61 protein-coding genes and 1 pseudogene (1 of these 62 cut by a window edge) are annotated in these 55,807 nt (G+C 62.4%); 46 read left to right on the top strand and 16 right to left on the bottom strand.

Annotated features, from left to right (window positions below; genetic code table 11):
• On the bottom strand, positions 1-208 hold the start of the coding sequence (locus SALMUC_RS20205) for a YbjN domain-containing protein (protein WP_020040078.1). 320 nt of this gene lie to the left of the window's left edge; 208 of the gene's 528 nt are visible here — the first part of the coding sequence; the start codon lies at positions 206-208; the stop codon falls past the left edge of the window.
• A 120-nt stretch (positions 209-328) separates the two neighbouring features.
• Between SALMUC_RS20205 and SALMUC_RS20200 the strand changes: the two genes are divergently transcribed.
• From SALMUC_RS20200 to SALMUC_RS20180, 5 genes are all read left to right on the top strand, one after another.
• Entirely contained in the window at positions 329-1,027 is a 699-nt protein-coding gene (locus SALMUC_RS20200) for a hypothetical protein (RefSeq protein WP_020040079.1), read from the top strand.
• Positions 1,028-1,050: 23 nt separating this feature from the next.
• Positions 1,051-1,398, top strand: coding sequence for a hypothetical protein (locus SALMUC_RS20195; protein ID WP_020040080.1), 348 nt, complete (start codon positions 1,051-1,053; stop codon positions 1,396-1,398).
• A gap of 33 nt (positions 1,399-1,431) precedes the next feature.
• Positions 1,432-2,787 carry an ATP-grasp domain-containing protein gene (locus SALMUC_RS20190; RefSeq protein ID WP_020040081.1) on the top strand — a complete coding sequence of 452 codons (1,356 nt, stop codon included), beginning with the start codon at positions 1,432-1,434 and terminating at the stop codon, positions 2,785-2,787.
• A gap of 66 nt (positions 2,788-2,853) precedes the next feature.
• A complete protein-coding gene (locus SALMUC_RS20185; protein ID WP_020040082.1) occupies positions 2,854-3,189 on the top strand; it encodes a hypothetical protein in 336 nt (111 codons plus the stop codon).
• 305 nt (positions 3,190-3,494) lie between these two features.
• Positions 3,495-4,283, top strand: coding sequence for a hypothetical protein (locus SALMUC_RS20180; RefSeq protein ID WP_020040083.1), 789 nt, complete (start codon positions 3,495-3,497; stop codon positions 4,281-4,283).
• Here SALMUC_RS20180 and SALMUC_RS20175 read toward each other — a convergent pair.
• Positions 4,250-4,795: a hypothetical protein gene (locus tag SALMUC_RS20175; protein ID WP_020040084.1), complete on the bottom strand. Its 546-nt coding sequence runs from the start codon at positions 4,793-4,795 to the stop codon at positions 4,250-4,252. The genes SALMUC_RS20180 and SALMUC_RS20175 overlap by 34 nt on opposite strands.
• Positions 4,792-4,896, bottom strand: a complete 105-nt coding sequence (locus SALMUC_RS31255) for a hypothetical protein (RefSeq protein WP_198014645.1) — start codon at positions 4,894-4,896, stop codon at positions 4,792-4,794. Before SALMUC_RS31255 ends, SALMUC_RS20175 begins: the two co-directional genes overlap by 4 nt.
• Here SALMUC_RS31255 and SALMUC_RS31250 point away from each other — a divergent pair.
• Entirely contained in the window at positions 4,861-5,070 is a 210-nt protein-coding gene (locus tag SALMUC_RS31250) for a hypothetical protein (RefSeq protein ID WP_198014636.1), read from the top strand. The genes SALMUC_RS31255 and SALMUC_RS31250 overlap by 36 nt on opposite strands.
• Positions 5,071-5,122: 52 nt before the next feature.
• Here the strand turns inward: SALMUC_RS31250 and SALMUC_RS20170 are convergent, their stop codons facing one another.
• A complete protein-coding gene (locus SALMUC_RS20170) occupies positions 5,123-6,244 on the bottom strand; it encodes an NUDIX domain-containing protein (protein ID WP_020040085.1) in 1,122 nt (373 codons plus the stop codon).
• Positions 6,245-6,389: 145 nt separating this feature from the next.
• Between SALMUC_RS20170 and SALMUC_RS20165 the strand changes: the two genes are divergently transcribed.
• Positions 6,390-6,818, top strand: coding sequence for a hypothetical protein (locus SALMUC_RS20165; protein ID WP_020040086.1), 429 nt, complete (start codon positions 6,390-6,392; stop codon positions 6,816-6,818).
• A 123-nt stretch (positions 6,819-6,941) separates the two neighbouring features.
• Positions 6,942-7,457: a hypothetical protein gene (locus tag SALMUC_RS30040; RefSeq protein ID WP_156883579.1), complete on the top strand. Its 516-nt coding sequence runs from the start codon at positions 6,942-6,944 to the stop codon at positions 7,455-7,457.
• A 160-nt stretch (positions 7,458-7,617) separates the two neighbouring features.
• Here the strand turns inward: SALMUC_RS30040 and SALMUC_RS20150 are convergent, their stop codons facing one another.
• Genes SALMUC_RS20150 through SALMUC_RS20135 form a run of 4 tightly spaced genes read right to left on the bottom strand, consistent with a single transcriptional unit; the run spans position 7,618 to position 10,590 of the window.
• The gene (locus SALMUC_RS20150; RefSeq protein WP_020040089.1) at positions 7,618-8,334 is read right to left on the bottom strand and encodes a FadR/GntR family transcriptional regulator; all 717 of its coding nucleotides are present in this window, start codon (positions 8,332-8,334) and stop codon (positions 7,618-7,620) included.
• A gap of 24 nt (positions 8,335-8,358) precedes the next feature.
• Positions 8,359-9,042: a nickel pincer cofactor biosynthesis protein LarB gene (larB, locus tag SALMUC_RS20145; protein WP_037372468.1), complete on the bottom strand. Its 684-nt coding sequence runs from the start codon at positions 9,040-9,042 to the stop codon at positions 8,359-8,361.
• The gene (gene larE, locus SALMUC_RS20140; RefSeq protein ID WP_020040091.1) at positions 9,035-9,838 is read right to left on the bottom strand and encodes an ATP-dependent sacrificial sulfur transferase LarE; all 804 of its coding nucleotides are present in this window, start codon (positions 9,836-9,838) and stop codon (positions 9,035-9,037) included. Before larE ends, larB begins: the two co-directional genes overlap by 8 nt.
• Before the next feature lie 11 nt (positions 9,839-9,849).
• Positions 9,850-10,590 carry a FadR/GntR family transcriptional regulator gene (locus SALMUC_RS20135; protein ID WP_020040092.1) on the bottom strand — a complete coding sequence of 247 codons (741 nt, stop codon included), beginning with the start codon at positions 10,588-10,590 and terminating at the stop codon, positions 9,850-9,852.
• A 273-nt stretch (positions 10,591-10,863) separates the two neighbouring features.
• Here SALMUC_RS20135 and SALMUC_RS20130 point away from each other — a divergent pair, with 273 nt between their 5' ends.
• The 9 genes from SALMUC_RS20130 to SALMUC_RS20085 all read left to right on the top strand — a co-directional run bounded on the left by SALMUC_RS20130 (position 10,864) and on the right by SALMUC_RS20085 (position 21,845).
• Positions 10,864-11,826, top strand: a complete 963-nt coding sequence (locus SALMUC_RS20130; RefSeq protein WP_020040093.1) for a TAXI family TRAP transporter solute-binding subunit — start codon at positions 10,864-10,866, stop codon at positions 11,824-11,826.
• 104 nt (positions 11,827-11,930) lie between these two features.
• The gene (locus SALMUC_RS20125; protein WP_020040094.1) at positions 11,931-13,799 is read left to right on the top strand and encodes a TRAP transporter permease; all 1,869 of its coding nucleotides are present in this window, start codon (positions 11,931-11,933) and stop codon (positions 13,797-13,799) included.
• Positions 13,800-13,824: 25 nt separating this feature from the next.
• On the top strand, positions 13,825-15,537 hold the full coding sequence (locus tag SALMUC_RS20120; RefSeq protein WP_020040095.1) for a thiamine pyrophosphate-binding protein: 1,713 nt from the start codon (positions 13,825-13,827) through the stop codon (positions 15,535-15,537).
• Positions 15,534-16,967: an FAD-binding oxidoreductase gene (locus SALMUC_RS20115; RefSeq protein ID WP_020040096.1), complete on the top strand. Its 1,434-nt coding sequence runs from the start codon at positions 15,534-15,536 to the stop codon at positions 16,965-16,967. The genes SALMUC_RS20120 and SALMUC_RS20115 overlap by 4 nt, the downstream gene beginning before the upstream one ends.
• Positions 16,968-17,319: 352 nt before the next feature.
• On the top strand, positions 17,320-18,648 hold the full coding sequence (locus SALMUC_RS20110) for a nickel pincer cofactor-dependent isomerase, group 22 (RefSeq protein ID WP_020040098.1): 1,329 nt from the start codon (positions 17,320-17,322) through the stop codon (positions 18,646-18,648).
• A complete protein-coding gene (larC, locus tag SALMUC_RS20105) occupies positions 18,645-19,811 on the top strand; it encodes a nickel pincer cofactor biosynthesis protein LarC (RefSeq protein WP_020040099.1) in 1,167 nt (388 codons plus the stop codon). Before SALMUC_RS20110 ends, larC begins: the two co-directional genes overlap by 4 nt.
• A 62-nt stretch (positions 19,812-19,873) precedes the next feature.
• Positions 19,874-20,630, top strand: a protein-coding gene (locus SALMUC_RS29125; protein WP_156883578.1) for an IS5 family transposase whose coding sequence is annotated in 2 segments (ribosomal slippage) — positions 19,874-20,205 and positions 20,204-20,630 — 759 coding nt in all. Because the reading frame shifts where the segments join, the coding sequence is not laid out codon by codon here.
• Positions 20,631-20,869: 239 nt separating this feature from the next.
• The gene (locus SALMUC_RS20090; RefSeq protein ID WP_020040102.1) at positions 20,870-21,370 is read left to right on the top strand and encodes a GAF domain-containing protein; all 501 of its coding nucleotides are present in this window, start codon (positions 20,870-20,872) and stop codon (positions 21,368-21,370) included.
• A gap of 205 nt (positions 21,371-21,575) precedes the next feature.
• A complete protein-coding gene (locus tag SALMUC_RS20085; RefSeq protein ID WP_020040103.1) occupies positions 21,576-21,845 on the top strand; it encodes a His/Gly/Thr/Pro-type tRNA ligase C-terminal domain-containing protein in 270 nt (89 codons plus the stop codon).
• A gap of 26 nt (positions 21,846-21,871) precedes the next feature.
• Here the strand turns inward: SALMUC_RS20085 and SALMUC_RS20080 are convergent, their stop codons facing one another.
• The gene (locus SALMUC_RS20080) at positions 21,872-22,750 is read right to left on the bottom strand and encodes a LysR substrate-binding domain-containing protein (protein ID WP_020040104.1); all 879 of its coding nucleotides are present in this window, start codon (positions 22,748-22,750) and stop codon (positions 21,872-21,874) included.
• Between the two features lie 130 nt (positions 22,751-22,880).
• Between SALMUC_RS20080 and SALMUC_RS20075 the strand changes: the two genes are divergently transcribed.
• The gene (locus SALMUC_RS20075) at positions 22,881-24,062 is read left to right on the top strand and encodes an MFS transporter (RefSeq protein WP_020040105.1); all 1,182 of its coding nucleotides are present in this window, start codon (positions 22,881-22,883) and stop codon (positions 24,060-24,062) included.
• 180 nt (positions 24,063-24,242) lie between these two features.
• Here SALMUC_RS20075 and SALMUC_RS20070 read toward each other — a convergent pair whose 3' ends face one another.
• Positions 24,243-24,992 (bottom strand): sulfite exporter TauE/SafE family protein, encoded by a 750-nt coding sequence (locus tag SALMUC_RS20070; protein WP_020040106.1) that lies wholly within the window; start codon positions 24,990-24,992, stop codon positions 24,243-24,245.
• An 83-nt stretch (positions 24,993-25,075) separates the two neighbouring features.
• Here SALMUC_RS20070 and SALMUC_RS20065 point away from each other — a divergent pair, with 83 nt between their 5' ends.
• Positions 25,076-25,771 carry a FadR/GntR family transcriptional regulator gene (locus tag SALMUC_RS20065; protein ID WP_020040107.1) on the top strand — a complete coding sequence of 232 codons (696 nt, stop codon included), beginning with the start codon at positions 25,076-25,078 and terminating at the stop codon, positions 25,769-25,771.
• 1 nt (position 25,772) lies between these two features.
• Here SALMUC_RS20065 and SALMUC_RS20060 read toward each other — a convergent pair whose 3' ends face one another.
• From SALMUC_RS20060 to SALMUC_RS20050, 3 genes are all read right to left on the bottom strand, one after another.
• Positions 25,773-26,720: a DMT family transporter gene (locus SALMUC_RS20060; RefSeq protein ID WP_020040108.1), complete on the bottom strand. Its 948-nt coding sequence runs from the start codon at positions 26,718-26,720 to the stop codon at positions 25,773-25,775.
• A gap of 156 nt (positions 26,721-26,876) precedes the next feature.
• Positions 26,877-27,293, bottom strand: a complete 417-nt coding sequence (locus SALMUC_RS20055; protein ID WP_020040109.1) for an RrF2 family transcriptional regulator — start codon at positions 27,291-27,293, stop codon at positions 26,877-26,879.
• A 126-nt stretch (positions 27,294-27,419) separates the two neighbouring features.
• Positions 27,420-27,791, bottom strand: a complete 372-nt coding sequence (locus SALMUC_RS20050) for a group III truncated hemoglobin (RefSeq protein ID WP_021120702.1) — start codon at positions 27,789-27,791, stop codon at positions 27,420-27,422.
• Between the two features lie 234 nt (positions 27,792-28,025).
• Here SALMUC_RS20050 and SALMUC_RS20045 point away from each other — a divergent pair, with 234 nt between their 5' ends.
• The 8 genes from SALMUC_RS20045 (at position 28,026) to SALMUC_RS20015 (ending at position 33,335) form a co-directional block, all read left to right on the top strand.
• Positions 28,026-28,334 carry a DUF6522 family protein gene (locus SALMUC_RS20045; RefSeq protein WP_020040111.1) on the top strand — a complete coding sequence of 103 codons (309 nt, stop codon included), beginning with the start codon at positions 28,026-28,028 and terminating at the stop codon, positions 28,332-28,334.
• An 87-nt stretch (positions 28,335-28,421) separates the two neighbouring features.
• Entirely contained in the window at positions 28,422-28,622 is a 201-nt protein-coding gene (gene napE, locus SALMUC_RS29120; protein ID WP_084514035.1) for a periplasmic nitrate reductase, NapE protein, read from the top strand.
• Positions 28,623-28,626: 4 nt separating this feature from the next.
• Entirely contained in the window at positions 28,627-29,118 is a 492-nt protein-coding gene (locus SALMUC_RS20040) for a ferredoxin-type protein NapF (protein ID WP_037372466.1), read from the top strand.
• Complete coding sequence (locus SALMUC_RS20035; RefSeq protein WP_037372464.1) at positions 29,111-29,389, top strand: chaperone NapD; 279 nt, start codon at positions 29,111-29,113, stop codon at positions 29,387-29,389. The genes SALMUC_RS20040 and SALMUC_RS20035 overlap by 8 nt, the downstream gene beginning before the upstream one ends.
• Positions 29,374-31,881, top strand: coding sequence for a periplasmic nitrate reductase subunit alpha (napA, locus tag SALMUC_RS20030; protein ID WP_020040114.1), 2,508 nt, complete (start codon positions 29,374-29,376; stop codon positions 31,879-31,881). Before SALMUC_RS20035 ends, napA begins: the two co-directional genes overlap by 16 nt.
• The gene (locus tag SALMUC_RS20025; protein WP_021120699.1) at positions 31,881-32,339 is read left to right on the top strand and encodes a nitrate reductase cytochrome c-type subunit; all 459 of its coding nucleotides are present in this window, start codon (positions 31,881-31,883) and stop codon (positions 32,337-32,339) included. The genes napA and SALMUC_RS20025 overlap by 1 nt, the downstream gene beginning before the upstream one ends.
• 1 nt (position 32,340) lies before the next feature.
• Complete coding sequence (locus tag SALMUC_RS20020) at positions 32,341-33,039, top strand: NapC/NirT family cytochrome c (RefSeq protein ID WP_021120698.1); 699 nt, start codon at positions 32,341-32,343, stop codon at positions 33,037-33,039.
• A gap of 125 nt (positions 33,040-33,164) precedes the next feature.
• Positions 33,165-33,335: a twin-arginine translocase TatA/TatE family subunit gene (locus SALMUC_RS20015; RefSeq protein ID WP_020040117.1), complete on the top strand. Its 171-nt coding sequence runs from the start codon at positions 33,165-33,167 to the stop codon at positions 33,333-33,335.
• A 317-nt stretch (positions 33,336-33,652) separates the two neighbouring features.
• Here SALMUC_RS20015 and SALMUC_RS30035 read toward each other — a convergent pair whose 3' ends face one another.
• Complete coding sequence (locus SALMUC_RS30035; protein ID WP_020040118.1) at positions 33,653-33,799, bottom strand: hypothetical protein; 147 nt, start codon at positions 33,797-33,799, stop codon at positions 33,653-33,655.
• A 313-nt stretch (positions 33,800-34,112) separates the two neighbouring features.
• On the opposite strand from SALMUC_RS30035, the gene SALMUC_RS20005 reads away from it, so the two are divergent.
• The 8 genes and pseudogenes from SALMUC_RS20005 to SALMUC_RS19970 all read left to right on the top strand — a co-directional run bounded on the left by SALMUC_RS20005 (position 34,113) and on the right by SALMUC_RS19970 (position 42,967).
• Complete coding sequence (locus SALMUC_RS20005) at positions 34,113-36,266, top strand: 4Fe-4S binding protein (protein WP_020040119.1); 2,154 nt, start codon at positions 34,113-34,115, stop codon at positions 36,264-36,266.
• A 13-nt stretch (positions 36,267-36,279) separates the two neighbouring features.
• A pseudogene (gene nosZ, locus SALMUC_RS20000) lies at positions 36,280-38,179 on the top strand (TAT-dependent nitrous-oxide reductase).
• 13 nt (positions 38,180-38,192) lie between these two features.
• On the top strand, positions 38,193-39,446 hold the full coding sequence (locus SALMUC_RS19995; protein WP_020040121.1) for a nitrous oxide reductase family maturation protein NosD: 1,254 nt from the start codon (positions 38,193-38,195) through the stop codon (positions 39,444-39,446).
• Positions 39,443-40,354, top strand: coding sequence for an ABC transporter ATP-binding protein (locus SALMUC_RS19990; protein WP_020040122.1), 912 nt, complete (start codon positions 39,443-39,445; stop codon positions 40,352-40,354). Before SALMUC_RS19995 ends, SALMUC_RS19990 begins: the two co-directional genes overlap by 4 nt.
• On the top strand, positions 40,351-41,178 hold the full coding sequence (locus SALMUC_RS19985) for an ABC transporter permease (protein ID WP_020040123.1): 828 nt from the start codon (positions 40,351-40,353) through the stop codon (positions 41,176-41,178). Before SALMUC_RS19990 ends, SALMUC_RS19985 begins: the two co-directional genes overlap by 4 nt.
• The gene (locus SALMUC_RS19980; protein ID WP_020040124.1) at positions 41,175-41,705 is read left to right on the top strand and encodes a nitrous oxide reductase accessory protein NosL; all 531 of its coding nucleotides are present in this window, start codon (positions 41,175-41,177) and stop codon (positions 41,703-41,705) included. The genes SALMUC_RS19985 and SALMUC_RS19980 overlap by 4 nt, the downstream gene beginning before the upstream one ends.
• Entirely contained in the window at positions 41,702-42,616 is a 915-nt protein-coding gene (locus SALMUC_RS19975; RefSeq protein WP_020040125.1) for an FAD:protein FMN transferase, read from the top strand. The genes SALMUC_RS19980 and SALMUC_RS19975 overlap by 4 nt, the downstream gene beginning before the upstream one ends.
• Positions 42,617-42,733: 117 nt before the next feature.
• On the top strand, positions 42,734-42,967 hold the full coding sequence (locus tag SALMUC_RS19970) for a DUF1858 domain-containing protein (protein ID WP_020040126.1): 234 nt from the start codon (positions 42,734-42,736) through the stop codon (positions 42,965-42,967).
• Between the two features lie 17 nt (positions 42,968-42,984).
• Here the strand turns inward: SALMUC_RS19970 and SALMUC_RS19965 are convergent, their stop codons facing one another.
• The gene (locus SALMUC_RS19965; RefSeq protein ID WP_020040127.1) at positions 42,985-43,680 is read right to left on the bottom strand and encodes a Crp/Fnr family transcriptional regulator; all 696 of its coding nucleotides are present in this window, start codon (positions 43,678-43,680) and stop codon (positions 42,985-42,987) included.
• A gap of 100 nt (positions 43,681-43,780) precedes the next feature.
• Between SALMUC_RS19965 and SALMUC_RS19960 the strand changes: the two genes are divergently transcribed.
• Entirely contained in the window at positions 43,781-44,218 is a 438-nt protein-coding gene (locus tag SALMUC_RS19960; protein ID WP_020040128.1) for a pseudoazurin, read from the top strand.
• A gap of 81 nt (positions 44,219-44,299) precedes the next feature.
• Positions 44,300-45,499 carry an NnrS family protein gene (locus tag SALMUC_RS19955; RefSeq protein ID WP_021120695.1) on the top strand — a complete coding sequence of 400 codons (1,200 nt, stop codon included), beginning with the start codon at positions 44,300-44,302 and terminating at the stop codon, positions 45,497-45,499.
• A gap of 164 nt (positions 45,500-45,663) precedes the next feature.
• Here SALMUC_RS19955 and SALMUC_RS30030 read toward each other — a convergent pair whose 3' ends face one another.
• Positions 45,664-45,882: a hypothetical protein gene (locus SALMUC_RS30030; protein WP_156883576.1), complete on the bottom strand. Its 219-nt coding sequence runs from the start codon at positions 45,880-45,882 to the stop codon at positions 45,664-45,666.
• 135 nt (positions 45,883-46,017) lie between these two features.
• On the opposite strand from SALMUC_RS30030, the gene SALMUC_RS19950 reads away from it, so the two are divergent.
• The 9 genes from SALMUC_RS19950 to SALMUC_RS19905 form a co-directional block, all read left to right on the top strand.
• Positions 46,018-46,965 (top strand): D-ribose ABC transporter substrate-binding protein, encoded by a 948-nt coding sequence (locus SALMUC_RS19950; protein WP_020040130.1) that lies wholly within the window; start codon positions 46,018-46,020, stop codon positions 46,963-46,965.
• 66 nt (positions 46,966-47,031) lie between these two features.
• Positions 47,032-47,682 (top strand): DUF2291 family protein, encoded by a 651-nt coding sequence (locus SALMUC_RS19945; RefSeq protein WP_020040131.1) that lies wholly within the window; start codon positions 47,032-47,034, stop codon positions 47,680-47,682.
• Positions 47,679-49,226: a sugar ABC transporter ATP-binding protein gene (locus SALMUC_RS19940; RefSeq protein WP_020040132.1), complete on the top strand. Its 1,548-nt coding sequence runs from the start codon at positions 47,679-47,681 to the stop codon at positions 49,224-49,226. The genes SALMUC_RS19945 and SALMUC_RS19940 overlap by 4 nt, the downstream gene beginning before the upstream one ends.
• Positions 49,226-50,293: an ABC transporter permease gene (locus SALMUC_RS19935; protein WP_021120694.1), complete on the top strand. Its 1,068-nt coding sequence runs from the start codon at positions 49,226-49,228 to the stop codon at positions 50,291-50,293. Before SALMUC_RS19940 ends, SALMUC_RS19935 begins: the two co-directional genes overlap by 1 nt.
• Before the next feature lie 10 nt (positions 50,294-50,303).
• The gene (locus tag SALMUC_RS19930) at positions 50,304-51,344 is read left to right on the top strand and encodes a Gfo/Idh/MocA family protein (RefSeq protein ID WP_020040134.1); all 1,041 of its coding nucleotides are present in this window, start codon (positions 50,304-50,306) and stop codon (positions 51,342-51,344) included.
• A complete protein-coding gene (locus SALMUC_RS19925) occupies positions 51,341-53,113 on the top strand; it encodes a D-apionate lactonase family protein (protein WP_020040135.1) in 1,773 nt (590 codons plus the stop codon). The genes SALMUC_RS19930 and SALMUC_RS19925 overlap by 4 nt, the downstream gene beginning before the upstream one ends.
• A gap of 36 nt (positions 53,114-53,149) precedes the next feature.
• Entirely contained in the window at positions 53,150-53,872 is a 723-nt protein-coding gene (nanR, locus tag SALMUC_RS19920; protein WP_021120693.1) for a transcriptional regulator NanR, read from the top strand.
• A 368-nt stretch (positions 53,873-54,240) separates the two neighbouring features.
• Positions 54,241-54,987: a hypothetical protein gene (locus SALMUC_RS19915; RefSeq protein ID WP_020040137.1), complete on the top strand. Its 747-nt coding sequence runs from the start codon at positions 54,241-54,243 to the stop codon at positions 54,985-54,987.
• A 597-nt stretch (positions 54,988-55,584) separates the two neighbouring features.
• Positions 55,585-55,807, top strand: a 223-nt coding sequence (locus SALMUC_RS19905; protein WP_020040139.1) for a helix-turn-helix domain-containing protein, incomplete at its 3' end; no start/stop codon positions are given.

The following is a 55,807-nucleotide window of genomic DNA, read 5'->3' as shown; positions in this document are numbered from 1 at the left end:
CGTTGAACGTCACGCCTCCGGACGTCTCGACCCGCATGAATGGCGGAATGTCCGGCTCATCAGGCCAGCTCACCGAACAATCGAACGAGACGAGGAGATTTTCCATGACCGGGAGAGTGATGCTCTGCAGGATCTTGGGACCGGATTTATACCGGCCGATCTCGTACTCGTCCTGAACTGCCGCCTTGTCCTCGTTCTCGGTCATCATGATCCATCCGTTTTCTTCGGAAATGGGCCCGGGAATCTAAACGCGCGGTTTCGGCGGTCACTTTACGCAGGCTTAAGTCCGACTTGCAGATCCCTGACGGACGGCACCGGGAGAGAAGGCGTGGAGTACTCCTTTAAAAGTCTTGCACGCCTCCTGCAGGCGCATGGCGTGAAGGAGGTCATCATGCGCCACTTCGGACGTGAGGGCACGGCCGAAGTCCAGACGGTGAACTTCCTCACCAAGCAGGCACGGTTTCTCACGTATCGTGAAATCGAACGGATGCATCTTCCGGAAAACGAGATCTACGGGCTGGGCCTGGAACTGATGGCCCACGTGAAGAACGACTGGGCCCAGGACTGGGGTGGAAGCGGCGAGATCCGATGGATCCCGGGAGGAGATGCCCGCATCCGACACTACGACCGCCGGGAGGTCGATTTCGCCAAAGACATCACCTTACCGCGGGAGGAGATACGAACGATCCTGTCCGGAGATATTCCGGAAGGACGGGAAGTCACACTCCTGGACCACGTTGACGTGTCCTTCGCCATCGAGGATGGAGCGGTCGTTTTCGGCGATCACTCCGGGTCGGCTGAGGGTGAACTGCTGCCAGTGTCCCGTTCGCTGGCCGAACAGATCGACCAGGCCATACGCGCGATGCTCGAAGCGATCCAGACGAACGAGAGTATCGGGAGCCAGCTCGTCTCGGGGCGGGCATCCTGGAACCTGAGCGGGAACTGCTATTTCAACCTCGCGCTCACCAAGGAAAAATACGATATTCTATTCTTCACTGTTGCGCGCGGAGCCGATATATCCGTATAGAACAAACAGAATAGAGGTGAGCCATGGCTGACGGAATCGAGCGCGTGGAAAATATGGACGGAGAGATCTACCACCTCGGCCAGGACGTGGTGCACACCGATGGGTGGACCGGCAAGATCATCGAGATCGTCGCGCCACGCGAAAACAACATCAACCCCATCCTCCTCCGAGTGGAGCCCGACGACATGTCCCAGCTGCGCGGCCAGGATCGAGAACGGCCGCTGAACGAGGTTGCTGCGGCCCAGGCGGGCAGGCCGACAAGCTGCCGCCCGCGGGACATGGGTCTTTCGATGGGCAACTTCACACCACTCGCGCCCGAACTTGACGCCACTGTCGACGATGAGCCGGCCGCTCCCTCGGTGACCCCGTAACCCACTTCGAACTTCAGGCGAAGGACACCAACCGTGGACAAGCAGAAACTCCTCGATTTCGTCACCAGGGCAACGGTGAGCGGCAACATGCAATCCAGGATCGGCGAAGCGCGTCGCCTCGCCGGCATGACGCTCAAGGAAGCGATGAAGGGACCCAAGTCCCTCCGGACCGCCGTACAGGGAGTTGCGGAGGCGCAGCAGTTTGCCGAGGCCGAGCAGGCGACCTGGCAGCAGCCCGAAGACATCACCGCTCCGGGCCGGAGTCCAATCGATGCCTGCGACACCCGTCACTGGCTGGCGATGGCCGAAATGGCGGGTGTGCCAACCGTGCCCGCGAGAACGATCCTGAGCCTCTCGGAAGAGGAATTCGGGAAGGTCGCGGGCGAGGTCAAGATTCCGGAGGCCATCCGGAAGCCGATCAAACGCCACTTCGAAAAGGCCTTCAGGTCAGAAATCGTAGCCCGGGATACCGATGCGCATCCTGCCGGTCGCAGCACCGAAGAACTGCACCAGAGCCTATACGACGCAATGGACGACGTGCCGTCCGGGTACATGGTGCGCTCCCACATCAGCGGGAGCAGCCTCCTCAAGGCCGTGGCCGGCACGGGACTGATCGAAGGCGCATCGGAGTTCACGGATCTCGGCGGCGGCATGAAACTGGGCCCAGGGTACATCACGGCCGGAAACAGGCGATGCATCGACACCCGCGACGAACGCACCGTCGGTCTCTACGCGAAAGGCCACTCCAGCCCGGACCTGGACATCCATTTCCTGGCCCGTCCCTGGATCACCGCATCCCGGTTTCTCGAAGCCGAGGATCCCCATCGCCATGGAAGCATCTTTGCGGGGAAGGGACAGTGGCCCTGCGAATGGCGGGTTTTCGTCGAGCACGGGACCGTGGTCGGTGTGTCATCCTACTACGCGTGGATTTGCGACCCGGAACCTGAAAATGCATTCAGGGCCCTCGAGGCTGCGGACAGCGCCCAGCGCATCGTCGACAAGGCGAAGGAGCTGGAAATCGAAACCCGGATCCTGGATCTCGAATTCGTGCGCCGCGGCGGAAAACACCCGACTATTTCACGTAAGTGGGCAAGGGATGACCTGTCCTGCACGCTCGATTTCATCGAAACCGAAGAGGGCCCGATGCTTCTCGAGGGCGGCCCGGGCCACAACCCTGTCTCCGGCGCGCACCCGTGCGGCTTCATGGGTGCCGGCATCGACAAAGGATGGTGCGACACCCACGGCGTGGCCCTGCGCGCGATGCCGCACATCAACCTCGGGGAACCCAAAACCTGGAAAGACGGGAAACGTCGCGACTGCATCCTGACGTGGGACGACGCACGGGATCTGGCGAACGATTTCACTCCGAGCGCCACTCCGGCTCCATGACCGGGCTTCACAACCGTACAGGCACGTGACACTGTTCCTGTACATTTTCATGATCCTGGACGAGCGATGACGACCGAGACATCCGGAAATTTCGAGACCGCTGCCTTCTTCACATTCCTGCTCACCCAGGAAGGATATTCCGAGATCCGCGATCTCGAAGATGGCCGCTTCGCATGTCTTCTCGATCTTATGTTCACGACGGCTATCATCGTCGGCCGCATCGGCGACACGTCCGGGTACGACGACCGGTGGTGCTACAAGACCTACGAAATGGCGAAAGATGCTCTCACGGCATGGGACGGTGTCGGTGAACCGGATGGCTGGCACCGTCATCCTCTGACCGGTCGCCGGCGGGAATTCGACGATCTCGGCGAACTGACACGCGAGTACGTGACCACCTGATCCTGAAAAAGAAAACCCCGGTGCGCATGTAGCGACACCGGGGGAGGCAAAATCGTGCAAAGCAGTAGAGGAATTGCACGCATAAAGTGTAGCAGGCGACCCGCCGCACGGCAATGTTGCGCCCCCAGGACCGGGCACCCAATCGAAATTTCAATTCAGGGTGCTGATCCGTTGAGCACACTCATGGCACAGATCGAGACGTCATTCCGGCGGTCACAGCGCCCTGGTTTGCATTTCGCACCCTCAATCCATAGTTAAGAATAGAGCTCTATTCTTGCGCGACAAAATTGCGAGGACGCATAATCATGAAACGTTTTCTTCTGACTATGGCAGCCCTGGCTGCTTTCCCAGCCGCGGCCGCTGCACAATGCCCTGAACCCACCCTCACGGCAAACGACACCGTTCTGAGCCTCATGCCGAACAGCAGCGGGGCCACCGTGGCCGGCCCGGCTGGCAACCTTGATGCGGAAAGCCGGACCTGGGAAGGGTCGGTCTACTACAACTCCACCGACCAGCAGCTCATGTTCTGTGACGGCACCGAGTGGGTCGATGTCGTCAACGGGAAAGACGGCACCGGGACGTCCGGAGGCGTCAAGCCGGCGAAAGACGAGATCTTCGGCCCATTCGACGTTCCGCAGGATTCCACTCAGACCCTGGCCGCCGTCTCCAACGTCGAAGCATCGTACTACGAGGTCCACATCGTCACCACGACCCGAGTTGATGACCCGATGAGTCCCACGACCAAATCCGGCGAATGCGTAATCGATGTTTCTGTCGGTGGCAGCTGGATGGAAGTTGCCCGCTCCTCGATGTACGTCGATTCCACAGAGTCGACTTCGACGAATACGGTCCGCACGCGATCCCCTGACACCGTTGTCGTAAAGGCGTGGCGACAACCGGACGGAACCTACAAGGTCTTCTCCGGCACCAATCTGGCCGGGACAGTTATCCGGACAGATTACTCATGGGGATCTTCGACAATCGGGACGGTCGACCAGGCATCCGGCGCATTCCCCGGAACTCTCCGAACGCGGACCGTGGATCAAGCAGATGATTGCATTTACAAGACGTCCGTCCTGCGCCGCAACGAGTGATGCAGGCCGCCACCCATGCCGAACACGACGTTCCCGATGGCCAGCCCACGATCCATCATGGCGTCCATGATTTTCAGGATCGACGCCTGGTCGACGCCGTCACCCTGGATGACGCGCACCTTCGGATTCAGGATCTTGTAGCCGGTTTCCGTGTAATCGAACCCGAACTTCACCATCAGGGCCTCGATGACCTCCGGTACGATCTCCACCGGGTCGCCGCTGTCGGGCCGTACCACGAGGACGCCGTCCCGCTCCAGGATCTCCTTCCGCAGCTCCTTGCCCAGGATCACGTTGAGGAAGTGCCAGAGGTCATAGGAATCCGCCACAGCCGAGATCGCGCCGGTCGGGTAGGCTGCCAGGTAGGCGCGCATGAACTCGAGCTCGCCATCACGGCCGCCGGCGGTTGCCGTGGAGTGCTCGCTCGCCGGGATCGAGAAGGCCGCCATGTCGGCCCCGTAGTAGTTGCGCGCGGCGACGAGGGCAGGGACGTTGTCGGTGCCGACGCTATTCACCAGGTGCGCGACACCGCCGATCCGGCCAGCTTCGCCAGTTCCATCTGCAGGCCGAAGAACAGCACGTGATCGATCTCGCCATCGGCTTTCCGAGGCTCGATGTAGGAGAAGCAGTACTCGGTTCCGGCCGGGTATTGGCGCGGGTGCGCCTATTTGTAGGAGTCGGTGTCGAGCAGAAGATTGTCTGCGGGTATGGCGTTGTCGAACAACGCCTGCGGTTGGGTCATTTCCATTTTTCCAGGTCCTCTTCGGTTGGATTTTTAGGGGTGTCCTGACCTCCAGGCCCACCCGGGGCATCCGCGCCACCACGGCGCGGAATTCTTGAATTCAGTGGATCGCGCTCATCAGAATCGACGAGTAGGCGAATGGCACGTTCGGAACCATCGACTGGATGATGTCGAAGTGGTCCTCGAAGAACATGTCCGGCGTCAGCTCGTTGATCGGCTTCCAGAACGCCTCCTTGGCGTCGTCGCCACCCTTGACCTTCTCGGGCTTTGCCCGGCCCTCGAGATCGAAGTGAAAGACCTCGGTCCGCACCCAGGCCCGCGCAGAACGCTTCGGGTGATCGAAGATCCGGCGATCCTTCAGGCGGCCCTTGATCGCCCCGGCCGGCATATTCAGCTTCGTTTCCTGACGCAGTTCGCGGATTGCGGCCTCGAGGGACGTCTCGTCGCGTTCGATATGCCCGCCGGGGAGGGCGTACAGGTCCTTTCCTGGCGCGTTCTTCCGGGTTACCAGCAGGATGTTCCCGTTCTGCGTCACCACGTTGTCGGCGGTATTCACGGGGATCGCGAACCCGAAGATTTCCTCGGCTTCGGCCACCTTCGCCTTGTAGGCGTCCTCGTAGTCGGCTTCCGACTTGAGGTAAGCCATCGTTTCCGGGTTGGCGTCGACCCAGCTCAGAAGTCGCTCGACGTTCGCCTCGCCGTGGGTCCCCGCCAGCATGCGAGCCCCGGCCGCCCCGTTGCACATGACGGCCTTGCGCAGATCCGTGGCGTTCAGCACGTCTCCGCCGTCGCAGATCGCGTCGATGTAGGCTTCCTGCCATCCCCAACTACGGAACCAGTTCAGGTAGTCACTCGACGCATCCTTCTCGTAGCCCACGATCACGACGTCCGCGTCCCGGTCGAGGCCGGTGTTCTGTTTGTGAAGATTGACCGCCGTACGGACGTTGTTGCACCAGGCGTCGTTGTCGTAAAGCGTATCGACAAGCGGGAGGCACCCGATGTCGGCATCGATGCCCATGTCCTCGGCAGCGGCCTCGATGAAGCCACGACGCTCGCGAAACGTGAACCAGTTCTTCGGCGTCCGTGGACGGAACGAGGATCCGACAAGCACCAAGATGTTCGGGGAGATTTCTGCTGCCTTGCGAAGCAGCTCACCGTGTCCACGGTGGAAGGACTGAAAGCGTCCGATGATGACGGCAACCTTGCCGTTTTCCTTACCCATTGCGACCTCCGCATAGTATTTTGTCAACCGGACCTCCCGGCGACACCCGTTACATAGGAAAAACAGGGCAAGCTGTCAAATGCGAAATTCAAGAATTAACAGACAGGATGTTGACAAAGACAGCTTTATCCTTCACGCCTTGGGCATGAAAGAATTCACCGCTCGATACAGCCACGTCCTGGACTTCGAAGGATCCGTCAATGCCTTCCTTGCGAAAAGCGAGTCCGAAACCTACGACGTCATCGCCATGCTTGTCCCGAACTCCCGGCACAAGCCGTACACCTTCAGTGGCGTCCTCATGGCGCCCGATCTGGCCGAGAGTTTCTGGCGGAACGAGATCTGCCTTCGCTCGGCGATGGAGCTGCGCGGCAAGGGCGCCACCTGGCTCACGAGCGACCGCTGGCCCGACCTGAGTTCGGACGGCGACGAGGCCCCGTTTCGCGAAACACCTCTGCTTCCGGTCGAGGACATTCCTGAATTCGGACTTTTCTCGTCGATGATGATGACGAAACGGCAGAGCAGGGCGCTCATGCGCAAGCTGGGCTTCATGCCCGAACGCAAGACGGAGAGCTGACATGCGCTACATCATCGGCGAGACCTATTTCTTCATCCGGTCGATTTCGACCAGCCCGAGGGTGACTTCAGCCCGTTTTTCCTGCCCTGGGAACACACCCTGAAGGATATCGTCATCCACGAGATGGTCTGCACCGAGCATCACAAGGTGGCTTGGGAGCACGACCCTCAACAGGAACTCAAGTACGATGGGTTCCTTTCCCAGGACACGGCGGAAGATGTCTGGGAGAACCAGTACCCGTGTGCATCCTTTGGTCAGCTGGACAACTCGATGGACCGGAAAGTCCGCCGGCATATTCCGGATAACGCGAGCGATGAGAGTGTCCAATGGATGCTGGATCACCTCCCGAAAGAAGAAACGATGTTCGGCATCACACAGGCGGAAAACTTTCTCGAGTCCATCCTGCGGGCCCTGAATCCGAATGACTTCGGATATATCGGCGATGATGCAGTCGAGCGGCTCACGGCACTGGAGAGCTTCAAGGACCAGGTGACGGAAAAACTCGAGAAAGCTGCCGGTCGCAGGGTCGGGATCGGACCGCTGGTCATGCGCAAAAACGGCACCAAGGCTGTCATGCATGACATTCAGAAGGTCACGCTCGTCCCGGTCGAAACCCCGGCGGCCGAAATGGCGACCTGATCCAAGACAAGGAACCGGCCGCATTCCCCCGGTTCCTTCCTCCGCGGCCAGACGCCACACCCCGCATAAGACATTGGAGACGACCCGTTACCGAAGTCCTGAACCTAGGTTGGTCAGAATGTCCTTGGTTTCTGCAAAGCACGGCTTTGCCCCCGCGCCATCATTCCTCGCGCGCGTGGTCGGTGATCCTCTGACGGGCCTGCAACAAGTGGTAGGCCATGCTCAGCCCAGCGGCCTCCGCGTCGCGAGAGAGGATCGCTTCGTAAATCTGCCGGTGTTCGAGCAGAACTCTGTCGACTCGCGCCTGGCTACCGCCACGGGTGATCGACTGCGCGACATCGATCGCGCGTTGCATGACCTCCTGCGCGGATTGCAGCATAGCCACATAGACCTCGTTGTGGCTGGCCTCAGCCACGGCGAGGTGGAACGCGAAATCCGGATCCCGCGACGGCTGACGCAGGGCCATCGACTGCTCCAACGCGTCGAGCGCGTCCGATATCTTGGTCAGGTCAGCCGAGTCGGCGCGTTGGGCAGCCATGCGGGCGGTCGCACTTTCGACTGTCATCCGCGCCTCCATAGCGCGCATCAGACCGGCCACGCTGTCTGCGCTGGCATACTCGATGAGCCCCTGCGGCGGACGCTTGCGGACGAACGAGCCGACGCCACGGCGGCTTTCGATCAGGTGGTCTTCCTGCAGCCTCCGCAGTGCCTCGCGGACCACCGGGCGCGAGACCGCGAATGCATCGCATATCTGATGCTCCGAGGGCAACTTATCTCCCTCTTGCAGCTGGCCTGACACGATCTGCTCAAGGATCTGACCGTAGAGCTGGTCGGTCAGCGTCTTCCGCTTGCGTATCCTAACCCTCGTTTCAGCCATCGTGTATCCTCTGCCGCGATGCGATCATCGGGCAGCCGTGGCTGCGTTGAGGAACCGCAGCGCAGCGCAAGCCGCGCCGTACCCGTTGTCGATGTTGACGACCAAGACCCCTGGGGCGCAGCTAGCGAGCGCCGAGTCGAGCGCAACCCGGCCTCCTTCGGCCACACCGTATCCGACGGAGGTCGGCACTGCGATTACGAGACTTGGCACCAAACCGGCAACCACGCTCGGCAAGGCAGCGTCCATTCCGGCGAAAACGAGTATGACCGACATCTCGCGCAGTTCGCTTTCCCTCTGCAGCAGGCGCCAGAGCCCGGCGACCCCGACATCGGCGATCGTCTCGGCGGCGACGCCGGAATAGGCCAGTACGCGCCGCGTCTCGGATAACGGCCGGTGGTCCGAGGTTCCGGCGCTGACCAACGCGACTTGGCGCGGCCCAGATTGGACGGGGCAGGGACCCAGAATGGCAGTGTACGAGTCACGACAATAGTCAAGCCGGGCGCTGATGTGTGCGGGCAGGGCTGCGACCTGTGCGGGGGCTAACCGAGTAAGAAGGAGGCGCCGATCCTCGGCGATCGCATCGGATAGAATTCCGGCGATCTGCTCGACGCTCTTGTGCTGCGCGAGAACGGCTTCTTCCAAGCCAATCCTCTTCGCACGGTTGCGGTCGAAAGAAACGTCGGCGCGGCTGTTCGTCGGATCAGGCATGAAGAAACGCGCTCCCACGGCTGTAGGCCTCGAAGGATAGGGACAATCCGGAGCCCCCATTCGCGTCTGCGTGGTGTCGCGCGAGGCTGGTCAGCGTGGCCAATTCACTCTTCGTGATTGCGGCGAACAGTTCCGGATCGATCTCAATGACGAGCCCGGTCCGCCGACGCCGGCAGCGCAGAGTCACCGGGCCGAGGCAGTCGCGCAGTGCGCCTTCAACCCGGTCGATGATTTTCAGATCGCGGGGCGTGACGCGCAGCCCGGTCTCGATCCGGCTTGCAAGGCAGGGCGCGGCAGGCAGCTCGGCCACGTCGCCGAGCCCCATAGACCGAGCCAGATTGCGGATATCGGCCTTTGCGAGGCCGGCTTCAACGAACGGGTGGCGAACGTCATGTTCGTCTGCGGCTGTGAGGCCGGGGCGATAGTCCCCGAGATCGTCAACGTTGGTTCCGGCGCAGATCGTGCCTTCGGACACCAACGGAGCGAGGCGGCGGTAAAGGTTCGACTTACAGAAATAGCAGCGGTTGACCGGATTGGCGGTGTAGTCCGGATCCTGCATCTCCTCGGCATCGATGAGGTGGAGCGGCAGATCGCGCTCGTCGGCGAAGCGCTTGACACGGTCCGTCGCGTGGGCGGGCACTGCCGGGGACACGGCGTGACACAGCGTCATAGAGGTCCCGCCACGCGCCAAATCAGCGACGGCCGACAAGGTCAGGCTGTCAACGCCGCCGCTGACGGCGATCACCAGATGACGCGGCTCGCTGAGGATGGTGACAAGAGTGTTCGAGATTGTCATGGCGCGCGTTCCTACTCCGTGGTCAACTGCTCGATCAGGCGGCGGTTGGATCGATGCAAGTGCTCGCGCATTCGCGCGGCTGCGCCCTCTGAATCATTGGCTTCGATAGCTGCGGCGATGGCTTCGTGTTCGGCGAGCGCCTCAGGGCGGTCATCCTCCCGCGCCGGGGCCGCCTGCAGCCCGAGTTCGATCGCAAGGCGCAGCGAGGCCGAGAGGTAACTGAAGAGGTCGATGAAGTAATCGTTCTCGGTCAAATCTATAATCGAGCGATGGAACTTTAGGTCCGCTTCGGCGCAGGCGTTGGCACAGACGGACTGTCCGGCGCGCGAGGTCCGGAATTCCGCGATCGCTGCCCACAAGTCTTCAAGGGCGTCAGGCGTACAGCGCTGGGCGGCTAGGGCAGCCGCAGCGACCTCGATCCCGAGACGCAGCTCCAGTATCTGCGATAGGCAGTCAATGTCTTCGACGTCGCTTTCTGAGATGGCGAAGCCGCGCCGCGGCCGGTTGCGAAGCACGAAGGCGGCGCGGCCCTGCCGCGCAATCAAGAGCCCCTCAGCCTTGAGGCGTGACACCGCCTCGCGAATTACCGTTCGGCTGACGTCCAGATCGCGCGCCAGTATGTTCTCAGAAGGCAGCTTGGCGCCGACCTTGAAGTCGCCACTCATGATTCTGAGGCGCAGCGCTTTGGTGGCCTGATCGCTAAGAGTCTCGCCGCGTGACAGCACGCAGCCGGGTATAGCAGCATCACTCACGGGCGGCTTGCCTCCTCCGACACCTGTATCACAACATTCCGAATTACGCATTCATAGAGCCTCGATCTTTGGAAAGCAATGATAAAGACGGCATGCAATATTACAAGCGGGAATAAATCAGCCTATCGATGTATTAAAAGTTGACAAGTTGGCCGGCGTTGCGACAGCCTGTCCGAAGAACGGTTTTCCGTTCAGTGCACGATCCGGCGCAAGGAGGATCCGCGGAGGCGGATGTCGGGTCAGATAGCAAGATACGTAGATTGGGAGGATCCAATGACCTATCGTTTCAACGTCGCAGCTCGCGCTGTGGCCGCATTCTTTGTCGTCGGCGCCAGCGCGATGTCCGCGCAGGCCGAGAGCTTCGTAATGGCGACCGGCTCTCAAGGAGGCTCGTGGTTCCCTGTTGGCGGGGCGATCAAGGCGGCGGTCGAGAAGGCGCGCCCGGATATCAGCATCACCGTCACGCCGGGCGCCGGCATTGCCAATGTCGTCGGCGTCGACACCGGCCGGTTCCCGATTGGTTTTGCAAACTCAATCTCCACTGTCGACGGCCAGAAAGGACGAGCGCCGTTCCGTGAGGCGACAGAGGGGGTTTGCAACCTCGGGGTACTCTATCCGCAGTACTTCCAGATCATCGCGCTCGACTCTGCCGAGATCAACTCGGTCGAGGACTTCGCCGGGAAGCGCCTGACGACGCAGCAGAATGGCCATACCGGTGAACTATTGACCAGGGCGGCGCTGGAGGCACTGGGGCTCAGCTACGATGATCTGGACGATGTCAGCCACGTCTCCTATTCCGACAGCGCCTCGATGATGAAGGACGGGCACGCTGACGTCTTCACCCTCGGCACTGCGATGCCGGCGGGTGCGGTAATGGACATCGCCTCGTCGCGTGACATCGACGTCGTCGGCGTGAGCGAGGAACTGTTCGAAACGTTCAAGGCCCAAAACGCCGCATTTCAGATGCGCGAGGTGCCGGCAGGAGCCTATCCTGGCGTTGACGAACCCAAACAGGCGATCACCTACGATACCCACATGGTCGCTGATTGCGAATTCGATGGCGAGATCGTCAAGGCGGTGCTGTCGGGGGTGCTCGACAACCTTGAATCGATGGGCTCGATCAACAAGGCGATGGCGGACCTTACCGCCGAAGACATGGCCGCCGACATCGGTGTGCCAATGCACCCCGCCGCGAAAGAATTCTACGAGGAGCGCGGCGTCAGCTTCGGCGGCTGATCCAACAATGATCGCCGCATCGCTGCGGCCGCCGCCCCGCTGCCAGGCGGGGCGGCTTTCCCGCAACTGATCGCAGTTCAGGCCGGCTTCGAGGGATATCCGCCATGCACCTATCTATTCTCACGGACCGCATGCCGCTTCTCGCGCGCATCGCCCGCATCACACTAATCGGAATGGCCCTTTGGCATCTCTACGTGGCCTTTTCCGGCACGCCAGGTCCTTATGTGATGCGCGGGCTGCATGTTGCGCTGGCACTGCTGCTCATCTTCCTTACGACCACAGCACGAGGGTTCACGACCGATCGTCCCGCCTGGTACGATCTGGGGCTTGCGGCGGCAGGTTTTTTTGCCGCGCTCTATCCGGCACTCAACCTCGACTATATCTTCAGCCGGTTCATCTACGTCGACCCCCTGACCCCGATCGATCTCATTGCGGCGATCGTATTGACGCTTCTGGTGCTCGAGGGCACTCGCCGCGTGCTCGGGCCAGTGCTACCGATTACTGCCCTGTGCTTTCTCGCCTACGGTTTCCTGTTCACCTCAACCCTTCCGAGCGTGATCATGGAGCAACTGATGATGACCACTGAGGGTATCTTCGGCATCCCGATCGCGGTCTCGGCGACCTACATGGTGCTGTTCATCATCTTTGGCTCTTTCGTGGAGCGCATGGGCGTCGGTCAACTATTCATGGATTTCGCCGTAGCTATCACCGGGCGGCAGGCCGGTGGCCCGGCCAAGGTTGCATGCGTGACATCCGGACTTTTTGGGTCGGTCTCGGGCTCGGCCGTCGCCAATGTGATGACCACCGGGACGTTCTCGATTCCGCTAATGAAACGCATGGGCTTCAAGCCTGCCTTCGCTGGCGCTGTCGAGGCCGTCGCCTCGACCGGTGGGCAGATCATGCCGCCGGTGATGGGCGCAGCGGCATTCGTAATGGCGGAGTACCTCGGCGTCGGCTATCTAACCGTCGCGGCATACGCACTTGCGCCTGCCGTCCTGTTCTACGTCGCGCTTTTCGCTGCCGTGCATTTCGAGGCCAAGCGCCGCGGCATCGGATCTGTCCCGCGCGAGGACCAGGTCCCACTTGGTAAGGTCCTGCGTGATCGAGGTCACCTGTTCCTGCCCCTGGCAGTGATCATCGGCGCACTGCTGATGGGGTATTCGGCGCCATTCTCGGCGCTGTGCGGCATCATGTCTGTGATTCCCTGCACCCTGTTGCGCTCAACCACCCGGCATTATGTCACCCTAGACAACATACTCATTGCGCTCGAGAACGGCGCACGCAACGTGCTGTCGATCGCCGCAGCCTGCGCCTGCGCCGGGATTGTGGTTGGTGTCATCGACATCACTGGTCTGGGCCTGACCTTCTCGAACATGGTGATCTCGGCCGCACAGGACACGTTGCTACTCGCGCTGCTGCTGTCGATGGTAGCGGGCATCATCCTCGGCATGGGGATGCCCACCACCCCGGCCTACATCGTGCAGGTCTCGCTTCTGGTGCCGGCTCTGGTCAAGCTCGGCGTGCAGGTAGAGGCGGCCCATCTGTTCGTGTTCTACTTCGCCATCCTGTCGGCGATCACACCACCAGTGGCGATGGCGGTCTACGCCGCGAATACACTCTCGCGGGCCAAGATCGTCGAAGCCAGCATCGCGGCGGTAAAGCTCGGCGCCACCGGTTTCATCGTTCCCTACATGTTCGTCTACGAACCGACCATCCTGATGCAGGGCGAGGCCCATCGCATCGTGCTGGTGCTCCTGCAAGCGACCGTGGGCGTGATCTTCCTTGCTGCCGCGCTGCAACGGTACTTCTTCGGCCGCCTCAATGCTTGGCAGGCGCCGGCACTATTGGCTGCCGCGCTGTTTCTCATCTACCCGGATTGGCGGATGACTCTGACCGGGTTCGTCATTGCCGCGGTGGTATTGGCGGGCCAGTACTTCAAGCCCTCAACGCTGGCGACTGAAACCGGCGAATGACTGTTCCAAAAGCGGACCTGTACCCATGCTCATGACATCTGAAACCCGGATCCGTACCGGCGGGCAGATCCTCGTAGACCAGCTGCTGAACCACGGCGCCGATACCGGCTTCTGCGTGCCAGGCGAAAGCTACCTCGAGGTGCTCGACGCGCTCTACGACGTGCGCGACCGTTTCCGCCTAATCAATGCCCGGCACGAGGCTGGCGCGGCCAACATGGCCGAGGCGCACGGAAAGCTAACCGGGAGGCCCGGTATTGCAATGGTCACGCGCGGACCGGGTGCCTGCCACGCCGCGATCGGGGTGCATATTGCCCAGCAGGATTCGACCCCCATGATCCTTCTGGTCGGGCAAATCGCACGGGGCACCACCGACCGGGAGGCGTTCCAGGAGATCGACTACCGCGCGATGTTCGGCCCCATCGCGAAATGGGTGACGCAGATCGAGGATCCAACAAGGATTCCCGAATACATGGCGCGGGCATTCCGCGTTGCGACGTCCGGTCGCCCTGGGCCCGTGGTGATCGCGCTACCGGAAGACATGCTTACCGAGCGGGCGCGCGTCGCTGATGCGCCTGCGTACGCCCCGACGCGCGCCGCGCTGTCGCCCCAGGGGCGGACAAATATCGGGGAGGCATTGAAACAGGCTGAGCGGCCGCTGATCTTGGTTGGCGGATCGGGCTGGGACGATGCGGCTTGCGCCGGGATCACTCGCTTTGCCGAACGCAACGGCATCCCGGTGACCTGCTCGTTCCGACGGCAAGATATCGTGTCCAATCGCTCTCCGGTCTATGCTGGAGATTTCGGGACCTCGACCGGACCGGCACTGATTGCGCGCCTCAGGGAGGCGGATCTGCTCCTAGTCATTGGTGCCCGCCTTGGCGAGATGACGACCAAGACCTACGAGGCGATCACGCCGCCGGATCCCGGTCTCAGGTTGGTGCATCTACACCCCGACCCGGATGAGATTGGACGGGTCTATTCACCCGAGATTGGCCTTGCCTGCGCACCGGCAGAAGCGGCCGCCGCATTGGCGGACCTGAATCTCGGTCGTACGGATGACTGGGCGGGTTGGACCGAGGGGCTGCGGGCCGAGTACCTGTCGGATACCACCCCACCGGAGACTGCGGCCTGGAAGCTAGATATGGATGTCGCGGTGGGAGAGTTGCGTACGCGGCTGCCCGAGGATGCGATCGTAACGCTCGATGCGGGCAACCATACAGGCTGGGCGCAGCGCTACTTGCGCTTCGGTCGTCCGGGGCGGGAGCTCGGCTCGACCTGCGGCGCGATGGGGTATTCGGTGCCCGTCGCGGTCGCCGCATCGCTCGGCCATCCGGGTCGCTGCGTAGTTGCCTTCGTCGGCGATGGCGGCTTCCAGATGAGCGGCGCCGAGCTTGCCACTGCCGCTCATTATGGCGCAACTCCGATCATAATCCTCGTCAACAATGGCACCTACGGCACTATACGCATGCATCAGGAACGCGAGCACCCTGAGCGGGTCAGCGGCACCGATCTATCTGCGACCGATTTCTGCCGCGTCGCAGAAGGCCTCGGGGCGCATGCCGAACAGGTAACGCGCACAGAAGATTTCGGCCCGGCCTTCGAGCGAGCGCGCGCTAGCGGCCGGGCCGCGTTGATTGAGCTGATCACTGAGCCCGAGCAGATCTCGACCCGAACGACCATCACCAAGCTGCGCGAGTCCGCGCGGCTTCGTCAATCCGTCGAAGGAGGCTGTTCATGACGCTCACCCTGCAGGACGCGCCCGTCGTGGCTCCGGAAAGCGTGCTCGACCAATTGCGGGCAGCAGTCGGCGCGCGCAACGTCGTCACGGGTGCATCCGAACTCGCGCCAAGGCTGGTAGAGGATCGCGGTTTGTTCCGCGGCACTGCGAGCGCCGAGATCCGCCCCGGCACCACCGAGGAGGTGGCCGCTTGTCTGCGCATTTGCACCTCGGCGGGAGTGCCTGTGGTGCCGCAAGGCGGAAATACTGGGCTCGTAGGTGGCGGGGTGCCATACGGCGGGGTGATCCTGACGACCGGCAGGCTCAATCAAGTCCGGGATATCGACCCGATAAACGCCACGATGACTGTCGAGGCGGGCTGCATTCTTGCCCAGGTTCAGGCGGAGGCCGACCGCATCGGCAAGCTGTTCCCGCTATCCCTCGCCTCCGAAGGATCGTGCCAGATCGGCGGAAATCTCGCCACCAATGCCGGCGGCACGGCGGTGCTGCGCTATGGGAACACTCGCGATCTGGTTCTCGGTCTCGAAGTTGCGCTGCCGGACGGGCAGATCCTTCGCGACCTCAATGGTTTGCGAAAGAACAACACCGGTTACGATCTAAAGAACCTTTTTATCGGCGCCGAGGGAACGCTCGGCGTAATCACCGCGGCAGTAATCAAGCTGTTCCCCAAAACGGTCTCCCGGGCCACCGCGCTTGTCGCCTGCGGCGGGCCGCACCACGCACTGGCACTCTACGACCGCCTTCGCACGCGGCACGGAGACATTCTGTCCACCTTCGAGTATCTTGAGAGGCTGGGGCTTGAGATGAGCCTTGCACACAGTCCCGGGACGTCTGATCCGATGGCTCAGGCCTATCCGGCCTATGCACTAGTCGAACTGGCCACATCGGACTCAGAGGCCGATATTGGGCCGCGGCTTGAGGCCGTACTCGCGGATGCGCTGGAAGCGGAGGAGATCCTCGACGCGGTCATCGGTGCCTCGGAGTCGCAACGGGATGCGCTCTGGGCAATGCGCGAGAACATGTCTGAGGCGCAAAAGAGCTACGGCGCGTCGATAAAACACGACGTCGCGGTGCCGGTTGCGCAGGTCGCCGACTTCCTCACCGAAGCCGTCGCGGCGGTACGGGCGCATGTCCCTAACCTGCGACCGTGTCCCTTCGGGCATTTTGGCGACGGCAACATCCATTTCAACCTTACTCGCCCAGTCGACATGTCAGATGCCGATTTTCTAGGGGAATACGATGCGTTGAACCGGATCGTGCACGACATCGTCGTGAAGATGGGGGGATCGTTCTCTGCGGAGCATGGAGTCGGGCTGGCCAAACGTGGCGAGCTGCGCCGCTATCGTGATCCGGTAGCGCTGCAGTTGATGCAGCAGATCAAGGACGCGCTAGACCCACATGGATTGATGAATCCCGGGAAAGTCCTGTGACGTTGAGAAACACGCATGCGGCCGGAACGGTCCGAACGCCACCAGCCAGGTCGCGCACGAAGAGAAGGCGATCTGCTTCACCACGGACAGTGGAGGATCGTATCCCGTGCCGGCGACCAAGCTGGCCTCGAACACCGCGCAGTCGAGTCGGTGTGCGATTGCAAGGGGATCTATTGCGGTTGGCAATCGACGGGTAGATGACGCTTGACGAAATTGACTAAGACCTCTTGCAGTTCACCCTGTTGATCGCCTCTTGTTCAGCGAGGCGGTCCTTGGAGATCGACAGGATCGGCGAGAAGGCGTTCGGGCGCGGGTCAATCGAGGACACGGGCTGAGGAAGGAGAGAGACGACATGCCAGATTCCAAGCGACCCAATTACGTTAAGATGGTCGAAGATACCCCGTTGCCGCGTATGGCTCTCTGTCGACAAAGCTTCGACGGAGCGCGAATTGACGATCCGGCCGCCGCGATACACGAGGCGATGTCCGGGCCCGGTGCGGATAGGCTTCAGCCCGGCATGTCGGTCGCAGTTACCGCCGGCAGCCGCGGTATCGCCGCATTCCCCGAACTCCTCACCGCCCTGATTGCAGATATTCGGGCCCGCGGCGCCGATCCGTTCGTGGTACCGGCGATGGGCAGCCATGGTGGCGCCACCGCCGAGGGACAAAGTGCACTTCTCGCCAAGCTCGGCGTCACCGAGGAGAGCATCGGCTGTCCGATACGATCGTCAATGGATACTGTCGAGGTCGGGCGCCTTGACAACGGTATGTCAGTTCGGATCGACTGCCTCGCTCACGAGGCGGACGGGATCGTGTTGTTCAACCGGATCAAGCCGCACACTTCATTCCGCGCACCGAACGAGAGCGGCTTGGCCAAGATGCTGGCCATCGGCCTCGGCAAGCAGTCAGGCGCCGAGACCTGCCATTCCCGCGGGATCGACGCCGTTCCGATCTATATTGACGCGATGGCCCGGATGAAACTCGAACGCTGCAAGGTGCTATTCGGGATCGGGACGATTGAGAACGCATACGATCAGCTCGCGCGTGTTGTCCTTCTCGACCGCGACGGCATGCTCGAAGCTGAGCAGCCTTTCCTAGAAGAAGCAATGGCGAACATGCCGCGGCTACCGCTTGGACCAGTCGATGCACAGACTGCGGAGGGCCAGCTCGACGTGCTGGTCGTCGACGAGATCGGAAAGGAATTCTCCGGCACCGGTATGGACCCCAATATTACGCACCGCTTTTCATCGCCCAAGATGAAGGGAACGTTGCATATCTCGCGCCTCGCCGCACTTCGCCTCTCGCCGCGCAGCAACGGCAACGGCAACGGCGCGGCGCGCGCTGACGTGGTGACCCAGGCACTCGAGGAGGCTTTCGACCGCGAGGCGGTGTATGCCAATGCACTGACATCGACGGTGCTGGCGCAGGCCAAAATACCTATGGTCATGCCGGACGAACGCTCCGCGATCCAGGCGGTGATCAAGACTTGTGGCGCCGAGGATGTGACGCGTCCGCGGATGCTGCGGATCCGCAACACGCTACAACTGGAGTACTTCTATGCGTCCGAGGCGATGCTCCCGGAATTGCGGGACCGTCCCGGTGTCGAGATAATAGGGAACCTTCAGGAGATGCGGTTCCAGGATGGCATTCTTGCCGATCGCTGGGAGGAGTCGCGCGCATGACAGACCGCCGAGGCATGCATTTGCATCTCGATCCGGTTGGCGGTGCCGCTGGGGACATGTTCGTGGCTGCGATGCTCGACGCTTTTCCCGACCTCGAGAGTCGGGTCATAAGGGACATCGAGGCAATACTGCCCTCCATCGCAGGACGGCCCGAGCTGAATACCGGGCGGTGCGCCGGCATCACAGTCCGGCGCCTGCGGCTGGTTCCTGGCGAGGCTGGGAATGCGCGTCACGGCGAAGAGACCACCTACCGGGCGATGCGATCTCTGATCGAGGCGGCGGACCTCGCTCCGGGTACCACGTCGGAGGCCACGGCGATCCTCCACCGCATCGCTGTAGCCGAAGCGGCGGTGCATGGCATCCCACTGGACCGAGTGCATTTCCATGAAATCGCGGATTGGGATGCGCTGATGGATGTAACCGCCGCGGGCAGCATCTGTGCGGCCTTGCCGGAGTGCAGCTGGAGCGTCGGTGCGCTGCCCCTTGGTTCTGGGCGCGTAAAGACGGCTCATGGCCTACTGCCGGTGCCAGCCCCGGCAACGGCCGAGATTCTGCAAGGCTATGACTGGATCGATGACGGAGTGCCAGGCGAACGAGTGACACCGACCGGGGCGGCAATACTTGCGCATGTGACCGGGGGGCACGGGAACGGCAATCGGACGGCCGGGTCATTGCAGGCCATTGGAAGCGGTGCAGGGACGCGGGATTTACCGGGGCTACCGAATATCCTCCGCGTCACCGCCTTTGCTACAACCCATGGTCGACAAACCGATATCGTGATTCAGCTCGCCTGTGACATCGACGATATGACCGGCGAGGAGATCGGCTGGGCGGCGGGAAAACTGCGCGTGGCAGATGGACTGCGCGATCTCGTTCTGTCTCAAGCCTTTGGCAAAAAGGGGCGTCCGGTCACTCGGCTCGAGGTACTCGTTGTTCCTGAAGCGGAGGAACGAATCGCCGATATGCTCTTCGATCTCACCACGACACTAGGTCTTCGCCGGCTGGTGCTGACCCGTCATACGTTGGCACGGCGCACGGTTGAGACGCCATCCGGCTTGCGCCGGAAAGTTGCGGAGCGGCCCTCTGGCGATACGTCCAAGTTGGAGAGCGATGACCTCGCTGACGCCCCGAGCCTGCAAGTGCGGCGCCGCATCATAGGCTAGGGTCAGGACCCATTGATTTGGTTTGTCGATCGTGATTCACCGTTCGAAAACGAGCGGTGAACATGTCTGATCTTTTCTGGTTGAGCGATGCGCAGATGGCGCGTCTGGAGCCTTACTTCCCCAAGTCGCACGGCAAGCCTAGGGTTGATGACCGGCGTGTCCTGAGCGGGATTATCTTCATAAATCGCAATGGCTTGCGGTGGAGAGATGCGCCAAGGGAATACGGCCCGCACAAGACGCTTTACAACCGTTGGAAGCGGTGGAGCGACCGGGGCGTCTTCGCCCGGATCATGGCGGGGCTGGCCGCAGAGCACGGCGAGGAGACGACCGTGATGATCGATGCAACTCATCTGAAAGCTCATCGTACGGCGTCCAGCTTGGGCGTCAAAAAGGGGGCGTGGACGCCTGATCGGTAGAACCAAGGGCGGCATGAACACGAAGTTGCACGCCATCTGCGACAGCCAAGGCCGACCCATCGACCTGTTCCTGACCGCCGGTCCCGTCAGCGACTACATCGGGGCACGTGCGCTCGTCAGCGGGCTGCCCAACGTGAAATGGCTTCTCGGAGATCGTGGCTATGATGCCGATTGGTTCAGAGAAGCCTTGCAGGACAAGAAGATACGTCCTTGCATCCCGGGCCGGAAGAAACGGAAGACTCCCGTCCGGTACGACAAGCGCAGATACAAACGTCGCAACCGCATTGAGATCATGTTCGGCAGGCTCAAGGACTGGAGGAGGGTTGCGACCCGTTATGACCGCTGCCCACAAACCTTCTTCTCAGCAATCGCACTCGCTGCGACCGTAATCTTCTGGCTTTGAGAGAGAACGAGTCCTGACCCTAACCACCCGGCGGAGGCCGCATTGTGTTAAAACTAAGGCATAGATTGAGCTCACATAAAGCGCGTGTTAGAAAAAGAAGCTTCCCCTCGTTTCGGTCCGGTTATAGAACGCTTTTGAGCATTTCGTATGCTTCCGATTTGAAGGTTCCGTTCATCGCGAGCCGATGGTTCTTGGTCCGAAATGCGCACAACCTCCCTATGCCGAAAAGGAAACTGGCCGTGTCTCAGTATGGTATTCGTGACCTTGGGTTACTCGAGGCTCGGACCGATCCCGTATTTCAGAACATCGCCGATTTGGTGCAAATGATGCTGCACGCCTCATTCGCGCTCGTCACCGTCATCGACGATGACAACGAGCGCCAGGTGTTTAAGGCAAGTCGCGGTCCTGACGGCCAGCCGTTGAAAGACCTGTCCACCCCGCTTTCGTTCTCGCTCTGCAACCACGTCCGCTTGCGGGGCGGCACGGTGGTCATCAGGGACCTCAGTCTTGACCGGTCATTCCGCGACCATCCGGCTCAGCGGGAATGCGGCATCAAGGCATACCTCGGCGCGCCGCTGCTGGGGCCGGCAAACGATCCGATCGGAGCCGTATGCGCTGCCGAGACGCACCCGAGGGTCTGGAGTGACCGGGACAAGGCAGCGATCGAGAACTTTGCCGCCCTTGCCGCACAGCAAGTTCTGTTGCGCGCAAGCCTGCAGACTCTCAAGATGATTGCCTGACAGGACAGCCCTGAGAGGAGCCATGCCACCAGGAGCGCCGAGCCGGTTCGCGTCATCAGTTTAGAACCGCAATTCCGGTCTGTGGGGACGACCCCGGATGTTATCCGAAATCACTCATCCGTAGCCGACCCGGACCGACGTGACGCAGTGGCGACTTCCGCGTCATCTTAGTTGAGAAGAAAAATGAATCCAAGCATTCGGACCATTGTCGTCGCAGCACGCAGATGCCATCCTTCTGCACGACATCCTGAGGAATGCCGATATTCGCTGCCGGATGTACGACGAGAACGAGACCTTGTCCAGACGGATCGTATCCGCACGCGCCCAGGAAGTGCCCGTTCATGCGGTCATCGGGCAGCGTGAAGCCACCAATGGCGAGGTCGCGGTCAAGATCGCAGGTCGGCAGGAGATCATCGTGGTCGACAGGGTATCCGACCATCTGAGGAACGCATTTTCAGCGGATAGCGTGCCATGATGTGGTGGCGGCAAAAAAGCCTGCGCTCACTTTTTCTCCGCAAACGTATCGAGACACCACTTCCAGATCTGGTCACTCACGGGACGCGGGTGGGCGGATCTCTTTCGGACCAGGAAGTAGTCAACCGCTGGCTCATATCCGATGGGACCCGCATCGACCAATCGGCCCGCCTTGAGATCCTGCTGGACAAAGGCGCGACTGACGATAGCCAACCCTTGGCCCGAAAGAGCCGCATCCAATGCAAGTGAGATCTGGTTGAACGTGGCTCCTGGCAACGGATCCGTCGTCCCGAAATACTGCTTCCAGTGGCCACTGCCGTCGTGGAGCAGGGGCATGTGCCGCGCTCGAGCCCGTGTCATTTGCTCTCTCGTGTTTCCGAGCAGATGCGGGCTGCCCACAATGATCAGATCTTGGCGGAATAGGAGTTCTGCCTCATGGTCAGCCGGGAATGGCGGCCTCGTCTCCCTCACCACTATGTCTATCTGATCCCGATCAAAATCAGTAACCGAAACTGTCGCGACGGTGCGGATCTCTACCCCCGGCGCTACAGAATTCAGCGAGGCAAGGTTAGGAATCAAGAGCCTTGTGGCGAAGGTCGGCGTGGTACTTACGGTCAAGTGACCATCACTGTCGTCCACTTTGCTTCTCGCCTGTCGGAGGATGTCGAAAGCGCGTGCGAGCTCGGCGTGATACGCCGCGCCGCGGGTCGTGAGGACAACCCCCCTCGGCAGACGAGCGAACAGAGGCAGCCCAAGGTGGTCTTCAAGCAACCGGATCTGCTGCGCGACGGCGCCTTGCGACACGCCGAGTTCTTCCGAGGCCATACGAAAATTCTGATGTCGCCCGGCGACCTCAAAGTGGCGAAGGGCGTTCATGGGCGGCAGGGTTGTACGCTGTTTGGGCATGTCGAGCCTGTAGTTTTCCTACAGCATAGGGTGTTCCGTTCTGACGTGAAACCCAATTGAGAATCCGTCATCAGGTATTTGGAACCCATGCCCGGTCACCTTGCGGTGCCGATTCACGCCGAGGCCAACTATGACCACACAACGCGCTGCAGTGCTTCCCACCTCCTACTCCGTCATTCTTGCCGTGAGCGGCACCCACCTGATCAACGACCTGATCCAGTTCCTGCTGCCGGCACTCTATCCCGTCCTGAAGTCTCAGTACGCGTTGAGCTATTTTCAGCTCGGTCTGCTGACATTGGCTCAACAGATCACGGCCTGCATTCTGCAACCGGTCCTTGGGTTGTACGGCGACCTGCGACCGAAACCATATTCTCTGGCTGTTTCCATGGGTGTTGTTGCAATCGGGGTAGGGCTACTCGCGACGGCCTCCTCGTTTCCGGCGCTTCTGCTGGCATCGGCTGTACTCGGGGTCGGCTCTGCGCTGTTTCACCCTGAGGCATCTCGTGTTTGCCGCATGGCCTCTGGCGGCAAACTCGGCTTCGCCCAGTCCAGCTTCCAGGTCGGAGGGAACGTGGGCACAGCGCTTGGCCCTCTTGCGGCCGCACTGATCGTACTTCCGCTGGGACAGGCCAGCACTGTCTGGTTCGGACTGCTTGCCGTCTGCGGGGTCATCGTGCTGCTTTGGATCGCACGCTGGTTTTCTCATCACCAGCGCACGGCACACGCTGCCGGCAAGCACGAGGCCGTCGGGCCAACCTTGCCGCGGCGCCGCCTTGTCATCGCCTTTTCGGTCCTGGGAGCACTTCTCCTCAGCAAGTTCGTCTATATCGAGACCTTCAAGAGCTACTATACGTTCTTCCTGATTGAAAAATTCGACGTCAGCGTGCCCGAGGCGCAGGGCCTGCTCTTCATCTTCCTCGCTGCGGTCGCGTTTGGCACATTTTTCGGTGGTCCTGTCGGAGACCGATTTGGCCGCAAAAAGGTGATCTGGGGATCCATCCTCGGGGCTCTCCCGTTCGCACTCGTGTTGCCTCACGCGCCACTGTGGACTGCCGTCGGCCTCAGTGTCCTTGTCGGGCTGATCTTGTCATCTGCCTTTTCGGCCATTGTGGTCTTCGCGCAGGAATTGATGCCACAGAAGATCGGCATGGTCGCAGGCTTCGTTTTCGGATTTGCATTCGGCGTCGGCGCGCTGGGCGCTGCTGCCCTCGGGGCTTTGGCGGACCAGATCGGGATGCAGCAGGTCTTCGGATATCTCTCCACGCTTCTCTGCCTCGGGTTCCTGACGGTATTCTTGCCCGATCTCGAATGATCGGGCACGCCTTCCTGTGCCCGTGTGACGGGAAACTGTGGCACCTCGCCACAAGCACCCATGCGGATTGGCAAACATTGGCGCACCGCCCCGCAACTCCGGAGACAGGATGGAGAGCGGCTCCTGCGTCGTGACGAAAAGGTTAGGCTCGCTCGATGTGGAACGTTCGAAAGAGTGCCTTTATCTCACTAAAAAAACGATGGTCATAACTGTTCCGACCAGCGTGATGAAGACCCGCAGGACCGCTGGCTTTGAGACGCGGCGGAAAAGGGCGGCGCCTAAATAGCCACCCGCGGCGCAGGCAAGGCCCATCACCAGCGCGTGTTTCCACGCGATCAGCCCGGCGGCGACGTAGATCGTGACCGATATCAGCGACAGGATCGATGACATGAGGTTTTTCAGACCGTTCATCTCTTTCAGATTGCTCATGCCCAACAAACCAAGCGCGGCCAGCAGGAGGATTCCGACCCCGCCGTTGAAGTACCCGCCATAGCTGGTCACGATCATCAGGGTTAGCGTGACGGCGACTACGCCAGGCTTGCCCAGCCCCCGCCGCGTCAACAGTGCGGTAATGCGCGGGCCAAGCGCGAAGATCACCGTAGCGAAGCCCAGCAGCCACGGCACGATGCCCGAAAACACCTCGCCTGGCGTAGCGAGCAGAAGGAACGCGCCCAGGCCCCCGCCGAGTGCCGCGGTACCGATAACCAGCAGAGGCGGCAGGCGGTGACTGGCGGCGATGTCTTGGCGAAAGGCCCATGTGCTTCCTAGGTAGCCGGGCAGGGCGGCGAGCGTCGCCGTGGCATTGGCCGCAACCGGCGGTACGCCTGCCCAGACCAGCGCGGGGAATGACAGAAAGGTGCCGCCGCCTGCGACGGCGTTTAGGGCACCTGCGAGCAAGCCGGCAACAATCAGGACGGCGTAGGACAGCATGATGGGCCTCCGAGCGGGAATCAGACTTGCCTTCTTGCGTCTGCAGTATTGGTCTGCAAATTGGTCTGAATGGACTGCACCGCATGACCCGCTTCACCCCCGATACCGTGCTCGCGCTACTGCGTGGCATGTTGGACCGGATGGCACCGACGCCGGGTGAACGGCTGCCGACGGAGCGGCAGCTGTGCCGCGATGTAGGATGCAGCCGCGAGACGCTGCGCGCGGCTCTTGCTCGCCTCGAAGCGGAAGGCGAGATATGGCGCAGGGTCGGCAAAGGTACCTTCCGCGGCGCTGCCCCGCTTGGTCATCCGGTGCGCGAGACGGTGCAGTTGCAGGCGGTCTCGGCGTTGCAGCTCATGGAGGCGCGGCTTCTGATCGAGCCGGCCATCGCGGGCGAAGCGGCCCGGCGGTCAACTCATCGGAAGACCGCCTTCCTCTCAGAACTGGTCCACAAGGGACTGCAGGTCACGACGCGTGCCGCCGCCGAAGCGGCGGACGCAAGTTTTCACGGCGGCGTGGCAGAGGTGGCGGCAAACCCGATCCTGACGGGGCTGCTGGCCCATCTCGCGGATGCGCGACGGCGCGCGGCATGGCAGCGCGAATGGGATCGGACCTATCGCCGGCTTGGCGTAGGAGAATTCACCGGGCTGCATGGCGACCAGCACGCTAAGATCGTCGATGCGATCTCGAGGGGGGACGCCCCCGCTGCCGAAACTGCGATGCGGCGCCACCTGGAGACCATTGTCGCCGCCATGCGCGGGATGGCCTCAGTGAAATAGCCTATCTCTCGAGCCGCTGAGTTGCGGCGGCGTCGACGTTGCGAGCGCGCTCGCGGTGGAAGACATAGGCGCCCGAGCCGAGGATGATCGCCGTGCCGATGAGGGTCATGCTGTCAGGGATTTCGCTGAAGATCAGGTAGCCGACCAGTGTCGCGCCAACGATCTCGAGGTATTGGAAGGGGGCCAGAAGACTTGCCTCTACCTTGCTGAAAGCGAATGTGATTAGCAGAAACGCCGCCATCGCGAGCGCACCGGCCCCGAGCACCGACAAGGCCGCCCAGACCGGCAACGCACCGAGGTCTGTGAGCCGCACCCCGCCCAGCTCCGCTCCGAAATACGCCAACAGCACCAGCCCAGCGCCCATCAGCGACGCGCCGAACTGGAAGCTAAGCGGCGATCGGGTGCGTGTGGCGCGACGCATGACGATCATGTTCAGCGCGTAGGCGAGCGCACCCAGCAAAGGTAGCAGCACGACCGGCCCATATTCCGTAAAGTTCGGCCGGATCACGATCAGGGCGCCGACCAGCCCGACACCAACTGCGGTGTAGCGGCGCAAGCCTGGCGCCTCTCCCAGGAAGGGGCCCGCCAAGAGGGTCAGAAGAAGTGGCTCGACGAAGAAGATCGCTATGGCCGTGGCGATGGGCATGGCGGCAAAGGCGCTAACCAGCGACAGAGTCACGGTTAGGATCAGCCCAGCAGAAATCAGCGCGGGCAGCGAAAAGATGCTGCCCGAGAGCCTGCGATGTAAACTAAGCGCCACGGGCACGAAAAACATCGCCTGCGCCAGGGTCCGCCAGACGGTCACTTCGAAGGCTGTCGCGTAGGCGGTCAACGACTTGGAAATGGCATCGCCTATCGGCAGCAACGCCATTGCAACGCACATCGCGACCATGCCCAGTCGCTTCTCAACGAGGGCAGCTTGAAACGGAACGGCAACCAGCTGTGCCATTTGAAACCTCCTCTGGCACCGGATTGGGTGCGCGAACAGGTCCGGGCGTCCAGGACAAATGCGGGGAAGAACGTGGCGACGCCATCGCCTCGTTGTCGCCGGGTTAAGTGATATCCCGCTTGGGGTCAACGTACGCAGTGCGCGCAGAGGGACCTGTCAGGCCGGCTCGGGTGCCGAGAGCGCGACATCTGCAAGGGTCGAGCGATTGAGGTTCTCGACAAAGGCCATCTTGGCGACGCGAAGACGTCCCTTCAGACGGCAGCATCCTTCAATCGTGCAATCGCCGCCGCCGGGCTGGAAGCACTCGACAAGCGCCTGTCCCTCTTCCAACAGACTTACCACGTCGCCTAGCCGTATCTCCTCGGGTGCGCAGGCCAGCGTGGCGCCGCCACCACCGCCGCGCCGGGTCTGAACCAGACCGGCCTTTCCAAGTTTTTGCATGATCTTGGTAAGGTGGTTGCGGGAGAGTTGGAACTCCTGCGCCAGTTCGGCCGTGGAGAAGGCCCGATCTGGCGCGCTGGCAAGGCGCATCAGCATGCGAAGCCCATAGTCGGTGAAAGAGGTTAGGCGCATCTGCCATCCATAATGTGGTGTTGATATCGATTATCGCGCGAATCTGGGGGCGTGACCAGCTTCGCCACGGCAGAGCGTGCTCACCGTATCTAGTTGTGAATCGACCGGATCCGGTTTCAGGCGATATCAGGCGAGCTTCGGAATGCCGGTGCTGCGGGCGTCTTCGACTGCGACGCTCAGCGACCGGGCGATGCGCTCGGCCCGTTCGATCACGTGGTCGGCGCCCGCTGGGCTGCACACTTCGCGGGCGGTTTCGCTGAAAAGGACAAGCCAGCGGTCGAAGTGAGACCTATCGACGGCCAGGCTCACGTGTTTCGGTACCGGCGCGCCGTGGTAACGCCCTGTCATCAGGGCGACGGACGACCAGAAGGTCGTCATCCGTTCAAGATGCGGCGGCCAATCGGTAATGCGCTCCGCGAAGATCGGGCCGAGGACGGGATCATTTCGGATCTTTCCATAAAATGTGTGAACCAGCTGACGCAAAACGCTGTCGTCCAACCCTGTTCGCGCCTCGAGCTCGGCGGTGATCTTCGGCCGCAGGGAGGGGCTACGTGAGGGGGGTGTCTGGATCTCAATCAACGGATGCAGCGCTTTCGTGACGATTGCATTTGGCGGGGACGTTCGTTAATAAGTATTATAGATACCGATTTGTTGGGTGGCAAGCGCATGGGAGTGCGCAGACTGTCGCAGGCGCCCACGGGGATAGGCCGGACGAGAAGCTGAGGTGAGGAGATGGACGAGATTTCCAAGACAGGGAACGGCTTTGTTGTCGACGCTTCCGTCATCGCGCGGGCCTTCCGAATCACGGCGGAGCAAGTCCGGGACGACATGCACAGTGGGCGCATCAGCAGCCGCACTGAGATTGGAGTGGACAAGGACGAGGGCCGTTGGCGCATGACCTTCTATCGCGGCGAGCGCGCATTCCGACTTGTCGTCGACGCCGAAGGCCAGGTGCTAACGCGGGGTAGCTTTCCGGTGACGCCTCGCTCACCTGCAGTGCGACTGGGCCCGCAGCCTAAAAAAGGCGGGGACTCGCCATGATGCACGCAAAGGTTGAAAACATGGCAGCGGCACTGCTAACTTTTCCGTGATCATTTCAAGGTTCTTCAACAGAATGCTGCTGAATTCATGGAGGCCGCCTTGCCTGAGGGACAAGCAACCGAAAATCACCCGACAGGGTCCGGATCGGGACGCAGAGAACTGATCCATTTCTTGTTCTTGGCGTTCGGAGTCTGGCCCGTTGTCGCCGTTGGCGTCGTGGGCGGCTACGGATTTCTCGTCTGGATGTTCCAATTAATCGCCGGGCCGCCAGGACCCCCGGGCCATTGAATCGATGCCTGCCCATGATTCCATATCCCGCCGCGACCTATTGCGCGGCAAGGCGAGTCCGCCACCATTTCGCGCGCGTCCGCCGGGCGTGGACTTAACCTCGCTCCAAGCCTGCACGCGATGTGGTGCCTGTGTCGACGCCTGCCCGGAGAACATCCTGCAGATCGTGCCGGAGGGTGTGGCCATGCTGCCCGACGCCGGCGAGTGTACCTTTTGCTTCGACTGCGAGAATGCCTGTCCGGAAAACGTCTTCGCGGACGAAGCCAGCATGGCCCACGTGATGGAAATCAACGGGGATTGCTTCGTGCAGGCAGGGATCGCCTGCATGACGTGCCGCGATGCCTGCCCCGAGGAAGCGATCACGATGAAACCGCGGATCGGAGCGCCGTTTCAGCCGCAGTTGGACACAGCATCCTGTACTGGCTGCGCGGCCTGTTCCTCGGCTTGCCCAGCCGGGGCGATCCGCGCGGTCGAGAGGGAGAAGGAAGATGCCTGATGAACGTTGGCATGTGTCATCCGCCGTGGTGAGCGTCACGCAGGGAGAACGCGACGCTGTCCGCGCCAATGTCGAGGCGCTTGACGGTGTCGAAGTGCACGGCGGCGATGCCACGCGCCTGATCGTGACCATCGAGGGAACAAGTACCGGCCAGCTGGGCGACCGGCTGACCGAGATCAACCTGATGCCCGGCGTTCTTGTAGCCAACATGGTCTTCGAACATGCCGAAGAAGCCGATGATACGGAGGAGCCCCAATGCCACTCGACGTGACCCGACGCCAGCTTCTGAAAGCGCAGGCCGCCGCTCTGGCCGCCTCCGCCGCAGGCATCCCGCAGGACGCGCTCGCGCAACCTGTTCCCGGCGGTGTAGATGCACTGAAAATCAAGTGGTCCAAGGCGCCCTGCCGATTCTGCGGAACCGGCTGCGGGGTCATGGTCGGCGTAAAGAAAGGCAAGGTGGTCGCCACCCATGGGGACATGCAGCATGAGGTCAATCGAGGCCTCAACTGCGTGAAGGGCTATTTCCTGTCCAAGATCATGTATGGCGAGGACCGTCTGACCACGCCGCTGATGCGCAAGACCAATGGCGAATTCGACAAGAACGGCGAATTCGAGCCGGTCAGCTGGGACGAAGCCTTCGACGTCATGGCCGAACGCGTCAAGAAGGTGTTGGCCGAGAAGGGGCCTGAGGGCATCGGCATGTTCGGGTCCGGCCAGTGGACTGTGCTCGAGGGCTACGCCGCGACGAAGCTGATGCGCGCCGGTTTCCGGTCGAACAACCTCGACCCCAACGCGCGCCATTGCATGGCCTCGGCAGCCGTCGCTTTCATGCGAACATTCGGCATCGACGAACCAATGGGCTGCTACGACGATTTCGAGCACGCCGATGCCTTCGTGCTCTGGGGCTCGAACATGGCCGAGATGCACCCGATCCTATGGACCCGGCTGGCAGATCGTCGGCTGGGCACGCCCGGTGTGAAATGCGCTGTGCTGTCGACCTTCAGCCATCGCTCGATGGACCTGGCCGACATCCCTATGGTGTTCAAGCCGGGCACTGACCTCGCGATCCTGAATTACATCGCCAACCACATCATCCAGACGGGCAGGGTGAATGAGGAGTTCGTCGGCAAGCACACGACCTTCAAGAAGGGGGCCACCGACATCGGCTATGGCCTTCGCCCGGAGCACGAACTGGAGCAGGCCGCAACCGGCGCGGGAAACCCGGGGTTGATGGAGGACAGCAATTTCGAGGCGTTCAAGGAGCACGTGTCGACCTACACGCTGGACTACGTAAGCGAACTATCGGGCGTCGAGCCAGGTTTCCTTGAGGAACTCGCGGAGCTCTACGCCGACCCCGACACCAAGGTCATGTCGCTCTGGACGATGGGCTTCAACCAGCACGTCCGCGGCGTCTGGGCGAACCAGATGGTCTACAACATCCACCTTCTGACCGGGAAGATCAGCGAGCCGGGCAACTCGCCGTTTTCGCTCACCGGTCAACCGTCGGCCTGCGGCACGGCACGCGAGGTCGGCACCTTCGCGCACCGGCTGCCCGCCGATATGGTGGTAACCAACCCCGAGCACGTTCATCACGCCGAAGAGCTTTGGAAGCTGCCACACGGCCTGCTGAACACCAAGCCGGGCTTTCATGCGGTACTGCAGGACCGAATGCTCAAGGACGGGGTACTGAATTTTTACTGGGTACAAGTGAACAATAACCTGCAGGCGGCGCCCAACAGCCAGAATGAGACCTACCAAGGCTACCGCAACCCGGACAACATGATCGTGGTGTCGGACGCCTATCCGACAGTCACGGCCATGGCAGCCGACATTATCCTGCCCGCCGCCATGTGGGTCGAGAAGGAGGGCGTCTATGGCAATGCCGAGCGCCGCACCCACGCCTGGCACCAGCTGGTTGACGCGCCGGGCGAGGCCCGGTCGGACCTGTGGCAAATGGCCGAGTTCTCAAAACGCTTCACCACAGACGAGATCTGGCCGGTCGAAATTCTCGATGCCCATCCCGAATATCGCGGGAAGACGCTCTTCGATGTCTGCTACGCCAACGGACAGGTCGATGCGTATCCGTTGGAAGATGTCCGCGAGGACTATGAGAACCAGGAAGCAAATCACTTCGGATTCTACCTGCAAAAGGGGCTATTCGAGGAATACGCCGCCTTCGGGCGCGGGCATGGCCACGATCTTGCCTCCTACGACACATACCAGAGCGACGAGGTACGCGGACTACGCTGGCCTGTCGTCGATGGTCAGGAGACCCGCTGGCGCTTCCGAGAAGGGCACGATCCCTACGTGACCGCCGGCAGTGGCGTCGAGTTCTACGGCAAACCGGACGGGCGCGCGGTAATCATCTCGGTTCCATACGAGCCACCGGCCGAAAGTCCCGACAACGAATTCGACATGTGGCTGGTGACGGGCCGTGTTCTGGAGCACTGGCATTCCGGATCAATGACCATGCGGGTGCCGGAACTCTATAAGGCCTTCCCGGGCGCGAAGGTCTTCATGAATGCCATCGACGCACGCGAACGCGGGCTGAACCAGGGCATGGAGGTGCGCGTGATCTCTCGTCGGGGCGAAATCCTTAGCCGTATCGAGACCCGCGGGCGCAACCGCATGCCCCCAGGTGTTATCTTCGTTCCATGGTTCGACGCGAGTCAGCTCATCAACAAGGTCACGCTGGACGCGACGGATCCGATCTCGAAGCAGACGGATTTCAAGAAATGTGCGGTTCGCGTGGAGGCCGTGTGATGCGTCAGGTCCGTCTTACAGCAATCACCGCCGCCTGCTTTACCGCAACGTTTGTCTTCGCCCAGAGCGTCCCGGAACTGACGGGGCCCTCGCCCGATCCCATGAAGCCGGTTCCGGCGGAACCGCTAGAGGACTACGTCACGGACGATGTCCGCCAGATGCGTGCCTATCCCGAACAGCCGCCGATCATCCCGCACTCGATCCAAGGATATCAGTTGTCGGTCAACGCCAACCGCTGCATGACATGTCACCGGCGTGAGCATGTCGAGGGTTCCGGCGCGCCGATGATATCGATCACGCATTACATGACGCGCGAGGGACAGATGCTGGCCGACGTCTCGCCGCGCCGGTATTTCTGCACGCAGTGCCACGTGCCGCAGGCCGACACCCAAGCGTTGATCGGCAACACGTTCACCGACATGTCAGAACTTGGCGCCGCCGGCGCGGGGGGCGAATGACATGCGCTGGCTTGTTCAACCTTTTCGCTGGTTCTGGCGTGTCCTCTGGACGCCTGCCGGAACCCTTGGCCTCGGATTCCTTACACTGGGCGGCTTCGTCGGCGGTGTCGCTTTCTGGGGCGCTTTCAATACCGCGTTGGAATATACGAACACCGAGGAGTTCTGCATTTCTTGCCATGAAATGGAGAACAACGTTTACGAAGAACTGTCCCATACCGTGCATTTTTCGAACCGGTCCGGCGTGCGAGCAGGATGTCCGGATTGCCACGTTCCGCACGAATGGACCGACAAGATCGCCCGGAAGATGCAGGCTTCCAAGGAAGTATGGGGGAAAATCTTCGGTACGATCGACACACGGCAGAAGTTCCTCGAGCATCGCCTAGTGATGGCGAAGCGTGAATGGCGGCGGCTCAAGGCCAATGACAGCCTGGAATGTCGGAACTGCCATTCCGAAGTGGCCATGGACCTGTCGAGGCAGTCGCCCCGCGCGGCGGAAATTCATACAGAGTATCTGCTGACCGGGGAGCGCACTTGCATCGATTGCCACAAGGGCATTGCACATGAGCTCCCGGACATGACCGGGATAGAACCTGGGTGGACCGTCCCCGACGACCTGCAGGGAAGGACCCAGCCCGGACTGACCGAGGCGGAAGAGGAGGAGGTGCAGAGTTTCCTTCTGGGTCTCCCGACCAAGGGCTGATCGGGCGCGAGTTTGCGAGATCGCAATGTCGGTGTCGCGATAATCTGTAAGAACGGGCGCATGCCCTGGCGGCATCCTGACACCCCCCCCCCGCAGTCCGCGCCGGCAGAAAATGGAAACACCCAATGCTCAACAACATCGGTCTGACCGGACTGGCCCTGATCCTCGTCGTCGTTGTCGTCCTGTTCGGCCGCGGCAAGATCTCCTCCCTCATGGGTGAGGTCGGGCAGGGGTTAACGGCCTTCCGACGCGGAATAAAGTCCGGACAGGACGAGGATGACAGCTCTCCCGCCTGACCGGCAAAGACAGACACGCACGCGTTCGAGGGGCCGAGCGGCCAGCATATCTCTGGCCGCGACGTCGAGAAATGCCCGTGTTTTTCGAGGCAGAGCACCAACTTTGAGATAGATGGCCCTGCCCGGTCCCCTGTCTATTTCGAAATCCTACATATCCGCGATCGCGAACCTGGGCGCATAGGCTATCCCCATGCCCGCGGCCGCCAGCTCGACCGCTACCCGAGCCGAGTTGACGTGGAAGCGGTCGCCCACTCGAGCGACAATGCGACCGTGTGCCGAGTGGGCGACCGCTTCCAGTTCGGGCACGTATTTCGACGTCAGCCCGTACAAGACTCCAATTGCTGAGCCGCTGCGGTGAAGAAGCCGGTTCGCGCGTTGGCCGCGAAGGCCAGCATCTCGCGGACGAGGTCGCCGTCAGCCTGCTTCTCAACCAGCTCGATCAGCGTCATTCTGTCGTCGGTCATCGTCGTCTCCGTTCTTGGTTCAAGGTCTTGCAACCCGAACCTGCCCGAAGATTGACGCTGGCCGCCAGCGTCACACCCGGCCGCGCGCTGCGCTACGCCGGGGGGTCCGCGCGAGGCCTCTTACACCAAGCGGTGGGACACTACCATCCCGACGGGCAACCGCGTTCACGGACTCCCTGAATCCGCAACCAGGTTGCGCAAGCACAAACTTCCTTTCCCGGCTTCCGGCTACGCAGGATCCGAACACGCCATTCGGACGAAAGCGACGGGCCAGACGATGCGGATATTTCTAAAAACTCTGGTCTTTTTGGCAATGTTGGCCCTAGTCGATCCGGCCCGGGCCGAGCCGCTGGTCGTCGAGTATCTCGGCGACGTGAATCCCGCCGAGCTGGTTCCCGGTGCCACCGCCTTCGGGCCTCCGCGGGATGATGGGCTCGTGCCCGCTCAGAGTAACGGCGAAACTGTCGGCTGGGTTTTCCTGACCTCCGATTTCGTGCCGACCACGGGCTATTCTGGCAAGCCAATCCACATCCTCGCCGGGATCTCACCGGAGGCCATGCTGACCGGGGCGAAGCTGGTGAAGCATTCCGAACCCATCGTGCTGGTTGGCATCCCGGAATCCGAGATCCGGGCGGTGATCGACCATTACACCGGCTTCGACCTACATGGCGTGTCGGGACCCCGCGACGCCGATGATCTGGAGATCGTGTCGGGTGTGACCGTGACGATCATGGTGATCGACGACTCGATCCTGCGCGCTGGGGTCAAGGCGGCGCGGGCCCTGGGTCTGGAGGGTTTCGCGGCGCCGGAACAGGCGGGCCCCCGGCGCGAGATCGACCGCGCGGCCGGCGCCGTAGTGGGCTGGGAAACGCTGGCCGGGAACGGGGCGCTGCGCCGCCTGGTGCTGGACGTGGCAACGATCAACTCGGATTTCGCCGCGCTGGGAGACCCGCGTACCGACAAGAACGCCGAACCTGGACCCGCATCCGACGCGCATGTGGACGTGTGGACTGCACTGGTCAGCCATCCAGCAATCGGCCGTTCGCTGTTGGGCGAAGCGGCTTGGGAGAACCTGCAAGCGCGCCTGGAACCCGGCGACGAGGCGCTTGCCGTGTTCGGCGCGGGGCGCTGGTCTTTCAAGGGGTCCGGCTATGTTCGCGGCGGAATCTTCGACCGGTTCCAGCTGATCCAGGGCGAGATGGCCTATCGCTTCCGCGACCGCGAGCACAGCCGTGTCGTGCGGGTTTCGGCCGAAAACGCACCAGACTTCTCAGAGATGGACCTGTTCATCATCCCGGCGGAGGCCGATTTCGATCCGGCAAAGCCGTTTCGGCTGCAGTTTCTCGTCAGCCGGGCGGTCGGTCCGATCGACAAGGTCTTCCTGACATACGACCTCGGCTACGAATTGCCCGGGCCCTATACCCGCACCGTCGCCCCCGCGCCTGTGACTGAGATCGCGCCCGAACCCGCCGGAACGGATGCCCGAGATGCGCTGTGGCAGCGGATCTGGGATACCAAACGCATACAGGTGATCGTTCTTGCCGCCGCGCTGGTGTTGTTGTCGGGGATCTTCTTCCAGAATTTCGCGACGAAGAACGCGCAGCTCTTCGCGATCCTGCGCAACGCCTACCTCGCTTTCACGCTGGTCTTCGTCGGCTGGATCGCCAACGCACAGCTTTCGGTCGTGAACATCCTGGCGGTCGTCAACGCCCTGTTTAGCGATTTCCAGTGGAACACGTTCCTGATGGACCCGCTTATCTTCATCCTTTGGTTCGCCGTGGCCGCGGCGCTGCTGTTCTGGGCGCGGGGGGCCTATTGCGGCTGGCTTTGCCCCTTCGGCGCGTTGCAGGAGCTGTCGAACAAGATCGCACGGCGGTTCGGCGTGCCGCAGGTGACGTTACCCTGGGGCTTGCACGAGAGGCTCTGGGCGGTGAAGTACATCATCTTCCTCGGGCTTTTCGGGCTTTCACTCTACTCGCTGGAGCTGGCTGAGCGGTTCGCCGAGGTGGAGCCCTTCAAGACCGCGATCATCCTGAAATTCGCGCGGCCGCTACCCTACGTTCTGATTGCCGTCGCCTTCCTGCTGCCGGGGCTCTTCATCGAACGGTTCTATTGCCGCTACGTCTGTCCACTGGGCGGTGGCCTGGCGATCCCGGCGCGGCTGCACATGTTCCGCTGGCTGAAGCGGTACAAGGAATGCGGCAACCCCTGTCAGCTCTGTGCCACCGACTGTCCGGTCAAGGCGATCCACCCGACGGGCGAGATCAATCCGAACGAGTGCATCTCCTGCCTGAACTGCCAGGTGCTCTACCAAGATCACGACCGTTGCCCCGTCGTCATCAAGACCGACAGGCGACGTGCCAAGAATGCGGCATCCGCGGCTTCGCTCGCCGCGCACACCGCCGATAGCGAGGGGAGCACACGCTCTCACCTCGGCCACCCCAACCAGCTTTCCAATGCGAAATGAAGGAGGAAAGAAGATGAGCGACGATACCAAGGGAGTTTCCCGTCGGGGACTGTTCAAGGGAACGGCGGGCGTTGCTGCACTGGCGACCGTGGCGGGCGCCAGTGGCCTGGGCCTGCTTGCCGGAACGCGCAAGGCCGCGGCTGCGACGGCGGCGACTGAGGTCGCGCCCGGCCAGCTGGACAGCTACTACGGCTTCTGGTCCTCCGGGCAGTCAGGAGAAGTACGTATCATTGGCGTGCCCTCGATGCGCGAGCTGATGCGGATCCCGGTGTTCAACCGCTGCTCAGCCACCGGCTGGGGTCAGACCAACGAGAGCCTGAAGATCCTGACTGAAGGGCTGCTGCCCGAAACGACGGAGTTCCTCGCGAAGCGCGGTAAGGTCACTTATGACAACGGCGACCTGCACCACCCTCATATGTCCTTCACTGAGGGTACCTATGACGGGCGCTACATTTTCGCCAACGACAAGGCCAACACCCGCGTCGCGCGCATTCGCTGCGACATCATGAAGACGGACAAGATCATCGAGATCCCGAACACGTCGGACATCCACGGTCTGCGGCCGCAGAAATATCCGCGAACCGGCTATGTCTTTGCCAACGGCGAGCACCGCATCCCGCTGCCGAACGACGGCCTCGTGCTCGACGAACCGGACAAGTACGTCTCGATTTTCACTGCCGTCGACGGAGACACAATGGAGATCGCCTGGCAGGTGATCGTGGACGGTAACCTCGACAACTGTGACGCCGACTACGACGGGCTTTACGCCTTCTCGACCTGCTACAACTCGGAGAACGGTGTCACGCTGGCGGACATGACCGCGAACGAGCAGGACTGGGTCGTCGTCTTTGACATCAAGGCGATCGAGGCGGGGATCGAGGCCGGCGACTACGCCGAGTACAACGGAGTGAAGGTCTTCGACGGGCGCAACTCCGGGAAATACACGCAGTACATCCCCGTCTCGAACAGCCCGCACGGTTGCAACATGGCGCCCGACAAGCGGCACCTGTGCATCAACGGCAAGCTGTCACCGACGGTCACGGTGATTGACGTGACGAAACTACCGGAGGTGTTCGGCGGGGAAGAACCGCGGTCTGCCGTGGTGGCGGAGCCGCAGCTGGGGCTTGGCCCTCTTCACACCGCGTATGACGGAAATGGCAACGCGTTCACCACGCTATTCCTCGATAGCCAGATGGTGAAATGGAACATCGAGGATGCCATCCGGGCGTTCAACGGCGAGGACGTGGACCCGATCATTGAGAAGATCGACGTGCACTACCAGCCTGGCCACAACCACACCACGATGGGCGAGACGCTGGAAGCGGATGGGCAGTTCCTGATCTCGCTCAACAAGTTCTCGAAGGACCGCTTCTTGAATGTCGGGCCGCTGAAGCCTGAGAACGACCAGGTGATCGACATCTCCGGCGACCAGATGGCGCTGGTGCATGACGGACCCACCTTTGCCGAGCCACACGACTGTATCCTCGTGCGCGCCGACAAGGTGAACCCGGCCTCAATCTACGATCGGAACGATCCGCTCTGGCAAGATGCCCGGGCCCAGGCCGAGAAGGATGGAGTGGATCTCGACTGGGGTGCGGACGTGATCCGCGACGGCAACAAGGTGCGGGTCTACATGCACTCGGTCGCGCCGGCCTTCAGCCTCGACCAGTTCGAAGTCACACAGGGTGACGAGGTGACGATCTATGTCACCAACATGGATGAAGTCGACGACCTGACCCACGGGTTCACGCTGGGCAACCACGGCGTCGCCTTCGAGGTCGGCCCACAAGCCACCGCCTCCGTTACCTTCACCGCCGACCGTCCGGGGGTGGCACTGGTACTACTGCCAATGGTTCTGCCACGCGCTCCACATGGAGATGCGCGGCCGGATGCTGGTCAAGCCGGTCGCGTAAGGGGGGACTGTCCATGCGCTTCCTTTTCTGGTTGTTTCTGTTAACGATTTTTCCGCTCGCATCGCTGGCGGAGCGTATCGAGGTGCAGCCTGGGCAGGGGGCGCTGGCGCAGGCCATCGCGACCGCCCGGCCCGGCGACGATCTGGTGCTCGGGGAAGGCACCTATGCCGGGCCGGTTCTGATCGAGAAGCCACTGTTACTCACGGGGCCTCACGCCCGGATCGAAGGCCCGGGCAAGGGAACCGTGATTACTGTCACCGCGTCGGACGTGACGATCTCGGGTATCACCATTTCGGGCGCCGGCGCGCGGCTGAGCGATCTCGATAGCGGTATTCGCTTGCTGAAGGGCGCCGACCGGGCGGTGGTCGAGAGCGTCACGCTGGACGGCAATCTAATCGGCATCGACGTACACGGTGCCAAGGACGTCACAATCCGAGGCAACCGGATCGAAGGCCGCAACGACCTGCGCGTTGCCGAGCGCGGACCCGGCATCTATGTCTGGAATGCCCCCGGCCTGAAGGTCGAGGACAATACTATCGTCAAGGGCCGCGACGGTGTGTTCATCACCACCTCGAACGACGCGGTCTACCGGCGCAACCGCTTCAGCGAGCTGCGCTTCGCCTTCCATTCCATGTATGCCAACCGCATCGAGGTCACGGGCAATGTCAGCCGCGGCAACCACATGGGATTTGCCTTCATGTATTCCACCCGGCTGATGGTCGAGAGGAACCTGTCGCAGGGCGACGCCAATCACGGGTTCTTCATGAACTTCGCCAACAAGGCGGAACTGCGCCACAACGAGGTGCGCGACGGAGGAGAGAAATGCCTCTTCGTCTACAATTCCAACCATAACCGGCTCGAGGCGAACCGCTTCGAAGGCTGCGGCATCGGCGTGCATTTCACTGCCGGCAGCGAGAGCAACGTCCTCGCGGGCAACGCCTTCGTCGGCAACCGGACCCAAGTGAAATACGTCGGCACTCGCTGGCTGGAATGGTCCGATGTCGGGCGGGGCAACTACTGGTCCGATCATGCCGCCTTCGACGTGAACGTCGACGGAATCGCCGACAGCCCCTACCGGCCCAACGACAGCATCGACCGGCTTGTCTGGTCGCAGCCCGCGGCGCGTCTGCTGATGGGGGCGCCCGCGATGCAACTGATCCGCTGGTCGCAGTCGCGCTTTCCGGGGCTGCTGCCCGGCGGCGTCATCGACAGCCATCCGCTGGCCTCTCCCGGGGACGCGGGCCTGCCACAGGGAGATCCCTCATGACCGATCCTATTCTCGACATCCGCAACCTCTGCCTGTCATTCGGGCGGCTCAGGGCGCTGGACAACGTGTCTCTTTCCGTCCAACCCGGAGAGCGGCTGGCCTTGCTGGGCCATAACGGCGCGGGCAAGTCGACGCTGTTCAAAGCGGTTCTGGGCTTTCTGCGGCCCGAAGCGGGGCGGATCGCCGTGACCAGCCATGCGCCGGGAACCGACGCGGCCCGCATCGCCCTCAACTACCTGCCCGAGGTCGTCTCGTTCCCGCGCAACCTCACTGGACGCGAGGTGCTGGACTACTTCTCCGGCCTGCGCGGTGCACCGCGCGCGGCGGTGTCCGATCTGCTGACTCGTGTCGGTCTTGCGGACGCGGCGGAACGTTCCGTGGGCACCTGGTCCAAGGGGATGCGGCAGCGGCTGGGCCTCGCGCAGGCGCTGATAGGCGCGCCGCGTCTGTTGCTTCTGGACGAGCCGACAAGCGGGCTCGATCCCGTCTCGCGGCAGGAATTCTATGCGATTATCGCTGAAGCCGCCGCGCGGGGCTCGGCGGTGTTCCTGTCCTCACACAGTCTCGATGAGGTGCAAGACCGGACCGACCGCGTCGCGATCCTGTCGCAAGGACGGCTGCGGGCCGAAGGCACCCTGACCCAGCTTGCGGCAGGCGCGGCACTGCCGACGCGCATCTACGTCACCACAAAACCCGGCGCGGCGGACGATCTGCAAGCGGCACTCGGGGGACGTCGCGCTAACGGCTGCCGGCTTGAGATCGACTGCGCGCCAGATGCCAAGCTGTCGGTACTGGCCCGGCTGGGCGAACACCATCAGGCGCTTAGCGACATCGATGTCGCGGCACCGGGACTGAACGACATCTATCGCCACTTTTCACGCCACGACGAGACGGAGGACCGGACATGACCACCCGGATCGGCACCATTTTCGGCCAGGAATTCCGGCAAGTCCGGCGAAATCTCTGGGTCGTCCTGGCGACCGGCATCCTCGGGCTCTTCGCGCTCGCATTGGCGCTATTCGGCGCGGGGCAGGGAGCAGCGTTGAAAGCCGACGTGCTGACGATCACCTCCGCCAGCCTGGCGACGCTTTCCGTTTACCTGATCCCATTGATCGCGCTCCTGATGTCCTACGACTCGCTCGCAGGCGAGATCGAACGCGGCACTCTTGCGCTGACGTTCGCCACGCCCGCCCGCCGCTGGGAAGTGTTCCTCGGCAAGTTCCTGGCACAAGCCACGGCCGTCGGGCTGGCGATCGTGCTGGCCTTTGGCGTGGCGGGGCTGACGGCGGGTCTGTCACTGGGCACCGGGGTCGAGGGCATCGCGGCATGGCTCCGCCTCATGGCCACGGCCGCGGCGCTGGGGGCGGTTTTTGTCGGCGTCGGGTTGATGTTGTCCGCGCTCACCGGGCGGACGGCTCGGGCGGCAGCCGCAACCGTGGGGACCTGGCTGCTGCTGGTCGTACTCTACGATGTGGCACTGCTGGGAGCGCTGATGGCATCCGGCGAAAGCACCTTCGCCACGCATGTCTTTCCGTGGCTCGTGATCGCCAACCCCGCCGACGCCTTCCGTCTCTACAACCTCACCCTGATCGAGACCGCTCCCATCGCGGGCATCGACGGGCTGGCGCGGACGTTACCGTTCCCGCCCGTTGCCGCGCTGGCCGGCCACGGCCTGTGGCTGGCCACCTGCCTAACGCTTGGCGTCATCCGCACGAGAAGGATCGTTCCATGAAACCGCTTGTCTTCGTCCTCCTCGCCTCTGTCGCCCTCGCTGGCTGCAAGGAAGAAACCGCCGCCATCCTGCCCGTCGCCATGACCGACGAGGCACTTGGCCATTACTGCCAGATGTTCGTGGCCGATCACCCTGGTCCAAAGGCACAGGTCCATCTCAAGGGACAGGCAACGCCGCTCTGGTTCAGCCAGGTCTCCGACGCGGTCGCTTACCTGCACGATCCCGAGCGAGATGCCGAAATCATGGGCATCTTCGTCTCGGACATGGCACGCGCCGAAACCTGGGCGCTTCCGGGCACCACGAACTGGCTGGCGGCGGAGGCGGCAAGCCTTGTGATTGAAAGCGCCCGGCCGGGTGGTATGGGCGTGCCCGAGGCCATACCCTTCGGCGACCGCGCGGCCGCGCTGGCCTTCGTAGCGCAGCACGGCGGGAGGGTCGTTGGCTGGGGCGAGGTGCCCGAGACTTATGTTCGTCCGGACATGTCCGAAATGCTCGGACACGCCATGAACGAGGAGGCTTCAAATTGAGCAGGATCACGCGGCGGCGTTTTCTCACGATCACGGCGGCCGCCTGTGCCGCATCGCGGCTGTCGGCTGCTGCGCCCGTTGCTAGATGGCGGGGACACGCGCTGGGGGCCCATGCCGAACTGGCGCTTGCCGGTGTCTCGCAAGAAGACGCAGCGCCCGTTTTTTCCTCCGTCGCAGCAGAGCTCGAGCGGATCGAACGCTTGTTTTCACTTTACCGTCCCGACAGCGCGCTGACACGGCTGAACCGGGACGGTGTCCTGCCCGATCCCGCGCCGGATTTCCTGCACCTGCTCTCGGTTGCACGAACAGTCTATTCAGTGTCCGAAGGTGCATTCGACCCGACGGTGCAACCGCTGTTTACCTTGTACGCGGAGGCTGCGAACGGGGGGCGCTCCGACCCTGACCGTGTGAAGGAGGTGCGGCGCCGGATCGGCTTCGACAAGGTGTCGGTCGCGTCCGACGCGGTGCGGTTCCGGCGCGACGGCATCGCCATGACGCTCAACGGGATCGCGCAGGGCTTTGCAACCGACCGTCTGGCAGAGCTGCTGACCCGCGCGGGGCTGCGGAACGTCGCGGTGAATGCCGGAGAGGTTCGCGTAGTCGGCCAAGGTGCCGGCAGCGGCTGGCCCGTAAGGCTGCCCGGTGGTCGGATGCTGCGGCTGACGGACAGGGCCGTGGCGACCTCGGAACTCGGCGCCACAATGATCGATCCCGACGCGGGCGTCGGACATATCTTCGACCCCGCCGGAAGGCGAGGGACCTTGCGGGCCAAGCCGGTGACGGCCTTGCACGAAAGCGCCGCGATGGCTGATGCGGCCTCGACTGCGGCGGTCGTCCTGTCGGACCGGCAGCTTCCCTTGCTCCGGAAGATCGGCGTGGGAATCGTGGCCACCCCCCTGAAGCAGGCTTGAAGCCTGCGATTTATTGCGGATGCGATACGTCTGCTGGGCCTGTCATGGCCGCTTGTTGTGGAAGCGCAAAGAAGCGGACGAAAGGCGGCCGCAAGATATCGGGGAAAGGACATGCCCATGCGCCGTCGCCGCCCCGACCCCAACGATCCCGACCTGCCGCTGGCAGATCTCTTCGCCGCGTGGCCCGAGGCGGCGCTGCCCTTCCTGGATCGTCGAATGCTCTGCCCCGGATGTCCGATTGCGCCGTTTCACACGGTCGTCGATTCCTGTCGCGAGTACGACCTGGACGAAGACAGCTTCCGCAGCGAGATCGCCGGCGGACTGCGTTCCGAACGGCAGAAGCGCGCGTAGGCGCAGGCAGGCAGCTGTCAGCCGTTGCCGTTGCTGATGAGCACCAACTGGTGCGGATCGGTGACCGCGATGCGCTTGCGCGTGGATTCCACGATGCCCTGCTTTTCCCACGATGAAAGCAGCCGGCTGACGGTGTGCAGGGTCGTGCCGGTCATGTCCGAGATATTCTGGCGCGTCACCGGAAACGCGATCTCGATCCCGGTGTCCGTTTTCCGCCCGCTTTGGTTCACCATGCGCAGCAAGGCGGCGGCGACACGCTTTTCCACCGCCTGGGTCGCCATCTCGGTCAGTGTCTGCTGGATCTGACCCAGTCGCTGACCAAGGGTCTTGTAGCTCTCGGTTGCGAAGCCGTCGTAGCTCGCTGTGAAATCGGACCACAGGCGCGCCGGCCATGACAGGGCGATGGATTCCGCGGCGGTCATCGCCGTGGCCGGGTAGGTGTCGCGCTGAAGGGCCGGAGCGATGCCGAAGAGCTGGCCGGGCGAGATGTGGAGGACGATAATCTGATCGCCGTCCGGCGTGGTACGGATCACGCGCAGGTAGCCGTCGAGCAGCAGGAAGAAACGGTCGGCATCGTGGCCCTCCCGAAAGACGGCCGTGCCCTCATCGTAGCGGCGCGAACTGGCCTGGTCGAGAATTTCGCGGATCTGAGGCCTCTCAAGGCGCGAGAATGGCGGCAGGCCGGTCAGAAGGCTTTCGTCGAGCTTCGGCAAGTTTCGGTCCGCGAGTTTGAGCAAGAGCAACGTTCCGATCGACGGATTACTGCAAACCGGGAGCAAGCGAAACAACCGGAAACGGAGAAAGGAAGTTCCGATGTTCAAGACGATGATGATGTCTGCCGCTATCACCCTTGCCGCCGGTGCCGCGTTTGCCACAGACGGAGCGGTGCATGAGGTCAAGATGCTCAACAAGGGCGAGGCGGGCGTGATGGTGTTCGAACCCGCCTACGTGAAGGCCGAACCCGGCGACGTGATCCAGTTCGTGCCGACCGACAAGGGCCACAATGTCGAAAGCATAGACGGAATGCTGCCCGAGGGCGTGGAAGCCTTCAAGACAGCCTTCAACGAGCCGTTCGAACTGACCGTCGACGAGGAGGGTGTCTATGGCGTGAAGTGCACGCCTCACTACGCCATGGGCATGGTGGCTCTGATTCAGGTGGGCGACGCGGCGAACCTCGATGCCGCGGCCGATGTGAAACAGAGAGGGAAGGCAAGGGGCCGCATGGCGGACCTGATCGCACAGGTCGAGTGATCGCCCGTCCCTATGACATTCGACCGATGCGGGCGGTGCCATGGGCACCGCCCGATTGTCTTCCGGACAGGAGGCATCCCAATGCCCACGCGAAATAGTTACCAAGGCCCGGCACTGTTCTCCTACGGGTTCCGACCATTCTTCCTCTCGGCGGGCCTGTTCGCGCTTGTTGCGATCGCCGCGTGGTGGCTGGTTTGGCGCGGAAAGATCGGGCTCGCCAGCCACTTCCTTCCCGTCGACTGGCACATTCACGAGATGGTGTACGGCTTTGGTGCCGCAGTGGTTGCCGGGTTCCTGTTCACCGCCGTGCCGAACTGGACCGGACGGCTGCCGACACGCGGCTGGCCGCTGGTGCTGCTGCTGGCGGTGTGGTTGGCGGGCCGACTGGCTGTATCGGGAGGTACCGGGCTGGGCCCGGTCGCGGTGGCATTCGTCGATCAACTGTTCCTGCTGGCTGTCGCCGCGATGATCGCGCGCGAGATCGTGGCCGGCCGGAACTGGCGCAATCTCAAGGTGCTGGCGCCGGTGACGCTGCTCTGGCTTGGCAACGTGCTGTTCCATGTCGAGGCGATGGTGCAGGGCAGCGCCGATCTCGGCCGCCGGCTGGGGATCGCATTGTTGATCTTCCTGATCCTCCTGATCGGTGGGCGGATCGTGCCCAGCTTCACGCGCAACTGGCTGGTGCAGAGGGGCGCAGACCGGCTGCCTGCGGCATTCAACCGCTTCGATGAATTGTGCCTGGTTGCAGGTGCGGCAGCCCTGGTCGCCTGGGTCGTAACCCCATACGGCACGGTCTGCGCGGCATTCGGTGCGGTGGCGGCCCTGGCGCACCTCGTTCGTCTCGCCCGCTGGCGCGGTTTGGCGACATGGCGCTCGCCGCTTCTGCTGATGCTGCATCTTGCCTATCTGATGGCGCCGCTCGGATTCGCCGCCATTGCCCTTGCGGCGCTTGGCCTCGTAGCGCCTGCGAGTGGCGCGCACGTGCTGGGTATCGGCGCTGTCGGCGGCATGACCGTGGCAGTCATGATGCGCGCGACCATGGGGCATACCGGTCGCCCACTGGTGGCCGGCCCCACGCTGACCGCGGCTTTCGTGCTTGTCGTCGCCGCAACTGCGGCGCGCGTGGCCGGTTCCGGGATGGTCTTGGGGCGGTTCGACGGGATAGACCTCTCCGCCGGTCTGTGGACAGTCGGCTTCGCGCTTCTTGCGGTGCGGATCGGCCCCTGGCTGGCGCGGCCCAGGATGGCAGCCAAGGCACCTTCGGCGGCCCCTCGAAAGTAGCGGGCGCCCAACCGTGCGGTGAAAAGGTTGGTCGGCCCGACCCGTAGCTGTGATGATGTGATCGCCAGCCGACGGCAGCGATGTGCCAAAGTGAGATCGCAACAAGCCGATCTCGAGGGCGATCATAATCGTGAAGGACGCGGAGGGAAGAAGTGTGCTCGAGTTCAGCAAAACGATGCCTGAGGAACCGGACAGCGGCGGCGCATCCGTGGAGGCCGGGGATGTTTGTGGGAAAGCCGGACCTGCCGCGCGCTGTGCCTGCATATCGAGTCGGTCACACCAGAAATGACGGTGACTATCACGGTCGACTGGTTGGAGGCAGTCTTTCCAGCCAGCACCTCTGCGCTGACGGCGCCGGTGACACCGATCATGTCGTCGGACATGGGCTCGCCTAAGTCAGCCCAAACAGTGATACTCATCATACCTGTTGACAATCATCAGGTCGTACCACACGCTGACGTTGATCAGGGAGGAACAGGCTCCGGTCGGGGTCGGTCTGATCAGTGGAGGAGAGTTACATGAGCATTACCCGCCGCATATTCGTATCCAGCCTGGCCGTCACCGCCGTGCTGCCCACCATTCGCGCCGCCCGTGCGCAGGAAAAGGGGCTCATCGCGATCATCACGCCGAGCCACGACAACCCCTTCTTCAAAGCCGAAGCCGTCGGCGCCGAAAAACGGGCGCAGGAGCTGGGTTACGACACCATCGTGCTGGTGCACGACGACGACCCCAACAAACAGTCCGAGATGTTCGACACCGCCATCGCACGCGGGGCCGCGGCGATCATTCTCGACAACGCCGGGGCTGATGCCACGGTGGCGCCCGTCCAGCGCGCGAAGGAAGCGGGCATACCATCGTTCCTCATCGACCGCGAGATCAAGGAAAGCGGCATCGCGGTGAGCCAGATCGTCTCGAACAACTACCAGGGCGCACAGCTCGGAGCGGAGGAGTTCGTCTCGCTTATGGGAGAGGAGGGCCCCTACGTCGAGCTCTTGGGCCGCGAAGCCGACACCAACGCCGGCATCCGCTCCGCGGGTTACCATGACATCATCGACCAATTCCCAGATCTCGAGATGGTCGCTGAGCAGTCCGCCAACTGGTCGCAGACCGAAGGCTACGAGAAGATGGAGACCATCCTGCAGGCCAATCCCGGCATCAAGGGCGTGATCTGCGGAAACGATACGATGGCAATGGGCGCCTGGGCTGCGCTAGAGGCTGCGGACCGCACCGACGTGATCGTGGTAGGTTTCGACGGTTCGAACGACGTGCGCGATTCCATCCTCAACGGTGGGATCAAGGCGACCGTCTTGCAGCCCGCATACCGACAGGCGCAGCTCGCCGTCGAACAAGCCGACAAATATCTCGAGACCGGCTCGACCGGTCAACCCGAGAAGCAGCTCATGGACTGCGTACTGATCACGCCCGAGAATGCGGGCGACCTCGAGACCTTCTCGCTGTCGGGCTGACGGCCGACGCAACGGCCCGGCGCCGCGCCGGGCCGCTCCATTCCCCCCAAAAACGCCGGATATACCATGCGCCAAGCGATACTCTCGGGGGCGCTCGCCTGTCTCATGCTGCCCGTCGCGGCCTGCAAGATCGTGCCGAACCCCGATCCCGAATCCCAGTCCGAAACCTCGGCGGCACAGACCGATGAAGCCCGCATGGCGGCCTACGTCGAGGACCGTTGGCAAAGCGAGGTTCTACCCGTCATCTCGGAGAACACGGTCGCCTATGACGACTTCCAGGCACGGCTCGGCGACGGGCTCGACGCAGCCGGGGCGGCCTACGGCCTTCGGCCGGAGGGCGAGGCCAACCCATGGAATTTCGTCATGACCGGCAGCGGCATCGTGACCGAGGCGAAGCTCGACAGCCGCGCAGCCAAGATGCAGGTCGACATGGACGGCGACGGCAGTGCCGACGTGACGCTGCAGCTCGGCCCCGTGATCCGCGGCACGGCACTGCGCGATGCTATGCCGTTCATCGTCTTCACCGATTTCCGCGACCAGATCGAGTTTGCGAAGCTCGCCCGCGCGATGAACGAACGCGCCAGCGCCGGGCTCGAAAAGCCCGAAGGCGAGGTGGTGGGCGAAGAGGTGAGTTTCACCGGCGTCTTCACCCTGCGCGCAGCGGGAGACACCCCCGAGATCGTACCGACCGAGTTGTCGATGGGCGGTGCGCCATGAGCGGTTCCGCGCATCCTGTCGGCCTCAGCATTCGTGAGGGCACCAAGGTCTATCCCGGCACCGTGGCGCTCAAGGAGGTCGATTTCGACCTGCGCATGGGCGCGGTCAACGTGCTGGTGGGTGAGAATGGCGCCGGCAAGTCGACCATGATGAAGGTCATCGCCGGGGTAGAGCAGCTCACCTCAGGCCGTGTCGAGATGGACGGCCACGAGGTGAACTTCCACTCGACTGACGACGCAGAGCACCACGGCATCGGTATCGTCTTCCAGGAGCTGAACCTTTTTCCCAATCTCACAGTCTCCGAAAACATATTTATGGCTCACGAGAAGACCCGCCTTGGCATTGACATAGACGCCGAGGCGCAGCGCGCTGAAACAAGGGCGCTGATGCGGCGGCTCGAGCACGACATCGACCCTGATACGCTCGTGGGTGACCTCAAGGTCGGGCAACAACAGATCGTCGAGATCGCCAAGAGTCTGTCGCGCGACGCCCGCATTCTGATCCTCGACGAACCGACCTCAGCGCTGTCGAATGCCGAGGTCGAGATCCTGTTCCGCGTGATCGAAGAACTGAAGGCCGAGGGCGTGGGCATCGTTTACATCTCGCACCGGCTCGAGGAACTGATCCGTGTCGGCGATCACATCACTGTCCTCCGCGACGGCGTTATCACCGGGGCACAGTCGATGGAGGGCGTCGACATCCCATGGATCGTCCGCAATATGATCGGCGAGAGCTCCAAGGATTTCGCCAAGGAGATCGATCACCCCTTCGGCGAGGAAGCTCTTCGGATCGAGGACATGCGATTGGCCGATAGTAGCGGCGGCTTCGCGGTCGACGGCGTCTCTCTGTCGCTGCGTCAGGGCGAGATCCTCGGGATCTACGGCCTGATGGGGGCTGGCCGCACAGAGCTTCTCGAGGCGATCATCGGCCGCCACCACCACGTCACCGGAGATGTCTGGGTGCATGGGGAAAAGATGGGGAAGCCTCGCGTCGCTGACCGCATCGCGAAGGGTCTCGCGCTCATTCCAGAGGACCGCAAGCACGACGGGCTCGTGCAGATCCTGTCGATCCGCGAGAACATGACCCTGTCGTCGGTCGGAGCCTTCACCCATGGCATCCACATGGACCTTGAGGGCGAGCGCTCGCGCGTGGCCGACTTCGTCAAACGCATGGTGATCAAGATCGCCTCGCCCGAGAACCCGGTCTCGGCCTTGTCGGGGGGCAACCAGCAAAAGGTCGTTATCTCGAAGGCACTAATGACCGGTCCGCGGGTGTTGCTCATGGATGAGCCCTCGCGAGGAATCGACATCGGCGCCAAGGCTGAGGTCTTCCGGGTCATGCGACAGCTCGCCGCCGAGGGCCTGGGCATCGTCTTCGTGACCTCGGATCTCGAGGAGGTGTTGAGCCTCTCAGACCGCATCATCGTCATGTCGAACGGTCGGATCACCGGAGAATTCAGCAAGGAGGAGGTCACCGAGACCAAGCTCGTGACCGCGTCCGCCGTGGGCCATGCGCCCGACCGCGCGGAAAGGGAGACCGCATAATGACCGACAGCACCGTATCCCCCGCCGCGACGCAGGCAGGGTCCAACCACACGCTTCTGCTTCTACTCAAAGCCCGGACGTTCATCGCTCTGATCCTCGTCTTCGTCTTCTTCTCGATCTTTGCGCCGAACTTCCTGTCGACGGCGAATATGGTGATCATGTCGAAGCACGTCGCGCTGAACGCCTTTCTTGCCATCGGCATGACCTTCGTCATCGTCTCTGGGGGCATCGACCTTTCCGTGGGTTCCATCGTCGGGCTCTGCGGGATGGTCGCAGGCTACCTGCTGCTCAACGGTATCGACATCGGGCTCGGCTGGTCGGTCCAGTTCAACACCTTGGAGATCTGCCTGATCGTCAGCCTTGTTGGCATATCTATCGGCGCGCTCAACGGCTTCCTGATAACGAAGCTCAACGTGGCGCCATTCATCGCGACCCTCGGCACACTCTACATCGCTCGAGGCGCCGCGATGCTGTCGAGCGAGGGCGAAACCTTCCCGAACCTCACAGGCAACGCCGAATACGGCTCGCAGAGCTACCGGCTGATCGGTTCAGGCGATTTTCTAGGTATCCCCATCTCGATCTGGATGCTGATCGCCGTGGGCCTCCTGGCCGCGTATATCGCCAAGCGCACGCCTCTGGGCCGCTTCATCTACGCCGTCGGCGGCAACGAGCGCGCTGCAGGCCTGTCGGGTGTGAAAGTGACCCGGGTCAAGTATTTCGTCTACATGTTCTCGGGCTTCTGCGCGGCTCTCGTCGGTATCATCATTTCATCGCAGCTGGTGGCCGCGCACCCGGCAACGGGCGACACCTTCGAACTCAACGCCATCGCCGCGGCGGTCCTCGGCGGCACCTCGATGTCGGGCGGACGCGGAAAGATCGGCGGCACAATCGTCGGCGCCTTCGTGATCGGCGTGCTGTCGGACGGTCTGGTGATGATGGGGGTCTCGGCTTTCTGGCAGACCGTCATCAAGGGGATGGTCATCATCGCCGCCGTGGTCATCGACCAAGCGCAACAGAAGGTCCAGGCCAAGGTCGCTCTACAGGCGCAGGCCGCGGTCGGAAAATGAAGGAGGCAGCATGAGCCGCATCAAGGGCGCACTTATCGGCTGCGGTTTCTTCGCCCGCAACCAGCTTCACGCTTGGAAGGGCATCGAGGGGGTCGAGATCGTAGCTATCTGCGACCGCGACGAGACCCGCCTGGCCGAGGCGGGTGACGCCTTCGGCATATCCCGCCGCTACACGGATGCGGGCCGAATGTTCGACGAGGGCGGTTTCGATTTCGTTGACATTGCCACGACCGTGCCTTCGCACCGGCCGCTGGTAGAGATGGCCGCGCGGGCAGGGGGCGGCGACGGCTTGCACGTCATCTGCCAAAAGCCCTTTGCCGAGAACATGGATGACGCGCGGGAGATGATCGCTGCGGTCGAGGCCACCGGCAAAACCTTCATGGTGCACGAGAACTTCCGCTGGCAGTCAGCAGTGCGCGCCGCCATCGAGGAGTTGCGAAACAATGCCATCGGCACGCCGTTTTTTGGTCGGGTGAGTTTCCGCTCGGGCTACGATGTGTTCGCGGGTCAGCCATACCTTGCCGAAGGCAAACGCTTCATCATCGAGGACCTGGGCATCCACATCCTCGACATCTCGCGCGCGCTAATTGGGGACGTGGCGCGCATCAGCGCCACCACCAAGCGGATCAACCCCGAAATCCGGGGGGAGGATGTCGCCACCATACTGCTGGCCCACGAGAACGGCGTCACCAGCGTAGTAGACTGTTCTTACGCAACGCGGCGCAGCCCCGAGACCTTCCCCGAAACGCTTCTCGAGATCGACGGCACCGATGGCACACTGCGGCTCGACGCGGGTTACCGGCTTACGATCCAATCAGGCGGCGGGGAAGATATCCGCGACGTGGCGCCGCCGGTTCTTCCTTGGGCCGAGCCGCCCTGGCATAACATCCAGGAGAGCGTGGCGCTTATCCAGCAGCATTTCGTCGATAGCCTGAGTGAGGGACGTGCGCCCGAAACCTCGGGCGACGACAACCTCAAAACCTTCGCTCTGGTCGAGGCGGCCTATCTTTCGGCCGCCGAGGGTCGCACCGTGGCACTGGCCGAGCTATGACCGATCCCGTCGCACTCTACGGCACCGCGGTACCGCCGGCCCCCTCCACCGAGCTGCGCTACGGCGAGGTGACGATGACCCTGCAGGAAGGTGCGCTGCGCCACGTCTGCGTGGGCAGCACCGAAATCATACGGTCGGTCGCCTTTCTCGCGCGTGACCGCGACTGGGGTACCATCGCGCCCGAACTCGGAGCGCTCGAGCAACACGAGGACGACGGCGCACTGCGACTGGGGCTACCGATGCGCTTCGACACCGGAACTGCTCAGCTCGATGTCATGCTGCAGATCCGTATCGCCGACGGTCGACTGTCGGTCGAGGCCGAGGGCAGGGCGTACGGTGATTTCGAGACCAACCGAACGGGCTTTACCGTGCTGCACCCGATCAAGGGCGTGGCCGGCTGCCCCGCCCGGGTCATCCATTCCGACGGACGCACTGACTACAGCCGTTTCCCAGATCTCATCGAGCCCTGGCAGCCCTTCATGGATATCTCTGCGCTCGAACACGAGGCAAGCGGGATGCGAGTGCGCTGCGCCTTCACCGGCGACACCTTTGAAATGGAAGACCAGCGCCAATGGGGGGATGCGTCCTACAAAATCTACAACCGCCCCCTCGCACTCCCCTGGCCATACGTCATCGCCGACGGTGCTGCGCTGGCGCAATCCTGTGACGTCACCTGGCAGCCCGCGCCGGCGACCCCCACGGCGCCCCCCGCCAGCGAGAGGCAATCCGCTCGCATTCCGGAGACCGCGCTGGTGCTGACGGCCGACGATGCGCAGCGGTTGGCGCAGCGCCCCGCAGATCTCGATGTCGTGCGCCCGCACCGGCTCCTGTGTCATGTCGATGCGGCGGAAGGGCCGGTGGAACCGCAGATCGCCGCTTTCACCGAAGCGCAGGCAGTGTTGCCCGGCATCCTCTTCGACCTCGAACTCATCTGCCGCTTCGATGGCTGTCAGCCCCCCGGAGAGGAACTCGACGCGCACGCTGCTGCCGTCCGCGACAGCGGGTTCGTGCCCGCGTCGGTCTTCGTCTGCCCCTCGGTCGACCGCCAGTCGACGCCGCCGGGCTCCGCGTGGCCGGACTGCCCGCCGCTCGAAGAGATCCACGCCGCGGCGGCCCGCGCCTTTCCCGACCTGCCGAGAGGCGGCGGGATGGCGAGCCTCTTCACCGAGCTCAACCGCAAGCGTCCGCCGGTCCGGCAGCTCGATTTCGTGAGCCATGCGCTGTGCCCGATCGTCCATGCCGCCGACGACGGCCACGTCATGGAAACCCTCGAAACCATCCCGCATATTGCCCGCTCGGCGCGCGCAATCATCGGCGGGTGCGACTACCGCATCGGGCCCGCCACCATCGCAATGCGGCAAAACCCCTACGGCTCCCGCACCATTCCCAACCCAGATTGCGGCCGGGTCTGCATGACCGACGACGACCCGCGTCATCGAGGGGCATTTGGTGCCGCCTTTGCTCTTGGGCTCGCGACGGCGCTCGTCCCCTTCGACATCGCCGTCTGGACGCCTGCCGCACTGTACGGTCCACGCGGACTCTTTGGAGACGACGGCCCGTTGCCCATTGCCGGGGTGCTGCGCGCGCTCTCAGATCTTGCAGGCGAAACTGTACGCGACGCCGCTGTCGCCGAGGGCATGGCGTCGCTGACGACCGACAAGGGCCGCCTTGCTGCCAACCTCACGCCATCCCCCAACGGCGGTCTGCCGCCCTACGGCTGGCAGTTTTCAGACGGCGTAGAAATTGAGCGCCCGGACGGAAAGGATTAATTACCACGTTGACAGACTCGCTTGAAGGCCCACGTCATGGAAAGTGAAACGCACGCCAAGGACAGCAAGATCGTCCGCCGTAAGCTCTCCGAGCAGGTGCTCGAACGCTTGCATGATATGATCCGAAAACATGAACTCACACCCGGCGAATTCATGCCCTCGGAGCGTGCGCTGATGGAACGCTTCGGGGTAGGGCGGCCTGCCGTGCGCGAGGCGCTGCAATCTCTGCACAACAGCGGACTTATCACCATCAGCCATGGTGAAAGGGCCAAGGTGAACGAACTGAACGCCGCGAGCGTGCTGTCGAAATCCGACGAGCTGGCGAGGCTGGTCTTGGACTCCGCTCCCGCCAACCTCGACCATCTGAAACACGCGCGACAGATGTTCGAACTGGGCATGGTCCGCGTCGCCGCCGAGAACGCGACGCCCGAAGACATTGCCGAGTTGCGTCGGCTGATCAGGACTCAGCGCGGTCAGTTGGGGAATGCCCCGGCGTTCATCGCGACTGACATGGCTTATCACCGCAAGCTCGCATCTCTCGCGAACAACCCGATCATCCTGTCGGTCTCCGATGCGATGCTGGGCTGGCTCTTTGAGTACCACGTAAGCCTCCTGCATCGGTCGGGCAGCGAGGACGTGACGCTGGCAGAACACGCCAAGATCGTCGATCACATCGAAGATAACGATGTCGAGGGCGCGGTCGAAGAGATGCGCCGACACCTTCAGCGTTCGCGTATCGCCTTCGAGAAGCGCGAATGATTGCAGCGCGACATCGATGGTGCCCCCTGCGCGACACCGCAATGCCCGACAAAGAGAAGACAGCGACACCGAACAGCGACATCGAAACTTGATCACGCCGCCTTCGAGCGGCCCCATTCCAATCGTCACCATCAACCACCTGCGATGCGGCGCAACCCCAAGAGCAGTGTCGCTGAACAACTGATGCCGCAACGCCTGAACTCGTCGCCGTGTCGACTGGTTTCGAGAGATCCGACGCCGTTCAGCTAGACGTCGCAAACGAAGCGCATCGGAAACAGAGCGGGGCTTCTTCCTCAGCGGACATTCCATTCAAGCAAAGACCTCACTCGTCTGGTACTATGGGGTAGGACCGCAAAAGGAGGTTCGTCATGCTGATGTCATTCCATGATCTGAGATCCTACGGAATCCACGCCACCGACAAGCAAACCGGCAGCATCAACGATTTCTACTTCGACGATCACGAATGGCGCCTTCGTTATCTTGTCGCGCACACCGGCTTCTTTCTCACCGGGCGCGAGACGCTCGTTGGCGCCGCACGACTCGGCACACCTGACACTGAGCGTATGGAGCTTCCCATCAATCTAAGTGCCCAGGAGTTGAGAACGGCGGAACCAGGCGAAGCACATCAGCCGGCCAACGCACAACGACATGCCACCCACATGTTGCCGGACACCGGATTCTGGGCGCCGTACCTGGTCGCGACCGAGCTGTTCTACACGCCAAGTCGTGCACAGGAGCTAATGGCCGAGACGCGCGATGAAAACGATACCACTGAAGCAGAAGATTACCAAGATATGAAGCTTCGCAGCATGGTCGAGGTTATAGGTTACAAGATCGCCGAAAAGGATGGTGATGTCGGCTCAGTCTGCGGTTTCCTCATCGATCCCGAAGACTGGACATTGCAGCATGTTGTCGTGGAGACCGGCCACTGGCTCCCCGGTCGCCGCGTCGCAATCACGACCCGGTGGATTGAAGCTGCCGATTGGCACGAACAACGGATCCACGTCGAGGTATCGCGACAAGAGATCGAGGAGGCGCCGACGCTGGATACCGTCGACGATCTCCTGATCAGCCCGTTCGAGCGCTACGGCGCGTTGGGAACCTGGCCGGCGTGAGAAATCTGGTGGCAGCCCGGCTCCAGCACACACACCCGGCGACAGGTTCGTCTGGGTACCGGACCGCGATACCGTCTTCACCGGCGACATCGTCTACGTTGAGCGGATCGTCGGTCTGGGCGACCAGAGTTCGATTACACATTGCCCTGCAGCCTTCGAGGCGGTGGAGGCGACAGGCGCCGCGCATATCGTGTCGGGCCACGGTCATGTGACGACGATGACACGGGCGCGCGCCGATACCTACGACTACTTGAGGGATCAGTCGGCGTTCGCCTACCTTGAGCAATTCGAGGCCTTGGCCGGCCGCAACGCGCAGACCGCTTTTCAGCAGATGGGATGGGAGTAGCGTGCCACCGGAGGCACGCGACACAGGACCCGGCAGGGACATCGAAGCTGTCCGACTTCCCAGAACGACAGGTCTTTGGAGTGCCGCGGAGCGGTTCGAGGGCGTGCTTTCAAGGCACTCTCAGAAAGCATTTTCCCAGACGGATTTTACTTAACATAACTCGCATTACACGATTCGCGGATGTAGCCGGGTGGATTCACAAACGAAGTGCAAAGTCTGTATGAAATTAGAAGCATGCATGGAGGATGTGAATGGGCCGCTGCTACCCCCACCTGACTTTCGAGGAACGCCGGAAGCTCGCGAAGTGGCGCGAAGCAAAGATGCCGGTTCCGGAAATCGCGGATCGGCTGGGTCGTGCGCCCTCCACGATCTATCGCGAACTGCGCAGGAATGTCTTTGAAGACGAGGAGATGCCGGAGCTGAATGGCTATCATGCCCTCGTCGCCCAGAAGATCTACGAAGAGCGGCGCGCGG

This window comes from Salipiger mucosus DSM 16094 (genome assembly GCF_000442255.1).
GTDB classification, from domain to species: domain Bacteria; phylum Pseudomonadota; class Alphaproteobacteria; order Rhodobacterales; family Rhodobacteraceae; genus Salipiger; species Salipiger mucosus.
The sequence above is the reverse complement of the archived record's forward strand: the minus strand, read 5'-3'. Positions and strand labels throughout refer to the sequence as shown.

Coding starts and splice junctions, on each gene's coding strand:
- SALMUC_RS20195 (WP_020040080.1), top strand. CDS start 1,051: ATGGCTGACGGAATCGAGCGCGTGGAAAATATGGACGGAGAGATCTAC.
- SALMUC_RS20185 (WP_020040082.1), top strand. CDS start 2,854: ATGACGACCGAGACATCCGGAAATTTCGAGACCGCTGCCTTCTTCACA.
- SALMUC_RS20180 (WP_020040083.1), top strand. CDS start 3,495: ATGAAACGTTTTCTTCTGACTATGGCAGCCCTGGCTGCTTTCCCAGCC.
- SALMUC_RS20170 (WP_020040085.1), bottom strand. CDS start 6,244: ATGGGTAAGGAAAACGGCAAGGTTGCCGTCATCATCGGACGCTTTCAG.
- SALMUC_RS20165 (WP_020040086.1), top strand. CDS start 6,390: ATGAAAGAATTCACCGCTCGATACAGCCACGTCCTGGACTTCGAAGGA.
- SALMUC_RS30040 (WP_156883579.1), top strand. CDS start 6,942: ATGGTCTGCACCGAGCATCACAAGGTGGCTTGGGAGCACGACCCTCAA.
- SALMUC_RS20150 (WP_020040089.1), bottom strand. CDS start 8,334: ATGGCTGAAACGAGGGTTAGGATACGCAAGCGGAAGACGCTGACCGAC.
- larB (WP_037372468.1), bottom strand. CDS start 9,042: ATGCCTGATCCGACGAACAGCCGCGCCGACGTTTCTTTCGACCGCAAC.
- larE (WP_020040091.1), bottom strand. CDS start 9,838: ATGACAATCTCGAACACTCTTGTCACCATCCTCAGCGAGCCGCGTCAT.
- SALMUC_RS20130 (WP_020040093.1), top strand. CDS start 10,864: ATGACCTATCGTTTCAACGTCGCAGCTCGCGCTGTGGCCGCATTCTTT.
- SALMUC_RS20125 (WP_020040094.1), top strand. CDS start 11,931: ATGCACCTATCTATTCTCACGGACCGCATGCCGCTTCTCGCGCGCATC.
- SALMUC_RS20120 (WP_020040095.1), top strand. CDS start 13,825: ATGCTCATGACATCTGAAACCCGGATCCGTACCGGCGGGCAGATCCTC.
- SALMUC_RS20115 (WP_020040096.1), top strand. CDS start 15,534: ATGACGCTCACCCTGCAGGACGCGCCCGTCGTGGCTCCGGAAAGCGTG.
- SALMUC_RS20110 (WP_020040098.1), top strand. CDS start 17,320: ATGCCAGATTCCAAGCGACCCAATTACGTTAAGATGGTCGAAGATACC.
- larC (WP_020040099.1), top strand. CDS start 18,645: ATGACAGACCGCCGAGGCATGCATTTGCATCTCGATCCGGTTGGCGGT.
- SALMUC_RS20080 (WP_020040104.1), bottom strand. CDS start 22,750: ATGCCCAAACAGCGTACAACCCTGCCGCCCATGAACGCCCTTCGCCAC.
- SALMUC_RS20075 (WP_020040105.1), top strand. CDS start 22,881: ATGACCACACAACGCGCTGCAGTGCTTCCCACCTCCTACTCCGTCATT.
- SALMUC_RS20070 (WP_020040106.1), bottom strand. CDS start 24,992: ATGCTGTCCTACGCCGTCCTGATTGTTGCCGGCTTGCTCGCAGGTGCC.
- SALMUC_RS20065 (WP_020040107.1), top strand. CDS start 25,076: ATGACCCGCTTCACCCCCGATACCGTGCTCGCGCTACTGCGTGGCATG.
- SALMUC_RS20060 (WP_020040108.1), bottom strand. CDS start 26,720: ATGGCACAGCTGGTTGCCGTTCCGTTTCAAGCTGCCCTCGTTGAGAAG.
- SALMUC_RS20055 (WP_020040109.1), bottom strand. CDS start 27,293: ATGCGCCTAACCTCTTTCACCGACTATGGGCTTCGCATGCTGATGCGC.
- SALMUC_RS20045 (WP_020040111.1), top strand. CDS start 28,026: ATGGACGAGATTTCCAAGACAGGGAACGGCTTTGTTGTCGACGCTTCC.
- napE (WP_084514035.1), top strand. CDS start 28,422: ATGGAGGCCGCCTTGCCTGAGGGACAAGCAACCGAAAATCACCCGACA.
- SALMUC_RS20040 (WP_037372466.1), top strand. CDS start 28,627: ATGCCTGCCCATGATTCCATATCCCGCCGCGACCTATTGCGCGGCAAG.
- SALMUC_RS20035 (WP_037372464.1), top strand. CDS start 29,111: ATGCCTGATGAACGTTGGCATGTGTCATCCGCCGTGGTGAGCGTCACG.
- napA (WP_020040114.1), top strand. CDS start 29,374: ATGCCACTCGACGTGACCCGACGCCAGCTTCTGAAAGCGCAGGCCGCC.
- SALMUC_RS20025 (WP_021120699.1), top strand. CDS start 31,881: ATGCGTCAGGTCCGTCTTACAGCAATCACCGCCGCCTGCTTTACCGCA.
- SALMUC_RS20020 (WP_021120698.1), top strand. CDS start 32,341: ATGCGCTGGCTTGTTCAACCTTTTCGCTGGTTCTGGCGTGTCCTCTGG.
- SALMUC_RS20015 (WP_020040117.1), top strand. CDS start 33,165: ATGCTCAACAACATCGGTCTGACCGGACTGGCCCTGATCCTCGTCGTC.
- SALMUC_RS30035 (WP_020040118.1), bottom strand. CDS start 33,799: ATGACCGACGACAGAATGACGCTGATCGAGCTGGTTGAGAAGCAGGCT.
- SALMUC_RS20005 (WP_020040119.1), top strand. CDS start 34,113: ATGTTGGCCCTAGTCGATCCGGCCCGGGCCGAGCCGCTGGTCGTCGAG.
- SALMUC_RS19995 (WP_020040121.1), top strand. CDS start 38,193: ATGCGCTTCCTTTTCTGGTTGTTTCTGTTAACGATTTTTCCGCTCGCA.
- SALMUC_RS19990 (WP_020040122.1), top strand. CDS start 39,443: ATGACCGATCCTATTCTCGACATCCGCAACCTCTGCCTGTCATTCGGG.
- SALMUC_RS19985 (WP_020040123.1), top strand. CDS start 40,351: ATGACCACCCGGATCGGCACCATTTTCGGCCAGGAATTCCGGCAAGTC.
- SALMUC_RS19980 (WP_020040124.1), top strand. CDS start 41,175: ATGAAACCGCTTGTCTTCGTCCTCCTCGCCTCTGTCGCCCTCGCTGGC.
- SALMUC_RS19970 (WP_020040126.1), top strand. CDS start 42,734: ATGCGCCGTCGCCGCCCCGACCCCAACGATCCCGACCTGCCGCTGGCA.
- SALMUC_RS19960 (WP_020040128.1), top strand. CDS start 43,781: ATGTTCAAGACGATGATGATGTCTGCCGCTATCACCCTTGCCGCCGGT.
- SALMUC_RS19955 (WP_021120695.1), top strand. CDS start 44,300: ATGCCCACGCGAAATAGTTACCAAGGCCCGGCACTGTTCTCCTACGGG.
- SALMUC_RS30030 (WP_156883576.1), bottom strand. CDS start 45,882: ATGTCCGACGACATGATCGGTGTCACCGGCGCCGTCAGCGCAGAGGTG.
- SALMUC_RS19950 (WP_020040130.1), top strand. CDS start 46,018: ATGAGCATTACCCGCCGCATATTCGTATCCAGCCTGGCCGTCACCGCC.
- SALMUC_RS19945 (WP_020040131.1), top strand. CDS start 47,032: ATGCGCCAAGCGATACTCTCGGGGGCGCTCGCCTGTCTCATGCTGCCC.
- SALMUC_RS19940 (WP_020040132.1), top strand. CDS start 47,679: ATGAGCGGTTCCGCGCATCCTGTCGGCCTCAGCATTCGTGAGGGCACC.
- SALMUC_RS19935 (WP_021120694.1), top strand. CDS start 49,226: ATGACCGACAGCACCGTATCCCCCGCCGCGACGCAGGCAGGGTCCAAC.
- SALMUC_RS19930 (WP_020040134.1), top strand. CDS start 50,304: ATGAGCCGCATCAAGGGCGCACTTATCGGCTGCGGTTTCTTCGCCCGC.
- SALMUC_RS19925 (WP_020040135.1), top strand. CDS start 51,341: ATGACCGATCCCGTCGCACTCTACGGCACCGCGGTACCGCCGGCCCCC.
- nanR (WP_021120693.1), top strand. CDS start 53,150: ATGGAAAGTGAAACGCACGCCAAGGACAGCAAGATCGTCCGCCGTAAG.
- SALMUC_RS19915 (WP_020040137.1), top strand. CDS start 54,241: ATGCTGATGTCATTCCATGATCTGAGATCCTACGGAATCCACGCCACC.